At 46.4% G+C, this 57,671-nt stretch carries 34 protein-coding genes (1 of these 34 running past the window's edge); 16 read left to right on the plus strand and 18 right to left on the minus strand.

Annotation, left to right across the window (positions count from 1 at the left end; all coding sequences use genetic code 11):
* Positions 1-478 precede the first annotated feature (478 nt).
* The 6 genes from QUB51_RS19210 to QUB51_RS19235 all read right to left on the minus strand — a co-directional run bounded on the left by QUB51_RS19210 (position 479) and on the right by QUB51_RS19235 (position 10,250).
* Positions 479-3,988, minus strand: coding sequence for an Eco57I restriction-modification methylase domain-containing protein (locus QUB51_RS19210; protein WP_333260336.1), 3,510 nt, complete (start codon positions 3,986-3,988; stop codon positions 479-481).
* 519 nt (positions 3,989-4,507) lie between these two features.
* Positions 4,508-7,933, minus strand: coding sequence for a helicase-related protein (locus tag QUB51_RS19215; RefSeq protein WP_333260332.1), 3,426 nt, complete (start codon positions 7,931-7,933; stop codon positions 4,508-4,510).
* 158 nt (positions 7,934-8,091) lie between these two features.
* Positions 8,092-8,841, minus strand: coding sequence for a Uma2 family endonuclease (locus tag QUB51_RS19220; RefSeq protein WP_333233704.1), 750 nt, complete (start codon positions 8,839-8,841; stop codon positions 8,092-8,094).
* Positions 8,842-9,016: 175 nt separating this feature from the next.
* A complete protein-coding gene (gene vapC / locus QUB51_RS19225) occupies positions 9,017-9,427 on the minus strand; it encodes a type II toxin-antitoxin system tRNA(fMet)-specific endonuclease VapC (protein WP_333056661.1) in 411 nt (136 codons plus the stop codon).
* Positions 9,424-9,678: a hypothetical protein gene (locus QUB51_RS19230; RefSeq protein WP_333056660.1), complete on the minus strand. Its 255-nt coding sequence runs from the start codon at positions 9,676-9,678 to the stop codon at positions 9,424-9,426. The genes vapC and QUB51_RS19230 overlap by 4 nt, the downstream gene beginning before the upstream one ends.
* Before the next feature lie 431 nt (positions 9,679-10,109).
* Positions 10,110-10,250: a hypothetical protein gene (locus tag QUB51_RS19235; RefSeq protein ID WP_333056659.1), complete on the minus strand. Its 141-nt coding sequence runs from the start codon at positions 10,248-10,250 to the stop codon at positions 10,110-10,112.
* Positions 10,251-10,305: 55 nt separating this feature from the next.
* Here QUB51_RS19235 and dnaK point away from each other — a divergent pair, with 55 nt between their 5' ends.
* The 7 genes from dnaK (at position 10,306) to QUB51_RS19270 (ending at position 17,865) form a co-directional block, all read left to right on the plus strand.
* A complete protein-coding gene (dnaK, locus tag QUB51_RS19240; protein ID WP_333056658.1) occupies positions 10,306-12,414 on the plus strand; it encodes a molecular chaperone DnaK in 2,109 nt (702 codons plus the stop codon).
* A gap of 124 nt (positions 12,415-12,538) precedes the next feature.
* Entirely contained in the window at positions 12,539-13,699 is a 1,161-nt protein-coding gene (locus QUB51_RS19245; protein ID WP_333233703.1) for a J domain-containing protein, read from the plus strand.
* 384 nt (positions 13,700-14,083) lie between these two features.
* Entirely contained in the window at positions 14,084-16,519 is a 2,436-nt protein-coding gene (locus tag QUB51_RS19250) for a dynamin-like GTPase family protein (RefSeq protein WP_333208206.1), read from the plus strand.
* An 85-nt stretch (positions 16,520-16,604) separates the two neighbouring features.
* Complete coding sequence (locus QUB51_RS19255) at positions 16,605-16,808, plus strand: hypothetical protein (protein ID WP_333208205.1); 204 nt, start codon at positions 16,605-16,607, stop codon at positions 16,806-16,808.
* Positions 16,789-17,157, plus strand: a complete 369-nt coding sequence (locus QUB51_RS19260) for a type II toxin-antitoxin system PemK/MazF family toxin (protein WP_333260329.1) — start codon at positions 16,789-16,791, stop codon at positions 17,155-17,157. Before QUB51_RS19255 ends, QUB51_RS19260 begins: the two co-directional genes overlap by 20 nt.
* A gap of 28 nt (positions 17,158-17,185) precedes the next feature.
* Entirely contained in the window at positions 17,186-17,623 is a 438-nt protein-coding gene (locus tag QUB51_RS19265; RefSeq protein WP_333260326.1) for a KGK domain-containing protein, read from the plus strand.
* Positions 17,620-17,865, plus strand: a complete 246-nt coding sequence (locus QUB51_RS19270; protein ID WP_015179287.1) for an HNH endonuclease — start codon at positions 17,620-17,622, stop codon at positions 17,863-17,865. Before QUB51_RS19265 ends, QUB51_RS19270 begins: the two co-directional genes overlap by 4 nt.
* A gap of 187 nt (positions 17,866-18,052) precedes the next feature.
* Here QUB51_RS19270 and QUB51_RS19275 read toward each other — a convergent pair whose 3' ends face one another.
* Positions 18,053-21,865 carry a glycoside hydrolase family 2 TIM barrel-domain containing protein gene (locus QUB51_RS19275; RefSeq protein ID WP_333260323.1) on the minus strand — a complete coding sequence of 1,271 codons (3,813 nt, stop codon included), beginning with the start codon at positions 21,863-21,865 and terminating at the stop codon, positions 18,053-18,055.
* A 433-nt stretch (positions 21,866-22,298) separates the two neighbouring features.
* On the opposite strand from QUB51_RS19275, the gene iscB reads away from it, so the two are divergent.
* From iscB to QUB51_RS19290, 3 genes are all read left to right on the plus strand, one after another.
* Positions 22,299-23,573 carry an RNA-guided endonuclease IscB gene (gene iscB / locus QUB51_RS19280; protein WP_333260319.1) on the plus strand — a complete coding sequence of 425 codons (1,275 nt, stop codon included), beginning with the start codon at positions 22,299-22,301 and terminating at the stop codon, positions 23,571-23,573.
* Between the two features lie 68 nt (positions 23,574-23,641).
* A complete protein-coding gene (locus tag QUB51_RS19285) occupies positions 23,642-28,759 on the plus strand; it encodes a PAS domain S-box protein (protein ID WP_333260316.1) in 5,118 nt (1,705 codons plus the stop codon).
* A 7-nt stretch (positions 28,760-28,766) separates the two neighbouring features.
* On the plus strand, positions 28,767-28,982 hold the full coding sequence (locus tag QUB51_RS19290; RefSeq protein ID WP_333056651.1) for a hypothetical protein: 216 nt from the start codon (positions 28,767-28,769) through the stop codon (positions 28,980-28,982).
* A gap of 736 nt (positions 28,983-29,718) precedes the next feature.
* Here the strand turns inward: QUB51_RS19290 and QUB51_RS19295 are convergent.
* A complete protein-coding gene (locus QUB51_RS19295; protein WP_333208199.1) occupies positions 29,719-30,699 on the minus strand; it encodes an ABC transporter ATP-binding protein in 981 nt (326 codons plus the stop codon).
* Between the two features lie 111 nt (positions 30,700-30,810).
* Between QUB51_RS19295 and QUB51_RS19300 the strand changes: the two genes are divergently transcribed.
* Positions 30,811-30,999 carry a hypothetical protein gene (locus tag QUB51_RS19300; RefSeq protein ID WP_333056649.1) on the plus strand — a complete coding sequence of 63 codons (189 nt, stop codon included), beginning with the start codon at positions 30,811-30,813 and terminating at the stop codon, positions 30,997-30,999.
* A 61-nt stretch (positions 31,000-31,060) separates the two neighbouring features.
* Here the strand turns inward: QUB51_RS19300 and QUB51_RS19305 are convergent, their stop codons facing one another.
* From QUB51_RS19305 to QUB51_RS19330, 6 genes are all read right to left on the minus strand, one after another.
* Positions 31,061-31,990 (minus strand): phosphoribulokinase, encoded by a 930-nt coding sequence (locus QUB51_RS19305; protein ID WP_333056648.1) that lies wholly within the window; start codon positions 31,988-31,990, stop codon positions 31,061-31,063.
* 235 nt (positions 31,991-32,225) lie between these two features.
* Entirely contained in the window at positions 32,226-33,857 is a 1,632-nt protein-coding gene (locus QUB51_RS19310; RefSeq protein ID WP_333056646.1) for a GTP-binding protein, read from the minus strand.
* Positions 33,858-33,950: 93 nt separating this feature from the next.
* A complete protein-coding gene (locus QUB51_RS19315) occupies positions 33,951-34,094 on the minus strand; it encodes a hypothetical protein (RefSeq protein ID WP_333056645.1) in 144 nt (47 codons plus the stop codon).
* A 529-nt stretch (positions 34,095-34,623) separates the two neighbouring features.
* Positions 34,624-35,757 carry a hybrid sensor histidine kinase/response regulator gene (locus QUB51_RS19320; RefSeq protein WP_333056644.1) on the minus strand — a complete coding sequence of 378 codons (1,134 nt, stop codon included), beginning with the start codon at positions 35,755-35,757 and terminating at the stop codon, positions 34,624-34,626.
* Between the two features lie 56 nt (positions 35,758-35,813).
* Complete coding sequence (locus QUB51_RS19325) at positions 35,814-36,890, minus strand: response regulator (RefSeq protein WP_333234103.1); 1,077 nt, start codon at positions 36,888-36,890, stop codon at positions 35,814-35,816.
* A gap of 3 nt (positions 36,891-36,893) precedes the next feature.
* Positions 36,894-45,641, minus strand: coding sequence for a PAS domain S-box protein (locus QUB51_RS19330; protein ID WP_333260312.1), 8,748 nt, complete (start codon positions 45,639-45,641; stop codon positions 36,894-36,896).
* A 1,267-nt stretch (positions 45,642-46,908) separates the two neighbouring features.
* Between QUB51_RS19330 and QUB51_RS19335 the strand changes: the two genes are divergently transcribed.
* Positions 46,909-47,439 carry a hypothetical protein gene (locus QUB51_RS19335; protein WP_333056636.1) on the plus strand — a complete coding sequence of 177 codons (531 nt, stop codon included), beginning with the start codon at positions 46,909-46,911 and terminating at the stop codon, positions 47,437-47,439.
* Between the two features lie 117 nt (positions 47,440-47,556).
* Here the strand turns inward: QUB51_RS19335 and ilvD are convergent, their stop codons facing one another.
* Positions 47,557-49,242 (minus strand): dihydroxy-acid dehydratase, encoded by a 1,686-nt coding sequence (gene ilvD, locus QUB51_RS19340; RefSeq protein WP_333056635.1) that lies wholly within the window; start codon positions 49,240-49,242, stop codon positions 47,557-47,559.
* A 291-nt stretch (positions 49,243-49,533) separates the two neighbouring features.
* On the opposite strand from ilvD, the gene QUB51_RS19345 reads away from it, so the two are divergent.
* The gene (locus QUB51_RS19345; RefSeq protein ID WP_333056685.1) at positions 49,534-50,376 is read left to right on the plus strand and encodes a pentapeptide repeat-containing protein; all 843 of its coding nucleotides are present in this window, start codon (positions 49,534-49,536) and stop codon (positions 50,374-50,376) included.
* A 157-nt stretch (positions 50,377-50,533) separates the two neighbouring features.
* Positions 50,534-51,397: a sulfite exporter TauE/SafE family protein gene (locus QUB51_RS19350; protein ID WP_333056634.1), complete on the plus strand. Its 864-nt coding sequence runs from the start codon at positions 50,534-50,536 to the stop codon at positions 51,395-51,397.
* Positions 51,398-51,490: 93 nt separating this feature from the next.
* Here the strand turns inward: QUB51_RS19350 and QUB51_RS19355 are convergent, their stop codons facing one another.
* A complete protein-coding gene (locus QUB51_RS19355) occupies positions 51,491-52,291 on the minus strand; it encodes a hypothetical protein (protein ID WP_333260309.1) in 801 nt (266 codons plus the stop codon).
* Between the two features lie 325 nt (positions 52,292-52,616).
* Here QUB51_RS19355 and QUB51_RS19360 point away from each other — a divergent pair, with 325 nt between their 5' ends.
* Positions 52,617-52,943 (plus strand): hypothetical protein, encoded by a 327-nt coding sequence (locus tag QUB51_RS19360; RefSeq protein WP_333056631.1) that lies wholly within the window; start codon positions 52,617-52,619, stop codon positions 52,941-52,943.
* 59 nt (positions 52,944-53,002) lie between these two features.
* Positions 53,003-53,542, plus strand: a complete 540-nt coding sequence (locus QUB51_RS19365) for a GIY-YIG nuclease family protein (RefSeq protein WP_333056630.1) — start codon at positions 53,003-53,005, stop codon at positions 53,540-53,542.
* Between the two features lie 341 nt (positions 53,543-53,883).
* Here the strand turns inward: QUB51_RS19365 and QUB51_RS19370 are convergent, their stop codons facing one another.
* Together QUB51_RS19370 and QUB51_RS19375 are read right to left on the minus strand one after the other, a co-directional pair.
* On the minus strand, positions 53,884-55,206 hold the full coding sequence (locus QUB51_RS19370) for a response regulator (protein ID WP_333208195.1): 1,323 nt from the start codon (positions 55,204-55,206) through the stop codon (positions 53,884-53,886).
* Between the two features lie 100 nt (positions 55,207-55,306).
* Positions 55,307-57,671, minus strand: partial view of an ATP-binding protein gene (locus tag QUB51_RS19375; protein ID WP_333260306.1) — the 3' portion only. The gene runs 1,775 nt beyond the window's last position; 2,365 of the gene's 4,140 nt are visible here — the last part of the coding sequence; the start codon falls outside the window, past its right edge — the gene reads right to left on this strand; its stop codon occupies positions 55,307-55,309.

Consider the following 57,671-nt stretch of genomic DNA (forward strand, 5'->3'; position numbering starts at 1 on the left):
GAGGACTTTCGCTATAAGCCCCGTGGAATTCATTCCCTGGCGGACTGCCGGGTAAGCGAGAAGACTGGCGGAGGAAAAGAGGACACCGCACCGTGCCCATAGGTGTCAACCAACACGTTAAACCGACAGTCCGACAGTCCTCCCGCCTACCCGACAGTCCGGCAAGGGTTGAAACCCCTGCCTCAAAGCAAAAGTCCTCTGAAAGAGGACTAATGAGTTCTTCAGTCCTCTTTCAGAGGACTTTCGCTATAAGCCCCGTGGAATTCATTCCCTGGCGGACTGCCGGGTAAGCGAGAAGACTGGCGGAGGAAAAGAGGACACCGCACCGTGCTCTTTCCCTACCGCAAAATCCTCAATTTTCATGCACGAAATATGTAACTACCCCCCCTATTATTTGTAGGGAAACGGCACTGCAGTCTCCTCTACTTTCCCCTGCAAACGTGGGATCTACTTCCTGTCCCCACCTTATTAAGGGGGGTTAGGGGGGATCTCCGGGTGATGCCGCAAAGGTGCGATAGGCCGCTAATGCTGCTTGTTTCACGGCTTCGGGGACAATCGGAAAAGTAGTCAAAATATACGCAAATTCGGCTTCCGTTAATCCGTAAAGGTGGGCGATGATGCCGTCTAATTCGGCTCGCAATTGAGCGCGTTCTGTTTCATCGGTAACGCCTTCTCGGTGCGAGTTTAAGCCGACTTCTTGGGCTAATTCGTCAAATTCTGGGGCGGTGCAGATTAGTTTGGCGGCGCGCTGTACGATGTCGGTGAAGTATTTGTCACCTGATGTTAATCGCGGTACAGGTGTCTGGTAAATATAAAACATATTGATATTGGCAGAAACCATTTGGCGAATGTAAAAATCTAGCACCAAAGAATTAAGTAGCGCTTGACATAAAATAGTTTCATTATTTGATATTTTATCCATCCCTGATGAAACTAACATTGAATTTCCACAAACTACTTTTTGGGGAATAGCACTTACAATAATTGTTCTACTGTCAGTATTACGAGCTATGGCTCTCAATCCCAAACGGTAACACTGATAATCCAATTGTTGACTATTATCTACGCCATTCCTTCCCAATAAAGCTTTTCTCGCTTCCGCTTCATCCACCCAATACCTCGGTTCAGCGTAGAGATGAGTAAACTGATGAATCATCTTACCTTCATAAAGTGGCAGTCTCCCTTTCCCTGGTTCTTGCTTGAATAAATGACTGTCATTAGTCATGTCAAATTCACGAGTTAACCGCAGATTCCATTTCCCCTCAATCTGTTCGCCCAGTAAAGGGAATTGCAGCATTTTCTCAGCAATCCGAATATCCCCCTCATTTTTAAACTCCATCACCGACAGAGAGTCAGGAGATAACTTCCGCACTAATTGAATACTAATTTGCAAGCTATCAGCACTAGGAAACCTTTGCAGCTCATCCACATCAACACGCATAAAAGCTGACGGAAACTCAGTTGTTATCCCATCCTTCTCAAAAGTAAGAACAACTATTTTGAAACTCTTATGAACTCCTTCAAAAATTGTTTTCCGATTTTCTAAACAAAATAACCCCGTGACTTTGGTTTGACTAAATAACATCTCCCGCAGTTGCTTAGTACCCAAGTCAGTGTAAATTCCGCTAGGAATCACAATCCCGCACTCGCCACCGCTGCGTAAGAGATTCAAACATTGCTCTACAAAAAGTTTATAGAGGTTAATATCCGTACCTGCTTTTTTACCATTGACAATCGAAATCTGATTTTTGTACTGTTCCGCTGAACGATAATAAGCACTGATATGAGGAAAATTGCTCTGATATTCCAACCAAGCATTAGAAACATCAATATCTTGCAGGAGTTTCTTTTGCTCTTTCTCGAAACTCTTAATATCCATCTTCTTTTTCGTCACCAAATTGCTATAACTAGCAAAAAACTCCTTAGCATCTGGCTTAAAAATTTCCCAAGGCGGATTAGTAATAATCGCATCAAAACCGCCCCGTTGATGCAAAATCTCATCAAACTCATAGCCCCAGTGAAAAGGCTTCAAAGCTTCAATATCAGCGAGAGTCAGGGGACGCTTAATCGGCTTACCGCTAATCTGTGCTTGTTCAAACTTAATTTTTAACTGCTTGAAATCTTCCAACAAAATCTTATTAATATTTTCGATAGCCGGCGCTTTCTTTTCGGCAATTTCATCTCGTAAACTCTGCAAGTTTTGGCTATAGGTAGTCGCATGACGGTAAATAGAAATCAGACGGTTTTTCTCCTCCAATACTTGTCTGTATGTCTTGTGAAACAAATTTAACTGAGTTCCACTTCCTTCATATTCTGCGTCATCCACCCGAAGTAATCCAATTAAGGAATTGCCCGCCATGATGTTAAAATCAATATTCGGCAACGGTTCCAAGTCGTTGACATTCTGCGCCGCCGAAACTAAGGCTAAAAACAGTCGCAATTTGGCAATTTCCACTGCTTCCGGCATGATATCCACGCCGTAGAGGTTGTCGCTAATAATCCGTTTCTTGATATAGTAGTTAAGTGATGAATGCTCTTTTTCGATGTCTTTTAAGTAGTCATTGAGGTAACGATCGTTTAAAAACTTGCTTGTACCTATGACTGTTGAATAGATGTAAATCAGGGTTTTCATCGCTGCAACTAAAAACGCGCCGGAACCGCAGGCTGGGTCTAATAATGTTAGGTTTGGGAGGATTTCTATTAGCAGGCTGCGGCAGAGATTGGCGTCGAGATTGGTGAGGAGTTCGGTGATTGTTTCAAAGTGGGGAGAAGAACCCCCCCGGCCCCCCTTGCTAAGGGGGGAGAAAGAGTTGGATGCGTTGTCTTGTTGATGAAGAGATCCCCCCCGGCCCCCCTTAGTAAGGGGGGAGAAAGAGTTGGAGGAAGAGAGATTATTAACTCTATCGAGAATTAGTTTGTTGATTGTGCGATCGCACAAATATTCAGTAATCTCCGGCCTGGTATAATAAGCACCAAAGGCTTTTTGGTTAATGTATTTCTCAAAGATGTATCCCAAAACCGCCGGATTAATTTCGTTTTCCTTCCCGCCCACTGTATCGTCAAGATTCCAAGAATAGGCTGCAAATAAATTAAATATTTTCTCAAAAGCAGCATCGGGTATGGCGATATTCGGATAATTTTGTTCGATGGGATGTTCGAGAAACAGTCCCCCATTCAAATATTTAACATCGCCGATTAATTCTTTAACGCCTTCCTCCCGCAAATCGAGAGGTTTAGCAAATCCCTCAAAAAACAGTGTTTTCAAGAATTCTGAGTAAAATAAATCCGTTCCCCGCTGCTTGCTTTCGGCTAACTTTTCTTGCAAATACAGCATTTTGCCGCTGTCGATAAATCCTTTGCGCTGCAAAAAATAAACAAACATCAAACGGTTGAGTAAAACCGAAGTATACCAGCGCCTATCTGTTTCTTTGTCAATGCCGCGAATCACACTTAAAAATTCAACGTGTTGCTGTTTAAACTCTTCAAAAAACTTTTTAGTTACTCGTTCGACATCCAAGCCAGCCTGCAATCTTTGGGCGACATCAATCACCGAAAGCGTTTCTAATTCTTCTAAATCAACCTTTAAAGCTGTGACTTTACTCAGTAGCAAATCGCAAGGTTCCCGTTTCACGTATACATGATCGCGGGGATAAAGCTTTGTACCTTCGCGCTTTACCCAATACCAGAGACATTTGGTGCGATTTTTGTCAATAAAAATCAACAGATTTTCGGCGGAAATTTGGACGATTTCGCGATAAATCGTCAGTCTTTGGGCGCTGTTGGGGATATTTCCGCTATCGGCGATAATTTCATATACAACTACTCCGTTAAGTTGGGCGATGGCTTTTCGGGAATAAGTCTCGCCTTCTATTTCTAAAGATACGGTTTTGTGGGAAGATGGATTATCCCAACCGAGTTTTTGGACGAATAATTTGTTGAATTCAAAGTCTTGGAGAAGTTCGCGGGATTCTTTAAGTGTTTGTGGCATGGTTATATATGAAGGAATAAGGGAGAACTCTAGTAGGGACACGGCATCGTGCCCAAGGCGTGTCAACTTAACGTTAAACCGAGAGTCAGATAGTCCGACAGTCCGACAGTCCGACAGTCCGACAGTCCGACAGTCCGACAGGGGTTGAAACCCCTGTCTCAAAGCGAAAGTCCTCTTAAGAGGACTGAGAAGAAAATTTTTCAATTCATCAGTCGTCTTTAGACGACTTTCGCTATTAGACAGGGAATTCATTCCCTGGCGGACTAGCTGGATGGTGAGAGGAATGGCGGACTGACAGCTTTCTCCTGAAACAAGCCTAAAGAACAAATAATCATCGGTTCCCGTTTGTCTTCGTCTTCATTGGTGTCAACTTAAGGCTAAACCCGCAGTCCGACAGGGGTTGAAACCCCTGTCTCAAAGCGAAAGTCCTCTTAAGAGGACTGAGAAGAAAAATTTTCAATTCATGAGTCGTCTTTAGACGACTTTCGCTATTAGACAGGGAATTCATTCCCTGGCGGACTAGCTGGATGGTGAGAGGAATGGCGGACTGACAGCTTTCTCCTGAAACAAGCCTAAAGAACAAATAATCATCGGTTCCCGTTTGTCTTCGTCTTCATTGACTATACACAAACGGTCATCCATCCGCAAACCCACGACTAATTCAGCTAATTGTCGATCGCCAATCCCGCTTTTTAACTGCCGATTTAACGTGTCAATTGCCGACTGGCGCAGGGGATAGCGGTAAATTTCATCGATTGCTTTTGACAATTCATCGGATGCAAATATTGTACCATTCATTTCCTTAAAGTAACTCTTCAAACGTTCGTATGTTCGGAACCGGGCCCCGGAAGGCCTGCCCAATTGTCCGCCCGCAGTTAACTCTTCTTCTGCTATCAACTCTGCACCTTTTGTGACTAATTCGTGATGCTGTTTGTCTCTGGGAATTGCTGGTGTCGCTTCCTCGCAGGCTGCAATTCTGAGGATGCCGAGTTGCGATTGACTAACGCTATTGCCATCGCGATCGACCCAAATTAATGAATCATTTCCCTCGGCGGTTTTCATGTACAATAAAACTCCTTCTGGTTGCAAGGGTGCGGGAGTATGATTGCGAGTTGAATAAACTACATTTGGCATTGACTCAATGGTTTTTTTCAAAATTGGGTTGTTGTCCGTGGCATTTTTCCAAATTTGAAAAGCTTCGGATGTTAAGTCAACTTCGGCATCTTCTTCGCCATCTAAAATTCCTGATTTTTCATTGTAAATATCGAGAATGACTTGAGGTGAGTCATCCTCAAAAAATGTTTCATCAGTTCCCACAACTTCGGCATTTTCTTGCAAGCGTCGGCGCAGTCTTTCGCGCAGATTGATAATGCGATCGACTCCTTCGTCTGGCAAAAACGAATAGCACAAAATGCGATCGGCTTTTTGACCGATTCTGTCCACTCTTCCCGCCCGCTGAATTAACCGAATAATTGCCCAAGGTAAGTCATAATTAACGATAATCGCACTGTCTTGTAAGTTGTGACCTTCACTCAGGATATCGGTGGCAATTAAGATTCGCAATTCTCGTTCTGGGGAGATTTTGTCACGCTTACCGTTGCTAGTCGGACTAAACCGAAATGTGAGTTCTGTGGGGTCTTTTGATTTACCTGTCACCGATGCAGCGCCCGCAATATTTAGCTTAGCTAAATTATCAGTTATATAGCGGACTGTATCGGCAAACTGAGTAAAAATTAATACTTTCTCATGGGGGTGAGTTTCTGTGAGCAATTTCACCAAAGCAGCTAACTTTTCATCGGGTTGAGAATGCCATTTACCGCAAGTTTGCAAGACTTCTATCAGACAGCGGGCATCTTCTAGCAAATCCCGTCTTAACTTCTTGGTATCAAAAAAGTCTGATTTGAGCCATTTAAACCTGCGTTGATAGCGCGTTTTATATTCTTGATAAACTACTTCTGCCCGCTGTTTAAAACTCTTTTCGCTTAACAGCAATTCTGCTTCAATATCTAAATTTTCGCCCGCATCATCTTCGATTTCTTCGCTTTCAAAACTGCTAACCACCACTGAATCAGCATCTTCATCGCTGTTGCGGGTATCCAACAATTCTGCATCCTGGGTGCCGATCGGAATATCGGAGTTTTGGTCGATCGCATATAAGTAGATAAAATTCCGCAGGATGTGGCGCTCGATCGACTGAATAAAGGCACTACCGCTGCTTTCTAGCCGTTTAAACAGGTTTGTCCGCGAAAATCCCATTAATCGGCGACCCCCACGGAATAAGGCATTTAACTGCCGCTGTTCTGCTTCAGTCGGCTGTTGTTTGGGTTTTTTGGCGATGTAATTTCCCAGCCCGTAACGCGGCAGATTTAGGGCATTGATGACTTCGACAATTTCCTCAAAGTCAAGCTGGGAGTTAGCTGCGGAGGTTTCCGAGGAAAACTTAATGGTTTTGGGAAGGCGATCGGGAAAATACGATCGCGTGCGATCTACAAATTCTAAATATTTGCGCTTCTTCTCTGCGTCAGTTTCCGCATAATTTTCTTTGATAAACGAGCGAGTGCGCCTCACCATGTAGTGCTTCATCAAATCTCGCCAATCATCAGGATGTTCGCTTTTTTCAAAAGCAGCCAAAGAGCGCACGGAACATTGATGCCGCTTAATAAATTCTAACTCTCCTTGACTGCCTCCGCCCAATTGATTGAGCAAAGCTTCGGGCCGCAATCCTAAATTTTGGTCTTCAGGAATAAACAGCCGCAACTGAGAAGATAAATCTAAATAGGTTTTGTTGTAGGGAGTTGCTGAAAGCAAAATACATTTACTTTCGTTGATTGCAATATATTCTTGAATCGCTCGATATCGCTTGCCTTCGCGGTTTCTGAGGTTGTGACTTTCATCAATTAACACAACTCGATAGCGGCGCAATTCTGGCAATTCTTGCTGTACCAGACTGATGGATAAGACTTTTGCCAGCAGGCGATATTTGTCTGCATACTCTTGCCACATTTTTACCAAGTTTTTGGGACAAATAATCAGGGTGTCAAAGAAACAGTCTTCTTGTAAAATTTTGGCGATCGCAGTTCCGACTAAAGTTTTACCCAACCCTACAACGTCGCCAATAATCACGCCTCCCCGTCTGGTAATGTGACGGGCGGCTAACTTAACGGCTTCTTCTTGAAATTTAAATAAACCCTTAAAATCGCGGGGAATCTGAAACTCAGCAATACCTGCGATCGCCTCGCGGGACAAATGATAGACTATGTTGAGATAGATGTGATAAGGTGGAATTAGTTCGGATCTCGCCCAACTGCGATCGATAATTTCTGCAAGTTCTTTAGAAATATCAACACAGCCGTATTCTTCCCAGCGATCGTCAAACCATTTTTGCAACTTATTACAAGCATCTGAATCTAAAATATCAATATTCAATTCCCCTTGTTTTGACAATCCCGATAAAGTCAGATTGCTGCTGCCCAAAAAACCGACGATCGGAGTGTTGGGATCGTGACGGTGAACGAGATAAAGCTTAGCGTGTAGGTGATAAGCTAAGAATAATTTAACAACAACTTTTCCAGTTTTAATCTGATAGCTTAACCTGCGTAATCCCTGCTCATCAATATCACTGGGAGCCCCTATCGTCAACTGGTGGCGGAATTCCTCAGCCATCCGTTTTTTGAGACGAATAATGGCATTATTGTCAATCCCCCCGTGATGGGAAATCAGGCTAAAACTAGCATTCAATTCATCGGCCGGCAAACTTTGCATTCCCACCAAAAGGCGACAGCAGGCTCCTTGGTTTCCCACATAAGCTTCGATTAAATCGCCAATTCTCCGCCATCCCCGAAGATTGAAATAGCCCACACAAAAATCTGCCCGATAGGAGAGTTTAATGGTGTCTCGCAATGCTGGTAGCAGCCGCAGTTCAATGTTGTCAAAAATGCGTGGCACTTGGTTTCCTCTGTGATGATTATTAGATCCCCGACTTCTTTAGGACTTACGAAAAAAACCCGGTTTCTTCCAAAAATTGTCGATTATTTCTACAAATATTCACGCAGAAACCGGGTTTTTTGCCCCCGCGCCCTTCCCAAATTGAGATGCACTCCAATTCACAATTCCGGTTCAATTCCAGCCGATCGCAATTGAGCGCGCAATTGCTCTAATTGGTCTTCGGCGCGATCGGCTCTTTCAGCCCCGGTTAACAACAGATTCCCTTGACTATCCCACCAGCGCAGCCAAGGTAACTCAACATTTTGATACCTTCCTTGCCAAATTCCCAATTCCACTCCTAACGGTGCGATCGGATAATGACCGCGATCGTTTGCAGCAACTAATTGATACCTATCTTCGATCAGGTGATAGACTTCAACGCTAGCCTTAGTTACTTCATAAATTCCGTAAAATGCCGGATGGATGACATTTTCATAAATCCAGAATTTACCCGGCTTAGTTTCCTGTTGACCAGATCGCAATAAAGGCGTTCTGTCCCGTTCTTCCGCACCATTCCCCGATACAAACTCTAACACAATTAACGGTGCTACAAATTCTTGCCACATCACATAAGAACGGCGCAATTGACCGTCAATAGTTGGCGGGACATTAGGCACATAAAACCAGTCTGGCGCTTCTGCACCCTTTTCTAACGGGTCAGTTAATCGCCAGTAAATGCCGCTATCTTGACCGATACAATAGTTACCGTCAGCGTGGATTCTCTGCAAAACGGGAGTAATTGAATCTGTTAACAGAATGCTTTGGGGATGTTCTTGAAAGTTTTTCACAAAAGTGCCGTCGGATTCTGGTAGTTGAGTATGATCCGGCCAGCCTGTGGGATTGTTTTCTACATCTAAGGTGAATTTCATAGTTTTATTGCGATTGCAGGCATTGTTGGAGCGAGATTGTGATTGTAGGCGAACTCGATACATCTAATACCAAATTCATAAAATAGCGCTACATATCTACCCCCCCCAACCCCCCCCTTATTAAGGGGGGGAGTAAAACTTTCTATGTAGCATAACTTTATGAAATTGGTATAACTCAGACCTCTATCTCCCAATCTTCCAGACGCAAACCCTCAACACGGCTGAACTCGCGGGTATTGTGAGTTACAAGAATTAGGTTGTTGGCGAGAGCAATAGAGGCAATCAAAAGGTCATTAGGGCCGATAGGTGTCCCAGATGCAGCTAATTGAGTGCGAATTTGACCGTAAATTAGGGCAGACTGGTCATCAAAAGGCAAACTTACAAACTCATTGAAAAAACGTTCTAGTCTAGCTAGATTGCTATCTTGACGAGAACTTTTAAAAGCACCCCAGTAAAGTTCTGCTTTAACTACAGAGCATATTGCTACATCACCTGACCGAATCATTGCTAGTCGGCGAGATACCGATGAGTTGCGGTCTGGATTTAACAAACGGATGCAAGTATTGGTGTCTAAAAGATAAATCACAGCAATTCTTCCCGGATTTCATATTCCAACTGATCGGGACGAACAAGCGGTTCTCCCTCCCAACTTCCTATTACCGTTTCAAAAAAACCGGGCGACCAGCCTAAATCTTCCGGTGTTTTAGCTTCAGTTGCCGGTGTTATGCGCTGGAAAACTACAATAACTTCTAAATCTGTATCTTTTATCCCAACCGGGACTTGCAAATGCAACATCCCGTCTGATCCGACGCGCGATCGTACTTTAATACTTTGCATAACTCTTGCCTCCTTAAGTTTGTAGTGAAATTCAATCTTGTCAGGAATTACTCATCTATGCCCAAGAAACCGGGTTTTTTACCGAATCTGTGGGTGAGTGCGAAAGATTTTCGTAAAAAAACCCGGTTTCTGACCACCCGTGCGTAATTCCTACTTGTAATAACCTCAATCTTCATCCCACTTATCTTTAACTTCTTTGCCTTTTATCTTGAGAAACTCAACTGACTGCAATACTTCTAATCCGGTCATTCAGGCTACCTCTATGTTAATGATAGCTATAACTTTTGCTCTCCATTCTAACTGATATCTTGCACCATTCTCAATTAGCTATTTATGAACAGGCTTTCCGGCCTGTTCCACAAGAACATTGAATTTTTGTGGAACAGGCCGGAAAGCCTGTTCTTGAGAATGGTGCAAGATATGAGTTCTAATCAATTTGCTCCTCGGTTGCTGCGCCAAACCGTATGGAAAAAAGGTCGATCGCACCCAGCCAACCCCAGCAACCTGAACCGCAGGTGAGGCAATCCCCCCGCAGCCCCCGCTTCTCGACGCGGTACAATAAATGCAATCATACTTAACGCTTATATTGAAAAAGTTACACACAACGCCACAGGAGACAACTGACGCATGGGTAAAGTAGTTGGCATTGACCTCGGAACAACAAACTCAGTAGTAGCCGTCATGGAAGGCGGCAAACCGGTTGTGATTGCCAATGCAGAAGGGATGCGGACAACTCCCTCGGTAGTCGCTTTCACAAAGGAAGGAGAACGCCTGGTGGGACAGATGGCCAGACGCCAGACTGTTCTCAATCCGCAAAACACCTTTTACGCCGTCAAGCGGTACATCGGACGCAAATATACCGAACTGACTCCAGAATCAAAGCGCGTCCCTTACACAACTCGCCGCGACGAAAACGGGAACATCAAAATCAAGTGTCCCCGCCTGAAAAAAGATTTTGCCCCAGAGGAAATTTCGGCGATGGTTTTGCGGAAACTGGCCGATGAAGCCAGCCGCTATCTGGGACAAGAGGTGACGGGGGCTGTAATTACTGTTCCCGCTTATTTCAACGACTCGCAGCGACAGGCGACGCGGGATGCTGGACGAATTGCCGGACTTGAAGTCAAACGGATTTTAAATGAGCCGACAGCGGCTTCTTTAGCTTACGGTTTGGAGAGGCGAGAAAGTCAAACTATTTTAGTGTTTGATTTGGGCGGCGGTACTTTTGATGTCTCTATCTTAGACGTGGGAGACGGAGTATTTGAAGTTAAAGCAACTAGCGGCGATACTCAATTAGGTGGCAATGATTTTGACTCCAAAATTGTTGATTGGTTGGCAGAACAATTCTTAGAAAAAGAAGGCATCGATCTGCGGAAAAATCGCCAAGCTTTGCAGCGCTTGATCGAAGCGGCAGAAAAAGCCAAGATTGAGCTGTCGGGAGTCGGTGTCACCGAGATTAATTTGCCGTTTATCGATGCGAACGAAGACGGGCCTTTGCATCTGGAAACGCGACTAACTCGTGGTCAATTTGAGGGGCTGTGCACAGATTTGGTGCAGCGGCTACGGCGTCCAGTCAAACAAGCTTTGGCTGATGCAAGTTTGAGTCCTTCTCGCATTGATGAAGTTGTGCTAGTCGGCGGTTCGACTCGCATTCCTTTGGTGCAGGAAGTTGTTCGCAACTTGATTGATAAAGAGCCGAATCAAAATGTCAATCCCGATGAAGTTGTGGCGGTGGGTGCGGCAATTCAGGCGGGTATTTTGGGTGGCGATGTCCGCGATGTGCTGCTGTTGGATGTGACGCCGCTGTCGCTGGGTTTGGAAACGATCGGCGGGGTGATGAAAAAACTGATTCCGAGGAATACTACTATTCCCGTCAGGCGATCGGACATTTTTTCGACTGCTGAAAACAACCAAACTGTGGTAGAAATTCACGTCATCCAAGGGGAACGGGAATTAGGCAGAGATAATAAGTCTTTGGGACGGTTTAAACTAACTGGAATTCCGCCGGCACCGCGAGGGATTCCGCAGGTGCAAGTAGCTTTTGATATTGATGCTAACGGGATGCTGTTGGTGACTGCTTTGGACAAAACTACCGGCAGGGAACAAAGCATTACTGTGCAAGGTGCTTCGACGCTGAGTCAGCAGGAAGTGAATCAAATGATTCGCGATGCGGAACAGTTTGCTCAAGCTGATAAGTTGCAGCGGGAAAGGGTAGAAAAACGCAATCGCGCTGAAGCTTTAGCTTATCAAGCCGAGCGGCAGTTGCGGGAAGTTGCGCTCGATCGCGGAATGCAGTTTGCTCAAAGAAGCCGCCAGCGAATTGAAACTTTAATTCGGGAATTGCGAGACAGTTTGGAACGCAATGATGAGCGGGGAGTTGACCAAGTTGGTTCGGATTTGCAGGATGCTCTTTACGATTTGAGCCGGGAAGTTTCGGCGTTTGCGATGGATGACGATGATGATGATTTCTTTGAGTCTGTGAAGCGGACTTTTACGGGCGACGGTACGAAGCGGCGCAGCGATGATAGCAGCTATTATACCAATGCTAAACCGTACAGGCGATCGACTGTCGATCCAATTCCCGATCGCCCCTACGATCGTATGGGCGATCGTATGGGCGATCGAATGGGCGATCGAATGGGCGATCGTATGGGCGATCGTAGAAGCAGTGCTAATCGCCCCACTCGCCCTTATCAAAATCAAAGCGACGATTGGGATGATGACGACGATTGGCTCTAATTAGTGGTTAGTCATTAGTCCCTAGTCATTAGTCCCTAGTTTGAAGCAGGGAAGGAGGATGACTAATGACTAATGACTAATAATTAATAACTCATGACTAATAACTAATGACTAATGACTAACTATGCAGAATTTTCGCAATTACTATCTAATTTTGGGAGTGCCCAAAGATGCCACGGCTGATGAGATAAAAAAAGCCTATCGACGGCTAGCCAGACAGTTGCACCCTGACGTAAATCCAGGGGATCAATCTGCTGAAGATAAGTTTAAGGATATTAATGAAGCTTATGATATTCTTTCCGATATCGAGAAGCGCGCTCAATACGATCAGTTTAGTAAATTCTGGAAACAAAAGGGATTTCAAGGAAAGCAAGGGGTGCGACTTCCCAATTTCAAAACTTGGGGAAACACTAAAACTACCCGGAAAAAACCGACCGAAGATGTCGATTTTAGTGATTACTCGGATTTTAATAAATTTCTCGATCAAGTGCTCGGAAGACGCCGGGAAGTGAGGATGGCGACAGCGAATGATACACAGGGAGTAGCCTCCTCTGAACCGTGGAATACGGCTTCTAAGAAAACGAGTTATGTGGCTAATTCTCGCCCACCTAGAAGGGATTTTGACGATCGCGAAATGCGACGGGAAACAGTCGATCGCGAAATGCGACGAGAAACAGTCGATCGCGAAATGCGACGAGAAACAGTCGATCGCGAAACCAGAAGGGATGTGGACGATCGCGAAATGCGACGAGAAACAGTCGATCGCGAAACGAGAAGGGACATTGAGGCCAGGCTAACTCTGCCTTTGGAAAGGGCTTATTCGGGCGGTACCGAGCGAATTCGTCTGGAAGATGGGCGAGCGATCGAGGTGACTCTGCCTCCTGCTATGGTATCAGGCCAGCGGATTCGCTTGCGAAATCAAGGTATGGGCGGCGGAGATTTATATTTGAAAATCACGGTTTCTCCCCATCCATTTTTTCGCTTGGAAATGTCGGATATTTGCTGCGAATTGCCACTGACTCCCAGCGAAGCGGTGTTGGGAGGAGATATTGAAGTACCGACGCTGGACGGCTTGGTAAAGATGAAATTGCCACCGGGAGTAACCTCTGGAAAGCGGTTGCGGCTGGCTAACAAAGGCTATCCAACAGGAAATGGCGATCGGGGCGATCAGTTGGTAGAAATTCAGGTGTTAATTCCCAAAGAAATTAGTGAAGAGGAACGAGAATTGTACGAGAAGTTGCGACAGGTTGAGTCTTTTAAACCGCGTCAGGATTTATCGGTTTAATATAGAGTACGCAATGCGCCAGTTTAATTTTGTAGGGGCGCAATAATGCGCGCCTTACTACTAATCGTGTACGAAAAATTAGGAGATGCTTGGCTAAATTTTACGGACATATCAGATTTAGCCACTTGGCTGTAAATAGACGATATCAAATGCGTGGGTATAGCAATTATTCATCTCTCTCTTGTCTTCCTCTGTGGCCTCTGCGGCCTCTGCGGTTTAATAATTCCGAAACAACCGTAAACGATAGGATTTGTCGCCAGAATAGCAGATCGCACTTTCAGCCATCCTGGATCGCATAAGTAAAATTACTGTTGTGATTATTCCTGAACTAGCAGAGAATTAACAATAAGGTAATTTTCCCAAAATCAGGAGCAGTCTGCCGCCATGACTCAAATGCCCCCTCAATGCAACAATCTGCAAGAGCAAGTTGACTCCTTACTGCAACTGCTGCGTCAGGAATCTTCTTTGCGACAACAAGATATCACGGCGGTACAAGCTTCTCTGAAAAAGGCAATTTCTCCTGAGTTTGAAATTGTGTTTGCTGGCGCTTTCAGTGCGGGAAAATCCATGCTAATTAATGCTTTGCTGGAGCGAGAATTGCTCTACAGTGCTGAAGGACACGCGACAGGTACGGAATGTTATATCGCCTTTGCTGAGCCGGAAAAAGAGCGCGTTGTTCTCACTTTTTTGAGCGAGTTTGAGATTAGCCAGCAAGCTTCTGTGCTGTGCCATCAGTTAGGTTTAGCTACTGAACTTAATATTAATCAAACAGATGTAGTGTCGCTGTTGTCTCAGGGATGTAACATAATTATTGAAACGGAAGGCGGCGAAAATAAATCCGAGTTAGCCAAAAAAGCTAAGGCTTTGATGCTGCTGTTAGAAGGTTTTGAGGCAAATCGCGATCGCATCCAAACTCTCGAAAACGCTACCTACTCGATGGAACAGTTTAACTTTTCCAATCTCAAGGAAGCTGCTAGTTATGCCCGTCGCGGTAGTAACAGTGCTGTACTCAAGCGAGTTGAATATTACTGTTATCATCCGCTGCTGCAAGATGGCAATATTATTATCGATACGCCGGGAATTGATGCACCCGTGCAACGGGATGCAGAATTGACTTATGATAAGATTGAAAGCCCCGATACTTCGGCGGTTGTCTGCGTTTTGAAAGCAGCTTCGTCTGGGGAAATGACGACGGAAGAAACCGAGTTGATGGAAAAAACACGGGGAAATCCGGGAATTCGCGATCGACTGTTTTACATTTTCAACCGCATTGACGAAACTTGGTACAACACGCAACTGCGGCAGCGCTTAGAAAATCTGATTAATTCCGACTTTCGCGATACTGCGAGAGTTTATAAAACTAGCGGATTGTTGGGGTTTTACGGGAGTTTGATTCGAGGGACAACAGGGCGCGATCGCTTTGGTTTAAATACAATCTTTGCCACCAGTAAAGGGCGAGTTTTTGGAGATGATAAATTAGATTCAGATTTTTTTAGTAATAGTGAAGAGACTCCGCAATTTGTTAGTGAATTTAATCGCTACTGTGCGAATTCCGGCAAGCTATCTCCGAGCAAATTTCGGATTTCAGTTAACAGCTACGAAACACCAAATGAAAACTACGTGCGGATTCTTGCAGAGCAAGGACAACCATTAATTACTCAATTAATTCAAGATAGCGGCATCGAAGATTTTCGCACAGCCATCACCCGTTACCTCACAGAAGAAAAACGCCCGCAACTGTTCAAAAATCTCGCTGACGACTTAGAAGATTTGTGCATTCAACTGCGGAAACATTACCAAACAATTCAGCGGAATTTGGACAGCCAGCCCCGTGAAATTGAAGCAATGAAAGCACAGGAACTTTTGCGACTAAATCAAGAGTTGCAGCAAGTCGGACAGGATTTTCGGGAACATATCGCCGAAGAAGTCAATGAAATGATTATGAACAGATGCGATATTTTCGATATAGACTTTCGGCAACTGCAATCTCGGATGATCCGGCGCTTGGATGAATTGTTAGACGGATTTTCTGTTGAGGCGGCTTACGGACGTACTTTACGGAATCATCCCCGCAATGCTACAGCACCTTTAATTGCTGTTTTAGTTGAAGCACTTTATTATTTAGCGAATCAGTTGGAAGATATTTTAGTAGAGGCTACTAAATCACTGGTTGATAATTATTTCCAGTATTTGAAAGATAGCGTTCGCAAGTCAGAATACTATCGATTACTTTATCGGTTGTTGGGGAATGATGGGGGAATTGAACAGCAGTTAGAGGAGTTATCAAAGCGGGTTTCTGATGCTTTGGTAAATGCGGCGGGCGTTGAGTGCGATCGCTACGTGCGAGAAAGTCCCCGTTTTTACGACGAAGGCACATTTTCAATTTATCAATTCCGGGAAACATTGCAGCAAACTTCTCAAGGTTTCGACTGCGAAAATATGGTAGATGCCCAACCGGCAATTCGGCAATTATTGCGGCTAGATTTTGAGCCAAAAGTATCTAGAACTATTCGGCAAACTTTCCGCCAAACTGTCAACCAAACCCTGAAAGAGCATTTGTTGCCGCTGGCCCAAAAGCAAGCTGATGATATTTTGCAGAAATACAGTCAAGCCCGCGATTATTTGGAGCAAACTTTGGCACAGGAGGCGGAGGAAAAGATTGCTGGGAATCTGCGGCGGCAAGCTGAGAATGAGCAAAAGATTCAAGAGTACGATCGGGCTGTTTCTGGGATTAATAGTTGTTTGCAGGCGATGAAGTTGCACGAGCATTTGTTGCCTGTAATTGGACAAAATGATAGTGTTTCGGTGGATGGTGAATGATTGAAATCCGGGTGACTAATATTCACCTGGTTTCTTTTTTGTGTTTATTGTGCTATAATAGCCAACAAAGAGCGATTTTAATCCTATGAACATTCGCCAAAAACTTCTAACAATAATCGAGCAACTTCCAGAGGATAAGTTAGCAACACTTCTGAACCTAGCCCTCTTCTTGAAAAGTGGAAAAGAACCTATTCAGCCGATGCTTGTATCCCAAGCTTATCAAGAGTGGCTGAGTGCGGAAAATGACATTTATGACGAAATATTTGCCGATGAACTTACGACGCGGTGATGTAGTGTTGGCTCAAGTGCCGATGCCTTCTACTCAGCTAACACAGTTTAAACTGCGTCCGGCTGTGATAATTTCGGCAGATAATCTCAACCCAATTCTTGACGATGTGATGGTTGTACCTTGTACTTCTAAGACAACTCGCCCTTTGACTACCACTCAATATTTGATAACAGGAGATGAAATTGTATTAGCTGGTATTAGAGTTGAGTCGGTAGTTAGGTGCGAATCTATTTTTACTCTCAACAAGTCAATGATTACCCGGAAACTGGGTTCCCTTTCAAATGATGCCATAAACTACGTTGATCGCTGTTTGATGGTAGCTTTGGAATTAGAAAGAGTAGTAGATTAAATAGGACTAAAGCGAGGGGGGCAAGAATATGGAAGATAAATTTGATTTGCACAACTGCGGTAATGACGATGCTTTATCTTTTGGTAACGCAATGCTTAAAGTAGGAAAATTGAAGGAAACAGTAAATAACGTTTTGCCTGAAAATGATTTAGGATACGCACTCCATCAGTTGTTAAGCCAACAGAAGCTAAATATTGATGTAGGTGTAACTGATAAAAGAGGTTTTTTATATGGGAAGTGGTTTGGTCAAGGTATAGATTGTGAAATTCTGAGAGTTGGTGCTCAGGGCTGGAAGAAAGGAAAGATTAAGGTCAAACTCAATGTCACTATAGAGTTTTGCCCAGACGAACCCGAAGCCGACCAAACACCAGAAAAGAACGAATCAGAAACTCCCAAACCAGAATCACCCCTTGATGATTTGCGCCGCCAACTACTAAACCCTGAAAATCAACCGAACAATTCATGAGCAAAACCCCTAGAATCCCCATTCCCCCAGAAGTCAGAAAATATGTATTTACTCGCAATAAATACCAGTGCCAAAGCTGCGGCCAAACCAAACTAGAAACCCAACTCACGATCGATCATATCATCCCCCTAGCGCGCGGCGGCAGCAACGACATCAGCAACTTGCAAACCCTCTGCGGCACCTGCAACCAAAAGAAAACAGACAAACTAGACCCCCGCTTCCGCCGTCACTTTGACCTTTGATATTTAACAGTATTAGGACTTATGAACCGGACTCCAGAAACCGGGTTTTTTTACGAAAATACTTCGTTGCAAACCACAGATTTAGTAAAAAACCCGGTTTCTTCGATCGAAATGCGTCCCGGACTAAATTATTCATCTCTCTCTTCTCTTCCTCTGCGTCCTCTGTGCCCTCTGCGGTTAAAAAATCCTACCATCGATAATACCGATAAGGATCATCCCCCTTCTCAAAATCCGTTCTGTAATCCCAGTGATAAAACTCCAGACTCGAACCGTTAAACACAGATTCATCCGCCTTAAAACTAGCCCCTAAATTAGCCAAAATCTGAGCATTTGCCCTCGTTTGCCGCCAGCGAGTAAAACGCAAATAAGTCTTAGTATCAGCATTCAAACTGTCGGGTTCAATCTGAGAAAAAATCGCCACACCCTTGCCAACTTTTACCCGACTTAACAAACCGTCAGCACCGACTTCTCCCCCAGACTTAATCAACCAAGTATCATAAAAAGAGCGCGATCGCAAATCTGAAGCACTAACCCCCTTCACCTCATCCCAACTCGGAACCGCCAGCGAACCCCCAAAATCCTGCGCTTGCTGCAAACCCACGCCCAAACCCGCCACAGGCACTTGACGCGGCAAGAAAAACGCCTTCCCGCCAGCATTCAAATAAGCGCGTAAATCTGCATCTTTCAGATTCGCTTCTCTCCCCACAATCACCAAACCAACATCATTAGAAAGCGAACTAGCGCGCTGATAAATTACCCCCAAACTGTCCAACTTTTGGGCATCTCCATCTCCCCCTATTAAAACCACTTTATCCGGCTTTCCAAGTACCGGAGAATTCATGCCGTAACTCACAATTTGTTGCACTAACTGCGCCGCCACAGCATCTACAGAATAATGGTCTTCCAAATCCAACTCGTTTAAAATCAGCCGCCCTTTTCCGTAATCCAATTCCATCAGCGGCGAATAAGCTAAATCAAACTCAGATTCCAAAATTGGGCGCCAACCGCTGCGGTGCGGTTTCTCAATTGAAGCGCTGCTGACACCGCCACGATTTCCCCAACGCCAGCCGTACCAAGGTTTATTTGCCGGACTCAAATTAGGGCCAGTTTGGATCGTATCTGGATAAGCTTCAAGCAACGTGCTTTCCCCCACCCAATCCCGCAAATCTTCACTGTCTAAACCGCTAATTGCGGGATGGTTGCTGTCAACTGGATAAGCGCGGCGGCTGACGTGGGCAGCAACCCGGAAACCTGTATTTTCCAGCCAGTCCCTGCGCTGGGGAAACACAATTACTTTGCCGCCGTTTTGGACAAAATTTTCTAAACTTCCCGGCAAATTTTGCCCGCTAGAAAATGCTTCCCTACCGATAATTAATAACGATGAAACTTGCGAACCATTCCACGGTACAAGCTGATAACCTAATTGTTTTAACATGGCCGATGTTTTGCCCGCTGGGTCGAAAATTGTCACCGCATCTTTGATGTTGGATTGTTTGGGAAAAACGCGGAAAGCAAATGTATCAGAATGCGATCGATCGCCCACTCGCGCAGTCAAGCGAATTTCGCCGTCAGCCTTGCTAGAAATGGTATTTGGCAATTTTACGTCAATTGGGAAAAACAGCGTTCCTGCCTGCTCAATCGTCCCTTTTTGCTCGCCTTTTTTAACTTCTTCCCCCCCCACCAAAACCCGCCAATTAAACGCAAATTCTTGCGCCGTCCGCGTATCGTTAATTAACACTACTTGCTTAGCCAGTTTTCCGCCCACAAACAAATTGTGATCTTTCGCAGTAAAAACCGGGCTAGCACCAGCAATCCAAGCCAAAGTCGAGCTATTATTATTCATAATTGCCTCGCCCCCAGGATGAACAGTGAAAGCTTCGGGCTGGTAATAATTCAAAAGATTATTCGATACTTGCTTCAAATAAACTCCCCGGCGACCAGGTTTAAATGCCCCAATATCCACCTTTTTTCTGCCAGCTTCGGAAAGTTCCCAACCATGTCCGTCATTCCAAGGAATCATCCCCCCAGACATTCCAAAAGTCCGCCAACTCCGCCAAGTATTTGTACTGAATAACTGCTGCAACTTTTGAAAAGCGGGTGCAAAATCCAACTCTTTTTTAATATGCCAGTTTTGATACTCCTGACCATTGATAAACTGCTCGCGAATTTTAGATTTATAAGCGGCAGTTTCCAACTCGTAAGCCTGCTTGCCAAAATAAATTGCCGCAAACTCAGTCATCCAAGGTTCGCTGACAATTGCCTGACCAAAACCTTTGCGGGCCCGCATCATCGTTGCGTGCAGAGGAGTCCCAAACTCGACTGCCATGTAGGGCCTTTCCCCGGTTTTGCTCCACTCAGAAATCCACTCTTCTCGTTCTTGCAAGGGAATCAGATTTAAATAAGAATTCAGCGCATAAACATCGCCGAAGTGTGCGCCTTGGTGTACCATCACAGGTCTGGTTCGGTCGGCAGATTTAATCGTCGCTAAAGCGTCATTTCCTAGGGGAGTGTTGACCCGCAAACGCTGGTTTTCCGAGGGACTGAGAGTTCCTTCTACTTTGCTTTTGCCGATGCGACGGGGATTTAAATCGTCAGCGTTGCCGAAAAAATTAGGACTTGTCGCCCACATTAATACTGATGGATGATTGCGGTAGCGGCGCATTTCAATCACCATTCGGTCTTTCCAGCGGTTTTTCCACAGGGGGTTCTTCCACTTGCCGTTCCAAGCGATAGGACTAATGTCTAAAGCGGGAGCCATAATGGGAAAACCTTTGAGGTCTGCTCTTTCGGAAAATAACTCTCGGAAGTGCCATCTACCCCGTTCGTCGTGATTCCAAGGCCACATTTCTGTTATGTTAAAACCTGCTTTTACGTAGCCATCAATTAGGCTATCAGCAACTTCTACTGTGCCGCCTTGCCAAGTATCGGAGTGCAAGTTTGGTCGCAGCCGAAATTCAGTTCCGTTTAAGAAAAATTTGCGCCCTTCTATCCAAAATTCGCGGAAGCCAAAAGGTTGGTCGTATTGCGTGTCAATGCCGCGGCCTTTTACTTCTAATTGTAGGGTGTAAAGGTTTGGTTGCCCGACATCCCAAAGACGGGGATTTGGCCAATTCCACTGAACTTGGACGGTTTGAATAGGTTTAGCTTGAACCTTGGCCGTGCCAGTAAATTTTTGTTCTATTTTGCCTTTTTCGTCCAGCATTTGCGCTATTATTTCTACTTGACCGCTTTGGGCAACGTCTTTGAGTTCAATATCTAATTTAACTTGCTTTTTTCGGGTGGAAGTTTGGACGAATACGTCCCTAATTAACGGGCCTGGGGGAAGGCTCAGAAGCCTTACCTCGCCGATGATTCCCCGCGATTCCAATTTGGATTTTTCTGTGTAGATTTCTGTGGGGCCCATGATGACGGCTTTTTCCTTTTCATCGGATACTGCCACGACTAAAATAGATAGGGTGTTTTGACCTGGTTTTGCTGCTTTGGTAATTTCAATAGTGCCGTAGGGCCAGGGGATTTGACCGCAGTTAATGCCGTTGGCAAAGATGACTGCATCGGTGCTGACTCTGGCTAAGTCGAGAAAAATTCGGCGGTTTGTCCAGTCGCCGGGAATGTCTATTTTTCTCTGATACCAAGCTTTTGATAGTTGTTTACTGTTGAAGTTTTCCCAATCTTTGCCGCTGCCGCGAGTGATGATTCCAGGTACGGATTGGTTGTTTTCTTTTTGCCAGTCTCCGGGTACTTGGATGGATCCCCAATTTGGCGAGACGGGGGGGTTTTGGGGGTTGCCAACTGCGGGGACAAATTGCCAAGTTCCGTTGAGATAGATTTGGGATCGTTTGTTGTCGATCGCCCCGACGGCCGCGGTGGTAAGATTGGGGAAGCCGATCGACATCGGTGAGCTGCTGGCGAAGTTGGGATTTTGAAGCGCGTAACCGACGAATCCAAAGAGGGTGGCGGCTGCGAAAAATAATCCGATAATTTTGGCCAGCTTGTGATTCACTCGCTTATTGCTCCCAGAAATTAGATAATCTAATTTGTCTCTGGATCTATGATAGCAGTTGCTTCAGCAGCAATCCCGCAGCCAATCTGTCTCTGGGAAGATGGCACAGAGCCGACAAATGTGGTTTTGTATAGAAAAAATAAATACTTAGTTTTAACTAAGTTTTAACAAGGTTGTTTCATCGACATAAGCAATAGTGCTATCGGCTAAACACTAAACAACACTGGACAAGCCGTGCATTTGGTGAGAGATAGCCAGTCTCAGCAAATAGCTACGTTACTCCGGTCAAGACACCAAAAAGTGCTTTCCAGCTTTTTGCTCTGTCGTTCAACTTTAAACATCTGTATTTAGCTAAGGAAGTGAGTTGAGCCAAACAAGCCGGAGTAACTTTGACGAGGAAAAAATTACCTGAGCAATCAGAGTTTTAAATAAGATGTCCAACTTTGTCTTTGTTATTGACACCAACAAACGCCCCCTTAATCCTGTTCATCCAGGGTTAGCTCGTTTACTTCTTACCCAAAGAAAAGCTGCCGTTTTTCGTCACTTTCCTTTTACGATCATCTTAAAAACTGTATCAGCAGAAATAACTCAGCCTATCCAGTTAAAAATAGACCCGGGATCTAAAACTACTGGCCTAGCATTACTCTCGAATGATGCGGTTATCTGGGGTGCTGAATTAACCCATCGTGGGCAAGCGATCAAAGATTCATTGGAATCCCGCAGAGCCATTCGTCGTAATCGGCGGCATCGTAAAACTCGTTATCGTCAACCACGATTTCTCAATAGAACCCGTAAAAAAGGCTGGTTAGCTCCGACGCTAGATCATCGAGTGAAAACTACTCTAACTTGGGTGAATAGGCTCATAAAGTGGGCGCCTATTACGGGTATTTCTCAGGAGTTAGTACGGTTTGATACGCAAGCTTTGATGAACCCGGAAATCAGTGGTACAGAGTATCAAAGAGGCGAGTTAGCAGGGTTTGAAGTCAAGGAATATTTGTTAGCAAAATGGGGAAGGAAATGCGCTTACTGTGGAGTAGAAAATACTCGGTTAGAAATTGAGCATATTTTGGCGTCGAGCAAAGGGGGGACAAATCGGGTTAGCAACCTTACCTTGGCTTGCCATGATTGCAACCAGAAAAAAGGAAATGACCCAATTGAGAAATTCCTAAGTAAGAAACCTGATGTTCTCAGGCGGATTTTAGCCGCTTCAAAATTACCATTAAAAGATGCTGCTGCGGTTAACTCTACCCGATGGTCATTGTATCAAAGGCTTAAAGAAACTGGATTGCCAGTCTCCCTTGGGACTGGTGGCCGAACCAAATTCAATCGCGTCAAATTAGGTGTTCAAAAGCGTCACTACTTAGACGCTGCTTGTGTTGGCGTGGTGGAAAAGTTGTCGATAAAAATTACCAAGCCCTTACTGATAACTGCAAAAGGATGGGGAACTCGCCGAATGTGCACGACTAACAAATATGGGTTTCCAATCAGACATCGTACTAGACAAAAAGCTTTTTTTGGCTTTCAAACTGGCGATATAATTCGTGCTATTTTGCCTACTGGGAAATTTGCCGGAACTCATGTTGGGCGCTTAAGTGTTCGCGCAACGGGGGTGTTTGAAATGGTTACACAGGTGGGCAAGGTTAGCCCAGTTAGGGCTAAATATTGCCTTGCGGTTCATAGAGTCGATGGATACAGTTATGCCGCATAATCCACTTTTGTCCACTGAATAAGCGATTAGATTTGATCCGATCGCGCCATCGCTACAGGTCAACCAAAATGAGTCGGTTTCAGGTCTTGCCCTTACCCATTAAATCTTACAGTATTGCTACATTTAGTGCCGGCACGGCTTTACTGCTGACAACTCTGTTACTTTTTTTCTTCGAGGAAGTTCCTGCAATCTTACTTTTTGCCGCTGCGGTTATCGCTTGGTATGCTGGCTTAAAGTTCGCAGAACCAGAAATAGAAATTGAACGTAATATTATTTCCAAAGTAATTGACACGACGGCTTGCTTAATTGTAGTCCTAGACAACCAAGGACGGATTGTGCGCTTTAACCAAGCTTGCGAAAAAATTACAGGCTACTCGACAGCAGAAGTGCTCAATAAATGTGTTTGGGATGTGTTCTTAATCTCCGAAGAAGTAGAGCCAGTTAAAACTGTTTTTACCAAGCTCAATGTCGAAAACTTTAACAGCGAGTATCAAAATTATTGGCGCACTAAAAATGGGGACAAGCGCTTAATTTCTTGGTCGAATACTGTGACCATAGATGGCGATGGTTTGGTAGAATATGTGATAGGAACTGGTATTGATATTACCGATCGCAAAGAAGCAGAAATAGCCCTAGCATTATCCTACACTAACCTAGAAACTCGCGTCAAAGAACGCACAGCAGAACTGACAGTAGCTAAAGAAGCGCTGCAAGCTCAAGAAGAACGATTTCGCTGTTTAAGTTCCTGTTCGCCTGTCGGCATTTTTATGGCCGATTCCCAGGGGCGCTACACCTATGCAAACCCACGCTGTCAGGCTATTTGCGGCTTGAGTTTGACAGAACTTTTAGGAGACGGTTGGGAGAAGTGCATTCACCCGGAAGACAGCGATCGCGTATTGAGCCGATGGCTGGATTATACTCGGCAAGGTGGGGAATATGCGATCGAGTATCGCCTGCAAACACCAGAGGGGATTGTGCGCTGGATTAACGTTTGTTCATCGCCGATGTTCTGCGACTCCGGCGAACTCATCGGATACGTGGGCACGGTGAGAGATGTCACGGAAAGACAACAAGCGCAAGCAGCTTTGGCAAGCAGCGAACAGCAACTGAGAACGCTGCTAGAAAATACGCCAGATGTGATTATCCGCACTGACAAAGAGCTGCGTTATATTTATGTCAATCAAGCCGTTGAAAGAAGCCAAGGAAAACCAATTTCATTCTTCCTGGGTAAAACCAGTCAAGAAATAGGAATGCCGCCGGAAGTGTGCCAGATGTGGGATGAAACCCTGCACAAAGTGTTAGAAACAGGTCAAGAAGAAATTGTAGAATTTCAGGCTTTCTCAATCAACGGCATCCGAAGTTATCAATCCCGCGTAGTTCCAGAATTTGACAAAAATGGCGTACCAGAATCAGCCTTAATTGTCGCCCGCGATATCACAGAAATAAAACTTGCGGAAACTCAAAGATTGCAGTTAACAATTGAGCAAACAGCAAGGGAAAAAGCGGAAATAGAACAGCAGCGGTCGGCATTTTTAGCAGAAGTCAGCAAAATGCTGGCTGATGCGTTTGACGGGGAAACGGTGCTGCAAAAGGTAGCCGAATTAGCAATAAATTCGATCGCGGATGGGTGCTGCATTCATTTGACCGAAACGGGGTCAAAAGTGCGTCTAGTCGCTGTGGCTCACGCAGAACCCTCCACAGTTGAGACTATTAATAACTTCAGCATCCGCAGTTTGAGCGCCGAAAATGCTGTTAACGGCTATCCGCTGGTAATCCGCTGCGGCAAATCCGAACTAATTGCCGAAGTGGATGAGGAGATTTTAGCAGCAGGAGCCGAAAATGCAGCAGAATTGGAAATATTGCGATCGCTCAATATCGGATCTCACGCTTGCGTACCGCTGAGAGCTCGCGGGCGGGTAATGGGTTCCATCACTTGCTTTACCTCAAAGTTTGGCCGCCGCTACAGTGCAGAAGACATGGCAATGCTAGAAGATTTAGCATACCGCGTGGCGATCGCCCTAGACAACGCCAGACTTTACGCAGAAGCGCAACAAGCACTATCTCAAACATCGCAATCCTTTGCCTTAATTGACGCGCTGTTAGAAGCATCTCCCCTAGCCATTTGCTTTCTGGATCGCGAAATGCGCTTCATCCGTATCAATAAAGTCTTAGCAGAACTCCACGGTTTGCCCGCCGAACAGCATATCGGCCAAGATTTCCGGCAATTGTTGCCAGAATCCGCCGCCAAATTTGCCCCGATTATTCAGCAAGTTTTAGACACCGGTCAGCCTGTTTTAAACATAGAATTTAGCGGCGAACCTGATGGAAAACCAGGATATTTCGGCTACTGGGTAGCCAACTACTACCCAGTGAAAAATGAAATGGGAGAAATAATCGGAGTTGGCCTAATTATCACAGATATTACCGCAGCAAAACAAACAGAATTAGCTTTGCGGGAAAGCGAAATGCGCTTCCGCAGTGTGGTAGAATCTAACATGATAGGCATCGGTTTCTGGGATGGCAACGGGGAAGTTACTGACGCTAACGACGCCTTGCTGGAAATGATCGGATATACGAGGGAAGACTTAGTTTCGGGACAGATCCGCTGGTTAGAACTAACGGCGCCAGAATATCTAGAACTCGATCGCATTGCCCTCGCGCAAGTCGAAGCATCAGGAAGTTGCGCGCCTTTTGAAAAAGAATACATCCGCAAAGACGGCACGCGGTTCCCAGTTTTAGTCGGCGGCGGAAACTTCCAAGGATGCACAGACAAAGGAGCATTCTTCGTACTAGATATCACCGATCGCAAACAAGCCCAAAATCAACTTCGAGAAAACGAAATACGCATTCGCCGCCAACTAGCAGAACTAGACTTAGTTTACAAAACCACACCAGTCGGGCTGTGCTTTGTCGATACAAATTTGCGCTACATCCGCCTGAACGAATGCCTCGCTGCGATCAACGGCCGATCGATCCCAGAACACATCGGGCGCACCGTTAGAGAAGTAATTCCCGAAATGGCAGATATTGTAGAGCGAATTTACCGCCAAGTGCTGGCGACACAAACCCCCGTGCTCGACTTGGAAATTAAGGCAGAAACCAAGCAACAGCCAGGAGTTTTGCGGGATTGGCAAATCAGCTTTTACCCCGTGAGCGATCAATCAGGAACACTCCTGGGAGTCAGCACCGTGATTGCCGAAATTACCGATCGCAACCAAGCAAAACGGGTAATGCAGCAAAGCGAAGCCATATTCCGGCGGCTGTTCGAGTCAAATATTTTCGGAGTTGCGATCGGCGATTTTAGCGGCCGCATCGCCTACGCCAACCAATCCCTGCTCAACATGATCGGCTACACCCGCTCAGACTTGCTCTCCGGTAAAATACGGTGGGACAGAATGACCCCCCCCGAATACCTGCATCTCGACGCCTTAGCGGCCGGGGAACTGCGGGTTCAGGGAGTCGCAACTCCTTTCAAGAAAGAGTATATCCGCAAAGATGGCAGTCGCGTGCCGATTCTGATGGGCGGAACCACTCTGTGCGCGGACAACCGCGAACCAGAGACGATCGTCGCATTCTACATCGACTTGACCGAAATCTCGCGGGTGGAAGCAGAACTCAAAAAGAATCAACAACGGCTGCAAATCGCTCAGCAAGCAGGCAAAATCGGAAGTTTTGAATTGAACATCCAAACCAACGAGGTCGCCTGTACGCCGGAGTTAGAGGCTTTGTACGGGCTGCCTGCAGGCGGTATCGACAGCTATCAAACTTGGGTGGAAATGGTGCATCCAGACGATCGCACTGTTACCGAACAGCAGGTGCAAGCTGCGACAGCTTCCGGGGAGGAATTAAACATAGAGTTCCGCATTTGCCGCCCGGACAAAAGCGTGGGCTGGATTGCTTGCAGGGCTAAGGTGTTTCAGGACGATCGCGGTTTGCCTTTGCGGATGATCGGGGTGAACGTCGATATCAGCGATCGCAAAGAAGCAGAAGCAGCGCGATCGCACATCCATCAAACTTTAGAAGCCTTGATTCAGGCTTGTCCCCTAGCAATTACCGTTTTGGACTGCGACGACGGCACTGTGAAAATGTGGAACCCAGCCGCCGAGAGGATTTTTGGCTGGAATGAATCAGAAGCGGTAGGTCAATTTGTGCCCTGCGTTCCCGCAGACAAGCGGGAGGAATTCACGGCTAATTTGAAAAGAATTCGCGCTGGAAAGGCGATCGCGGGCATGGAAACCTACCGCCAAAGGAAAGACGGCAGCTCGATCGACATCAGTTTGTGGGCAACTCCAGTCCGCGACAGCAACGGCAATATCAACTGTATGTCGATCGTCGCCGACATCAGCGATCGCAAGCAAGTCGAGGCCGGGCGCGCTCAGTTGCTCGAGCGCGAACAAGCCGCGCGGGCGGAAGCAGAAGCTATCAGCCGCCGGAAAGACGAGTTTCTAGACTCTCTTTCCCACGAATTGCGAACGCCTTTAAATGTGATTCAGGGGTGGGCACAGATCCTGCGCGCCCACCCCAACAACCAAGATAAATTAGCTTCGGGTTTGGAAGCCATTGAGCGTCAGTCGAAGGTGCAGATCCAGCTAGTGGAAGATTTGCTCGATGTTTCCCGGATTATTCAAGGCAAACTGGTTCTGAAACCCGGCTGGTTCTACATGGTAAGGACGATCGAGGCGGCTAATAATTCAGTTCGTTTGGCAGCCGATGCCAAGTCTGTCACCGTTTCGTTAGAACTTGACCCCGCAGTCAGCTTGATGTGGGGCGACGCCCAGAGGTTGCAGCAGGTAGTGTGGAATTTGCTGACTAACGCCGTCAAGTTTACGCCTTCGGGGGGAAATGTGCAAGTGCGCTTGTCTGCGGTGGCTGTTAGCGATTCTTCATCACCCAATTACGTGCAAATTACTGTCAGCGATACCGGAAAGGGCATTCCTGCTGAGTTTCTGCCCTACGTGTTCGATCGCTTCCGACAAGCAGACGCCTCGAAAACTAGGGCTGACAGCGGTTTGGGACTGGGATTGGCGATCGTCGAGCACTTGGTGCAACTCCACGGGGGCACTGTGACTGCGGAAAGTCCCGGTAAAGACAAGGGTGCGACATTTACGGTGACACTGCCACTCAAACAGCCTCGGAGTAAGAAGGGGCAGTTGAGAGGAGTCGCCGCCGGATATTTTAGTCCGTGATATCGCTATGCTGGTTGAGGACGGCTACTCGCCGATCCGCACAGTGCGATCGTCCGCATCCGACAAAATCAAGCGCTTGCCGGCCGTGGCGCTGACAGCTTATGCTAGCGAACAAGACCGCGATCGGGCGATCGCCGCTGGTTACAACGAACACTTAACAAAGCCGATCGAACCCGCTCTCTTCGCCACCGTTTTAGCTGACATCTTGCAACAATATCAATAAGAGGATTTTTCGTGGGGTTGGGCGGGTTTATAGAACCTATTTGCAAGCTTTAAGGCTGTTGGCGAACCCGCCCCTACGGCTAATTGAGAATGGTGCAAGATATCAGTTTTAGCCAAGTTAACAAATTTGCATTAGGGCGATCGGGTGCGACGAACACACAAATAATATCATTTCCGTTTGATTCCGATTTGTATGATGTTAAATCTTGTAGGGGCGGGTTCACCAATAATAATTGCCCATAATCTACAATCTCATAAACCCGTCCCCGCTGGCTATCTGAGATGTTGCACCGGCCGTCAATAAAGGGTTTTTGGGTAGGTTGGGGTGGGTTTATTTAACCTGTCTGCAACTTTTCAAGCTATTGGCTCACGGGCCCCTACAGGTTCCACAGGAATGGTGCGACATCATAGATGCTACCGGACATAATATAACCTGTACATTTTGATTCGGATTTGTATGATATTAAATCTTGTAGTTATGTAGGGTGCGGATCTGCTCATGTTTAATGAAACTTGCAGATTGACTGGTGGCGACGCACCGATGCTTACGACAAGATTGTGTGTACCGCATATACATGGAATATGCTGTAATTGCCCAAAACCCACAATCTCGTAAACCCGCCCCCGCGCCACCATCAATCCCAATCTACGTCTTTTAAGATATAGCCTTTCTCAAAAAAAGTGAGGTATGCCCTATGCCCATGAGTACCTCCTATGAGAACTCAAAAGGCTATACTTCAACCACTAGAATAAATCCCTCTTTCTTGCAGTTGCTGCATAAAAAACTCTTCCAAACTAGGCTTAGCCAAATTCATCCCAATTAACTGCCCTCCCGTACCGCTCAGACTAGAAATAAACTCCTTCGGATCGCCCTGCAAATGACCGTACCACAAATCATTATCAACTTCCATATCCGGTATCCATTTTTGCAGGATATTCAAGTGGCCTCCCCTACCTTCAACCCGGTAAGTTTCAGTATTACCCAAAAGTTCATCGATCGCACCCATGCAGATTAATTCACCCTTAGCCAAAATTGCCACTCGATCGCAAATCTTCTCCACATCCGACAATATATGCGAATTAAAAAAAATTGTTTTTCCTTGATTTTTCAGCGATAAAATTATCTCCCGCATCTGATAGCGTCCCATCGGATCTAAACCAGACATCGGCTCATCTAAAAATACCACATCTGGATTGTTAATCAAAGCTTGAGCCATGCCGATCCGTTGCAGCATTCCCTTAGAATACTGGCGCAACTGTTTTTTAATTGCCGCCGATTGAGATAGCCCAACTAAGTCTAGCAAATTGGGAATTCGCTGTCGCTGAATCGAGGAGGGAATTTGAAATAACCCCGCCGCAAATTGCAAGAATTCCCAACCCGTGAGATAATCGTAAAAATAGGGATTTTCTGGCAAATAGCCGACTCGCTGCTTCACAGTGCGATCGCCCAAAGGCCTCCCCAACAGCAGCGCCCGGCCAGAAGTGGGCCGCACTATACCCAGCAAAGTTTTCAGCAGCGTAGTTTTCCCCGCTCCATTTTGCCCTAACAACCCAAAAGTTTCCCCCTCAGAGATAGTCAGAGTGCAATTTTTGAGCGATTCAATTTTTTCATTCATCCAGAAGCCAGTACGGTAGAACTTCCCCAGATTAAATGTTTCCACCACTGGGGTAGCTCTGGGCATCTCGATGGAAGTTGGCGCATCTACAAGAGGTTCCATTTTTGTCAGAGAAATAACTAGCACCTGATTATATTCTATTGCATAAGTTAAGTAATAATTGCTATTTTTAATGTTAAACTAATATTAGCTGTAGTTAAAATTTTCTCAATTATGGAACGTTCAAAACTTGTTGCTATTATCACTGGAGTGATTTCTATAGTTTTAGCAGTTGCCTACCTGCTCCTTGTTACCCTCCTTGACTTCCGAGGCGAAATGGTGCCCGCACCTCAAAGTCAGTTGCCAGTCTCCATGCCACTTCAGCAATTAGGCACTGTTAACCAGACTTTGCGAGTACATTAGTTATTGGTTATTAATCATTGCAATAACAACTAACAACCAACAACTGCTAACTGCCAACTAACTAATACACATGAATTGCTTTCATCATGTGATATGCAACCAGCAACTGCGTCAAAGCTAGCGGGTAACTTTGCAAAACTTCGCCAGTTGTGCCGATCAGTTTGCCAATTTCCGGGTTGCCTTGGGCGGAACAAAATCCCCGCAGGTGGGGCAACTCGCCGCACAACATCATTTCCAGTTCGTTTACTTGCTCGCTGGTAGCGTGGGAGTCTACTTCCAAAACGTCAACAGGTTTGCCCATATCCCGATCGAGTCCCAAGCGAATTGCAGGTTTAAAACTCTCGCTGCCTCGACCTAAAATTTCAGTAAAATCAGGGTGAGGAATTGTCGGTCTGAGCACTAAACGGACGCTCAAATTTGATTCATTTTCCGCTTCGGGCGGGTAAAAACTAACTACAACGTCGGCCGATTTGCGCTGAGGACGAATAAAGTCTTCAGAGTCTGGTTCCCGTTTTTTTATTTCTGCAAGCACCTGTTCTTCAGTATAACCGCGCTTCATGACATCGCGCTTAACTTTCCACTGAGTTCGCAACTCTTCGGGAGGAGCAAGATACACTTTTACGTCGTAAGAATCGCGGATTGTTCGGGTTGCGTAACCCAGCAAACCTTCAACTATGACAAATTTGCTGGGCTTGATATATTCCGGCGGGTCAAATGTACCTGTCGTGTGGTTGTAGATGGGTTTGAGAATTGCTTGTCCGGTACGCAGCAGGCTAAGGTGCTGCTGCATGATATCGAGATAATTGCAGTCGGGATGCAATGCTGTGATTCCGATTTCGGTCCGCTGCTTTCTGTCGTAGCGATGATAGTCGTCAGTGCAAATCACAGTGACATTTTCTGGTCCCAATACTTGGGCAATTCCCCGCGTCAGGGTGGTTTTGCCCGCTGCGCTGTCTCCGACAATACCGAGAATAATTGGTCGATCGCTCATTGTTTTTACCCGGACGCACAATAGCAAATTTTGTTGTCAATCTTCAATCTTATCAAAATTGTGTTCCATCCGATCGCTCGGTTTGACTTGCTCCCCCCGGAGTCTCCCCCCTGTGTAAAATTATTGTAAAATTTCTTAATAAAATTCAACAAAGCATACTCAGGGAACATCTCATTGAACGATCGTAATTACCCAATTCTCAATTCCCTGTTTGCCCAATTCCCTGTTTTGCCCATTACCAGTCATCGTTTCGTTTGTTGCTGTAAGTTTCCCAATCGTCTTGTTGTGGTGGCTGATACAAAGGTTCTGCTTCCAATTCGGCTGACATTTCTAATTCAGGTTCCGATTCCTGCTGATAAATGTTCAAAGGTTCGACAACGCGGGCGATCGCATCTTTGACAAATGCTTTGACAAACTCGTCCTTCCTATTTAACTGAAACTGCCTTTGTACAACTTCGGCGATGCCACCATCGCCCCAATCTTGGTCATGGCGGAAATATTCAATAAAACTTTTACCAGCAATTCTAGTTAAATAAGCCGCACTAACTGCTTGAATTGCTTTGCCAAGTACAAACCCCGCTACGCTTAATTGCAGCGCCCTTGACACTACTTGAATTACCCCTTCAACTATTCCCAAACTTGCTAGGGTTTTTGCTAGAGACAATGCCAATTCTTTCGCGCGATCGATATTTAATTCGCAGCCGTAAATCTTAGCAATTTCTACTACCATTTGAGCGTTAACTGCTGCTGTCGCTAACAAATCCACAACTGGCAAAGGCGTTACGGCAATTACTCCGGCTCCGATCCACTGAAATCGCTCTACTGCCTTATCAGCTTGCCGCCTTCTTTGAGCATCAATTAACTTGCGCGCTTGGTCTCCCAAGTGCTGAGATTGCAGCAAAATATTGTCCGCAATTAAGTCTTCGCCTTCGGCTCGCAAAATCGCAGCGACGCGCCGAATTAATGGCATAATATCCGGGTCTGGCTGAAAAATTGTGCCGTCTTCTAGGACAACTTTTTGCGGATTGGCGCTAATTGCTACTACATCCATTGCTGATACAAAACCTTTGACTCGCTGCCGCAGTTGATCGAGAATTTCATCTCTGTCGGTGTCGGGATAAAGGTCAACTTTATTAAAAACCACGATCGACCTTTTGCCAATTTCCGCCAAAGTCCGCAGCGGTTCGTACTCGGATTTGCGTAAATCACCGTCCAAAACAAATAAGATCAAATCTGCCCTCGCCGCCAACTGCCTCGCCAATTCCTCTCTGTAAGTCCCCGCAACTCCCGCTTCCAAGATGCCTGGAGTATCAGTAATTGCTAATTCTCGATCGATTCCTTTCAATTTCAGAGTGTAAGTTTCCCCAACTTCGGTAGTTCCCATCGGCGCACCCACCTGTCCCGCCATCCGCCCCACCAACGCATTCACAGCGGAAGTTTTGCCCGCAGAACCGGTGCCGAAAACAACTACTCGAACGCTGCCCCTCGCCATGCTAGCTTCAATTTCGCGGGCTCTCAACAGCAAAGCTTGCCGCGCTACTTCATCTTGAATGCGATCGACTTGTTGCCGAATTGCTTTAAGATTTTCCGAAGCAGCTTCACTTTTCACAACAGGAATCTTCGGAGTAATCGGCCGTTTTCCCTTAACTTTCTGGGGGCGTTGCAGCAGCCTAAAATAGTAAACCAGCGCAAAAATTAGGGTTCCCAAAAGTACAATTATCAGGAAAATCAGCAAATTAGCCAGCAGCGGAGAAGCAGACAACGCAACTTGACTGTAAAGCCCTGTTAAGGAACTCACCAGCCCAATAATCAGCCCCAGGGCGAGGCAGAAAGCAGCAATTAAGGTTAACAGGCGCGGCAAAGGCATGAGGGGAGTGGCAAATAAAAGGGTTATACTTTGATTTTTACATTACGCCGATCGTCATCAGTCATGGCAAATCTAAAATCTAAAATCTAAAATCTAAAATGGCCGAGCGCCCGATGGTACTGCGCGAACCCGCAAATCCCGATTCTGTCGCACTGCGGGCGCGATTTGCGGGGTTTTAGTGGTAGCGGGTGCAGATAAAGTGCGATCGCGCCCGCAGTCTGCAATTGTAGCTTGCACGAGAACTTAGGCTCGCGAATTAAATAACTTACAATTTTAATTGTTATTGTGGGATGGGCTCTTATAGCCCGTCATGAGTGGACGGGCTATAAGAGCCCATCCCACTTTCAAGAGTGGAAGTTATTTACAGCACTTTCCAGGTAAGTGAAGTACAGAGAAACCGGGTTTCTTGAATAAAACCGGTTTCTGGCGAGAAATCCAGAAGAAACCCGGTTTCTGGGGTGTACTTTATAAACCTGGAATCCGCTGTAATTCTCATTCCTTACTAAGTCGGTGGCAAAATTCGCCAGTATGTAACAAAAGATTAATTAGGGTGATTCGAGTTAAATTTAATAGGTTTTGTAAGGTTGTGTATGGTTTTTTCTTTACCTTCTACCCCATGAATTACCGCAGAAGCAAGCTCTAATTCCGAGTCAAATATTTCTCCTGCTAGTTCCTCTTTTTTGATCTGTTGCCGCTCCCTGCAAAGCAAATTTATTCCTTCTCAATCTCCATAACGATGCCACCGGACTTGATAGAAAAACTCATGCTAATTGCGGACAATTGGCAGAGTGAGATGTACCGTTGTTTCCTTTTGATAGATACTGGTAATTGAGAACTCTCCTCCTGCCAGTTCGACAATTTTCCTGACAATTTTTAAGCCGATACCGGTGCCCTGTTGCTCATACCTCTTGCGCTCAAACTGCATGAAGGCACCTATTTTAGCAATTTGCTCTTCTGTCATGCCCCGCCCGGAGTCATGTACAGATAAATGTAGCATCTCCCCTAGGACTTGACTACTAACTTTAATAGTTGTCTCTGGTGAGGAGAATTTCAGTGCATTATCAATTAATTCATGGAGAATAGTTGATAGATATCGGTCTGATAGAGCTATATCCGCTTCCTCAAGAGTGAACAACATATCGTTGCTACGGTTGACCTTCTGAGCCTGGTATGTCAACTCGGTTTCAATGGCGGAAGCTACAAATTGAGTCCGGGCAGATTCCATCTTGTGCTGTTGACTTGCGGATAGTTCTAATCCTAAATAAATCAGGAATTTTTTCGTTAATTTTTCTAGGCGACGGGCCGAGTCATGTGCCCAGCCTAATATCTCACGGATTTGGGCGATATCCATGTTTTCGATATCGTCCTTGAGCAACCCGATCGTGCCTAAGATGCCATTGAGGGGCGTATTTAGTTCGTGGGATAGAGTAGAAGCTAAGTTGCCACGCAGCTCATTGAGGGTGCTGTCCAAGACATTGAGCGTATTTTCTTGGATGTGGTATAAGTTCTGGATATTATCATACTGTTCCTTGATTCTGAGCATTGAATGCACGCGAGCACGCAGTTCAATAGCATTTACAGGTTTACTGATGAAGTCGTCAGCACCGGCAGTGAGACAATGGGCAAGGTCTGATTTTGAATTTAATGCTGTCACCATAATGATGGGAACGGCTTGCCATTTTGACATGGCTTTGATTTGCCGACAAATCTCGATGCCGTCTATTCCCGGCATCATCACATCCAGCAAAATAAGATCCGGATCAAATATGTCGAGGGATGCGATCGCTTCTTGCCCGCTGGCAGCATAATGCAATTGATAATCCTGCTCTGATAACAGGGTTTCAATCACATCAAAGTTATCCGGCTCATCATCAACAATTAAGATAGAAAATTGAGACATAATTGCCACCATTTCAATAAAGTAAAAATTTTATAATTTCATCTGATACTCGTCAGCTATGCGGCCAAAGTGATTTCAAAAATTGCTCCTTGTGGTTGGTTGTTTCTGACACAAATTTCGCCCCCATGTGCCTCAACGACCATTTTGCAGAAAGCTAAACCCAACCCTATTTGAGAGACATTAGACATCAGATTTCCAATCTCGTATTTCTCAAAAATTTTTTGTCGCAATGTATCAGGAACACCTGGGCCAGAGTCGATAACCTGAATTTTTGCCTTGCCAGATGTGAGGAATTCTACAGTCACTATGATTTGACTATTGGGTGGGGAAAACTTAATGGCATTCGAGAGGAGATTGTCCAGCATTCGATGTATCATCGTGGCATCAGCCGAGACTTTTATACTGTTTTGTCCTGGCAAGTGAGCGACTATAAACTGATTTTTTTTAGCAGCGATTCCTTCAAAGTTTGAGATAGCAGATTCAATAAGGTCGCACAGATAAATATCAGTGTAATTGAGACGATTTTTACCGGATTCGAGTAAATAGATTTGCAATAAATCATCAATTAATAGCTGTATTGCTTGTGCTGACGAGTAAATTCGTTCCAGTTGCATTTGTTGTTGTTCTTTAGGATACTCTAAGCTTTTTAGGATTTCCAAGCCAAGCAAGATGCCAGCCAGGGGATTGCGTAAATCGTGGACTACCATTTTAACCATATCTTCGCGCAATTTGAGTAAGCTTTGCAGGTCGTCATACTGGTGCTTAATTCGCAGCATACAGTGAACTCTGGCACGTAGTTCAATAGCATTTACAGGTTTACTAATGAAGTCGTCAGCGCCCGCAGTGAGACAATGGGCAAGGTCGGATTTTGAGTTTAATGCTGTCACCATAATGATGGGAACGGCTTGCCATTTTGACATGGCTTTGATTTTCCGACAAACTTCGATGCCATCTATTCCTGGCATCATGACATCCAGCAAAATAAGATCCGGATCAAATATGTCGAGGGATGCGATCGCCTCTTGCCCGCTGGCAGCGTAATGCAATTGATAATCCTGCTCGTTCAAGAGAGTTTCAATCACATCAAAATTATCGGGTTCGTCGTCAACGATCAAAACAGATGGTACATTCATGAATTATCTTACCAGGGAATTTAAAAGGTGTTGAATAGTGCTTGCCAATTGCTTCAGCTTAACGGGTTTGGTGAGGTAATCATTGGCTCCGGCAGCAAGACAACGATCGCGATCGGCAGTCATGGCTAAGGCAGTTAAGGCAAGGATCGGCACATCGACTAACCTAGGATCGAGGCGAATCTGCTGCATAGCTTCTAGGCCATCCATACCAGGCATTTGAATGTCCATCAAAATTAGATTGGGGTTTTGTGACTTGGCCAGGGCGATCGCCTCCTCTCCATTCTTCGCCAAGAGAATGCGATAGCCTTTAGCTCTCAAGTAGCTCGACACCGTACTGATATTGGCTTCATTGTCTTCCGCCACCAAGATTAAGGGAGAGCCTCCCTGTTCGGGCCCGCTGGGTTCGATGGGGGGTTCTGTCTGGGATTCCAGGGCAACAGAAGAGGGCGCACCAGTAGGGGCAGTGCCCCCGTGCCTGCCCTCGAATTCAGTGCCCCCGTGCCTGCCCTCGAATTCGATGCCCCCGTGCCTGCCCTCGAATTCAGTGCCCCCGTGCCTGCCCTCGAATTCAGTGCCCCCGTGCCTGCCCTCGAATTCGATCGTGAAGCAACTTCCTACACCCACAGTGCTGGTGAGCAACACCTGCCCGCCGTGGAGTTCGACAATACGTTTCACCAGGGCAAGCCCCAAGCCAGTGCCTGCATATTGACGATTCAGCGCGCCATCGATTTGGATAAAGGGCTGAAACAGTTTGTTGATATGTTCTGGGGCAATACCAATACCTGTATCGATGACGGAAATTTGCAGAGTTTCTTTGACCAAAAAATGGGGTGAGGAATCGGCAGAATCTGGGTCGGCCCGGGGCTGTTGACGGCTGACTTCTAGGGTGATGCGTCCTCCGTTAGGAGTGAATTTTACCGCGTTGTTGAGCAGGTTGATCAAGACTTGGCGCATCCGCCGTTCATCAATCAATAAGTCGGGCAGATTGAGTGGCACTTTAATCTCTAGCTGGATGCGTTTTTGCAGGGCTTGTTGTTTGATAAATGCCAGACTGGATTGACACAGATGATTGATTGAAACTGGGGTGCAATCGAGTTCCATTTGACCCGATTCAATTTTGGCGACATCCAAAATGTCGTTAATTAACTCTAGTAAGTGAGAGCTACTGCGATCGATGGTTTGTAAAGCTTTGATTTGTTGTTCATTGACGATACCAAAGACTTGCTCTTGTAGCCCCTCGCTCATGCCCAAAATGGCGTTGAGGGGGGTGCGGAGTTCGTGGCTCATGTTGGCGAGGAATTCGTCTTTGAGGCGGGTAGCACGGGCCAGTTCTTGGTTAGAGACTGCCAGTTGTTCGTTGCGCTCGGTGAGTTGCTGCTGGGCTTGTTGCCGTTCGGTGAGTTCTTGCTGCAACTGCTCAAATAGGCTAGCTTGTTGAACCGCGATCGCCAACTGGTTAGCAATTTGTTGCAGGAGTTGCGCTTCAGACTCTTGCCATACTCGCTTTTCTCGGCAAGCATGGACGACTAAAACCCCCCAGAGCTTGTTGGTTGGGCCAGGGGCAACCCCTCTATGGCTTTGGCTGCTTCGGACTTCTTGCAGGATAGGTGCAACCATTTTGGACTTGACTTCACCAACGCTTGCGTATTCCACCAAGCAATTAGTCCCCATATCCGTCATTATATCCGGGACGATACGGGGCTTGCCCTGGGAATAGTGGTTGAGGATTTCTTGAGACCACAGTTGGTCGTCCCAGTGATGGTTTTTGAGCGCGGGAAACTCGGTCAACACAGATTCTTCAACTATTTGACTTCTGCCATTGCCAAATAGCCGGATGACGATGATTCGATCGCCTTGCAAGATTTCTTTGACTTGCTGTGTCACAGTCGCCAAAATTTCCTTAATATCCAACGATTCGCGAATTTGCTGGGCGATTTCTCCCAAAGTTCGCTGCCGTTGCAGTTGTAAAGCGATCGCCTTTTGTGTTTCCTTGCGGATAGCCAGCTCTGATTGCACCTGTTCGTAGAGGTAAGATTGCTGAATTGCGATCGCTAATTGGTTAGCAATTTGTTTAAGTAAATTGATTTCCCAGTCTTGCCATTGGCGCGGAATATCGCATTGATGAACAATCAGCAACCCCCAGAGGGTTTGATTCAGAATAATTGGAACTACGAGTTTAGCTCTGACCTGGATTTCTGCGAGGAATTCAACCAAGCAGGGTAAGATTGACTCATTTTCATCTTCCCTATCGTTGAGGGCATAAACTTTTCCTTGGATATAGCGATCGTAGTTCTCTTCGGGGAAAACCTCTTCTGGGAAGAGGATATCCAGAAGCTTAAGCCTATTTGGCGAAACTGATTCAGCAATGGCAGCCCCCGTCCCTTCAGGAAAAACCCGATAAACCAGCGTTCTGTCTGATTGCAAGAGCTGATGGATTTCCTCAACAGTGCTATTGAGAATCTCGTCCAGATTCAGAGACGATCGCATCCGTTTAGTAATCGCTCCCAGCAAACGTTCCTGTTTTGCTTGTTGTTGCAATCTCGCTTCGGCTTCTTTGCGATGGGTGATATCCTGAAACGTGCCTACCAGACCAATAATATTACCTGAGCAGTCTCGCAGGGGAGCCTTGTGGGTTTCGAGAAATATTGGTTTACCATTGGGTAGGGTTAGCGTTTCTTCGATCCCTAATATAGCTTCACCCGTTTCGATTAACCGCCGATCCATCGCACAATACTCGTTCGCCTCGACTTCTTTCTGGCAAATATCTAAATCTCTTTTACCTATACTTTCGGTCGTAGATGGCAAGCCTAGAGTTTTGGCAAACTGCTGATTGCATCCTAAAAAAACCGACTCTCGATTCTTCCAAAACACCGAAAGCGGGATGGTATCGAGTACCGTTTGCAGAAACTGCTGAGATTCCTGCAAAGCCTTCTGGGCCTGTTTGCGATCGCTGATATCTACTAATACACAAATAGTTTGATCCTCTGAGCCTGGAAGAAGTGCGGCTCCGATCAGCACAGAAATCCGGCTGCCATCCTTACGGTAGTATTCCTTTTCCAAGGAATCGATCGCGCCCTCCTGCATCAGGCGCTCCATCGCTACAACATCAGCGTGGGCATATTCGGGCGGCGTCATGGCATCCCAATGAATCATCCCAGCATTTAGTTCCTCCCTAGTGTAGCCAATCATCTGTAAGAAGCGATCGTTGGCATCGATTATGTTCCCCTGAAAATCGGCAAACATCATGCCGCTCACACTGGACTCAAACACACGGCGGAAGCGGATTTCACTGCTTTCCCTGGCGAGTTCAGCTTGTTTGCGATCGCGGATATCCGATATAATTCCCTGGATACTAATCAATTCCCCTTCAGCATTGATAACAGGTCGGGCGCTGCTTCTCACCCAGACATAATTGCCATCTCGGTGGCGATGTCGGAACTCATAATCACTTGACTTTTTACCAAGTTTGACATTCTCCCGATAATCAGTAACCACCAAAGGACGATCGTCTAGATGCACCAGATATATAAACGGCTTACCAATCCATTCACTCTCGTCCCAGCCAAACATGGTCTTGAATTGCGGTGACAAATAAGTGAGCATCCCATCGGGTTCACATGACCAGATCAAATCATTAGCCCCTTCTACCAGCCGCCGGAATTTAGCTTCACTCTCTGCTAATTGGGCTTCGATTTGTTTGCGATCGCTGATATCGCGGCATACACAAATCAATAATCCATCCTCTGTGAGGGTGAGGGATAGCCCTTCGGCAAAGGTAGAGCCATCTTTGCGGGTGGCGATCGCCTCTCCCTCCCAAGCGCGATCGCGCCCCAGCACCGGCAAGACTTCCCGCTCAAACCGTTCTAACTCGTGTTGGGAATACAAAAGTTTCCAAGATTTGCCCACCAGTTCTTGGGGATGTTCGTAGCCAAACAATTCTAGATGGGCTTGATTCAAATAGAGGTAGGTATCTCCTTGCATAATCGCAATGCCGTCGATCGCCGCCTCAATTGCTGCCAGTTGTCGTTTTAGGGTTTCTTCGGTTTGTTTGACATCGCTAATATCTGCAAAATAGCCAACAATCTCGATTGGCGTGCCTTCTTCATCTCGCAGCAGACGCAGCTCATCCCGTAGCCAAACGTAGTGACCATCGCGATGCAAAAATCGATATTCATGCTGATGAGTGTTGTGTTCAAATAGAGCCGATAAATGTGTAAAAACTCTAGGGGCATCTTCTGGGTGAATATGGTTAGCCCAGAAGCCACATTCCGATAAAAATTCTTCTGGTTTGTAGCCCAAAATGGCTTCGATATTTTTGCTCATGAAGGTTGCTCCATAGTCGCCATAGGGCTTACAGCTATAGATCATGGCGGGGCTCGATGCCAGAAGAAATTCGAGGCGTTCTTTCAAAAGGCGATTTTCTAGCTCTGTCTGTTGGCGATCGGTAATGTCTTGGATCAGGCCAAGCACATAGAGATGTTCATCATCCATCAATAGGATAGAAGTGGAAAAGGAGATAGTGCGGCACTGTCCATCTGGGCGCCGGATTTCCCTTTCCACGGCGATTAAGTTGCCCCCTTGTCGTATCTTTTTCAGGTCGGCAATCGTCTGTTTTTGAGATTCTTGATTATTCAGGTACAAGCTGTGATACCACCCCAGACGGTTAATTTCTTCTAAGGTGTAACCCGTAATTGTTTGCATTTGCTGATTCCAGACTGTGAAGCGGACAAATGGAAACTCCTCAACTTCATAGAAAACGCACAGCCCTTCAGTCATGTTTTCTACAATTTGTTGACGGAAAGTATTTTCCTGCCGAAGCGTTGCTTCGGCAAACTTGCGATCGGTAATGTCGAAGCGAATGGCTAGATACTGAAAAGGTCGCCCGCCTTCGTCCAAAAAGGGGACAATGGTGCTAGCAACCCAGTACAGGCTACCGTTTTTTGCCTGGTTGCAAATTTCACCGCGCCAAACATGACCGCTAGTAATGGTCTGCCACAGGTCTTGGAAAAATGCAGGGGGATGATAGCCAGAGTTGACTAGGCGATGGGTTTTGCCCATGAGTTCATCGCGGGAGTAGCCAGAGATCGCACAGAAGGGATCGTTGACGTAGGAGATCACCCCTTGGCGATCGGTGATGACCACAATTGCAGACTGATCCAAGGCCTGTTTAAAGGCTGATAATTCTTGAATTAACTGCTGTCGTTGGAGTTCAGCCTGCTTGCCTCTGCTAATATCAAAGTTGACCCCAATCATGCTCTGGGGATTGCCTTGGGCGTCTGGCACGACGACACCATAGGCTTTAATAAAGTGGAGGCTACCATCGGGATGCAACACTCGAAACTCGGTATCAAATTCTGCTTGTCCTAAGAGGGCTTGTTGGAGCAATGTTTCGGTGGCGGTGCGGTCTTCGGGATGTAGTCGGTTTGCCCAAATGTCGTAAGGCAGAGGGGAATGAGATTGTTTTGTGACACCGTACAGTTCGTACATCCGCTCATCCCAAAAGACGGTGTTTTGTACAAGATCGAAGTCCCAACAACCGATCGCCCCTGATTTGAGCGCCAAAGCGAGGCGATCCGATACTGTCTGTAGTTCTGCTTCTGCACGTTTGCGATCGCTAATATCTTTGGCGATGCCTAAAAAGCCGATAATTTGTTGATTGACATCCTTGAGGGTGCTGATGGATAGCGACACAGGAAATCGAGAACCATCTTTACGGATATAGCTCCACTCTTCTTCGCTGACAATACCTTGGCGTACTTTGGCAACAAAAAGCTCAAAGCCGGGAGGAATATTTTGCCCTAGTTCAGCAGAGAGTGATGATGCCCGGTCAATTACCTCATTTGCATCGTGGATGAGTGCGGGCGTAGCTTTGCCGACCACTTCTGCTGCACTGTAACCCAGCATCCTTTCGGCTGCGGCATTAAAGGTCTGGATGATGCCAGTTGGGTCTACGGAGATGATGGAGTAATCAGCACAATCGAGGATGGCGCGTTGCAGGCTGTTGACTTGCCAAAGCTCTTGGGTGCGTTCTTCAACTTTTGCTTCTAGCTGTTGGTTTAGTTGGTAGAGTTGTCGCTCAGCCTGTTTGCGAGCCGTAACGTCTCGAATCATAAACAAGGCTTCATCTTCGCCACTCTTGACAACTCTGACCTCTTCATATTTCAGGCGTGGGCCAATGTGCACCTGCTGTTCATAAACTTGCAGTTCTCCTGTCCGTAAGGCTTGTTCTAGGTGGTGTAGATGTCGCGTCGCAATTTCTCCTGAGATCATATCCACCATCGCCACACCTGGGGTATCGAAATCTGTACCGCCGAGAAAGTCGAGCTGACGATTGGCTGTCACGCTCCCCCGATAAATACCATCGGCACCGATGCGAAACATGAAGTCGGGAACTGCTGCTAATATGGCTCGGCTGTGGGCTTCGCTCTGGATCAGGGCGGTTTCGGCAAGTTTGCGATCGCTAATGTCTGTAGTAGTTCCTACATAGCCGACTACTTGCCCGTCTGCATCCAGTTCGGGAACGGACTGCCCATATACCCAAGCCACAGCACCGTCGGGACGTTGAAAGCGGTATTCGAGTTGGAAAGAGCGATTTCCTTGAATGAATTGCTCCCATTCGGCGATGACCTGATCGCGATCGTCGGGGTGTAGCCCTTGTTGCCATCCTTCCCCGAAAGCGGTTTTTGGGGTGAGTCCGCTGATCTGAAACCAGCGATCGTTAACATAGATGCACTTACCCCTAGCATCGGCGCGGAAAATCCCCACTGGTACGGCTTCCACTAGGCTGGCGTAGCGTTCTTCGCTTTCTTGCAGGCGGACTTCAGTTCGTTTGCGATCGCTAATGTCGGTAATGGTGCCTATATAGCCGATCCGATGTCCATTGGCATCGAGTTCGGCGACGCACTGCCCATAAACCCACGTTACTTCACCGTCGGGACGTTGAAAGCGATATTCGAGTTCAAAAGAGTCGTTACCTTGAATGAATTGTTCCCATTGGGCAATTACCCAATCGCGATCGTCGGGGTGCACTCCTTGTTGCCATCCCTGTCCGATAGTGGCTCCTGTTGTGAGTCCGCTGATCTGAAAGTAGCGATCGTTGACATAGGTACATAGCCCCTCGGCATCGGTGCGAAAAATCCCCACCGGAGCGGCGGCGGCAAGGGAGGCGTAGCGTTGTTCGCTCTCGATCAGGGTGGCTTCGATCCGCTCTCGCTTTACCAGTTCATTCTGCAATTTTTGGTGGATCGTGGCTTGCCCAATGGCGATCGCCAGATGCGCTGATAAGGCTTGTATCAGTTCAACTTCTTCCGGTTGCCAGTCGCGGGGGTGCTGGCTTTCGCTGGCATTGAGCAAGCCCCATAACTCATCGCCACACAGTAGCGGCACCAAAATTTTGGCTTTTGTCTGGAGGCGGATCAGCATCTGCCGATGACAGTCTGATATGTTGGCTGTGGAGATATCTGGTACGACGCGAACATATCCCTGACGATAAATCTCAGGATTGTCTTGCTTATAGCAGGTCTCATTGACCCGTTGGCCCAACAGAGACAGGGACGAGTCGGTGGATTCCGCCACGACAATGATTTCCCGATCGGCTTCAAACCGCCAAATATTGACGCGATCGCAGCCGAGCACTTGCCGCACCTGCTGCACAGTCGTATCCAAAATCGTTTGCAGGCTTAGGGACGAGCGAATTTGGGTAGCCAAGTCTGCGACTAATTTCTCTCGTTGTACCTTGGTGTTGAGAGCGGCTGTCCGAGCTTCCACCTGTTGCTGGAGCTCAAGGTTGCGATTTGCCAGCAGCGCTACCTTTTGGGCCTCTAGCCGCACCACCTTCTCTTCCCACTTCTGGACCAGCTTGTATAGCTCCAGCGGGTTGAGGGCTTGCAGCAAACTGGTCTGGGTGACAATACCCAGTAACTCCCCTTGTTCCCCTGTCACCGCCAACCGACGGATCGATCGCTGCTCCACGATCTGCTGCACAGTCCAGAGCGACTCCTCTGGCTTGACCTTAAAAATCGGTGTACTCATCACCGCCTCAGCCCGACAGGTTTCCAGCTTCAACCCCAATGTCTGAAATTGCACAATATCCCGCTCGGTGATAATCCCCACTGGAATTTGTAGCGGTTCAGTAGAGATTCTGCCTGGGTGCACAATCATCACGGAACTGACGCGATGCTCTGCCATAAGTTGGACGATCGCCAGTAGGGAACAATCTGGCGTAGCACAAATCACTTCGTGGGTCATCACTTCTGCTACCATACGCAACCGCAACAAGTCGATCGGTCGAGATATTTGGCGCAGACTTTCGTGAGTGACTAGGCCCACTAGGCGATCGAGTTCGTCCACGATGGGCAAATGGCGAATGTGGTGCTGTTGGAGCAGATTAATCGCCAAAAATAAATCGGTGAAGGCGGACTCGCGGAGGGTGACGACGGGGTGTGCCATCACCTCCCGGAGCGCCAAATTCTCCAAGGAACGCTGCTGGGCACTCAGCCGCACCACGTCTCGCTCGGTCAGTACGCCGACCAATTGCTCGTTTTCCACTACCAACACGCAACTCGATCGCGCCTCCTTGTGGAGGTCGTCGAGTTGACCCTCGGCCGTTCTAGGGGTGTTGCAGAGCGATCGCACGCCACTCATTTGGGCGATCGCATCCATCACCGTCGTATCCGGCGAAACCACCAAGGGCTCTCGCACGATCGCAGTCCTGAGTTCTATGGGAGTGAGAGCAGTAGTACGAATGAACATGAGTTTATAGGGTTTTTTTGCTGATTATTTTTTTAACCATTTCGCCTTAAACACATGAGCTGATAGCGTAGCCCGGGGTCAGCCATAGTAACGAGAAGAGTTACGTAGCTGCACGACATTCTCTAAATATTATATTTACTTACAGTTCGCTTTTGCCGGAAATGACTTAGGGAATTTCTGCCACGCTAAGCTAACGCTTTTGCATCCTTTTCATGAGATGATAAAAACAGGAATTGCCCTCAACCCTTTACTGGATTAAGTGAAATCTCGGAGAAGGCGCTGTAACGATCAAATTTGTTGACTCTTGACGATTACTGGGAATTCTACAGTATACAGATCGCTATTCCCCCAAGTGAGAAGTTGTGATGCGTTTAATTACTTTCATCTGGGGCTTTTCTGATATTAAGCGTAAAACACTACCAGCCATATCTCGTGGAGTGGGATTAAGCCATGAACAAACACTCTTATTTCCTAAGCGAATTACTTGAAAATTAGAACGCTGGAGAGAGGCTAGGTTAAACCTTTTGGACGCTCAGCATAATCCTACAAAACAATGGCTTAATACACCGATTAAGGCAAGTCCAACAGTTAGGGTCAAAGTGGGAGAAGCAGGGGTCATATATCTTCTTGTTGCCAGAAGATTGTTCCCAAATGAACCCAATTAAATGGAATTGGCAACATCTTAAAAAAGATGAATTAGCGACACAAATGTTTGAAGCGGAGTTATATAGCAATCCTAAATGATTCATGTAAATTTGTAGGTAGTGCCTTTCTTTGCCTACCCCCTATCTATCGGGGCAACCGGGCGTGGGATTGCCCCTACAATAATTACCCGAATGATTTAGGGTTGCTATATCTCGCCTACGCCGTAATTCATGGAGTAGAAGTTAGAGGAGAAACGAGTTTCAAAAAAGAAGGCAAGTGCAGGCCCGGGATCCCAACTCTGAGGCCATAATTCATTCCAAATCTAAAATCTAAAATCTAAAATCTAAAATGGTATGAGATTGCTTCTTGAAGGGCTGTCGCTACGCCAATAGATGAGTTATATTGCAATCCTCGCATCAGTTGTAAAAATATGTAGGGGTAGTGCCTTTCTTTGCCTACCCCAGCCTGCATCGGGGCAACCGGGCGTGGGGAGAACCCTACAAGAATTACACAAATCATTTATGATTGCTATAAGACCCAAATCCCAACTATTTTCGGTAATCTTGAAAAACAGGAGTTGCTATAATTTAAAGTTGAGAAACAACTGTACGGAGCGAAAATTATGGGACTATTTGACCAAATTTTGAGCGCGATCGACAATCCCAACCAACAAGCAAGTCCCAATCAGTTGGGCAACATTCTCGGTGCGGTAGAGCAGTTGAGCGGCAACCAGGGCATCGATGCGGGTACGACTCAGTTGGCGATGTCGGTTTTGGGCGGATACGTGCGATCGGCATTGCAAAACGTGCGATCGCAGTCAGGAGACGCACAAGCTCAACAAGTTGTCAACCAATTTAGCGGTACAAATCCCAATCCCCAAGCAGTACAGAGTTTGTTCGGAGCCGGCCAACTCACGCAGATAGTGACGGATATAGCCCAAAGAACTGGTTTGAATAACACCACAGTGCAGGCGATGATACCTGTTTTGGTGCCGCTCATACTGAATTTGCTACAAACCGGCGGCAACGCCCAAAATCCAGCCCAGGGCGGAAATCCCGTTTTGAATACGTTTTTAGATACAGATGGAGATGGCGACGTAGATATTACTGACGCAATGTCGATGGCTAGCCGCTTTTTGAATCAACGCCGTTAATTTGGGATTTTGTAACCGCAGATATCAGCGGATGGACACAGAGGAACGCAGATAGGATTTTATCTGCGTTCCTCTGCGTTTATCTGGCTTCATCTGCGGTTAAAAAAAATTCCTAGTTTAACCCAAACCCAAATCAGTCACAGCACCGACACTGCTAGAAGAAACCAACTTAGCATATTTAGCCAAAACGCCCCTAGTATAGCGAGGTTTAGGAGGCTGCCAAAGAGCGCGCCGCTGCTCCAATTCTGCATCAGAAACATTGAGCTGCAACAAGCGATTGTTAGCATCAATCGTAATCGAATCGCCCTCTTTTACCAGAGCAATTGTGCCTCCTACTTGTGCTTCTGGTGCAACGTGACCGACCACCATGCCGTAAGTTCCGCCCGAGAAGCGACCGTCAGTAATTAACCCGACAGAATCGCCTAAACCTGCGCCAATAATTGCCGAAGTTGGTGCTAACATTTCGCGCATTCCCGGCCCGCCTTTGGGCCCTTCGTAGCGGATGATAATCACATCTCCGGCTTGAATTTTGCCTGCTAAAATTGCATCCAAACAATTTTCTTCAGATTCAAATACCCGCGCCGGGCCGGTAATTTGCGGTTTTTTAACGCCAGTAATTTTAGCAACGGCTCCTTCTGTTGCCAGATTTCCCCTGAGAATTGCTAAATGTCCTTGGGCGTAAAGCGGGTTGTTCCAAGGGCGGATGACATCTTGGTCGGCGCGGGGTTCGGCTGGAATATCTGCTAACACTTCGGCAACAGTTTGACCGGTAATTGTCAGGGCGTCGCCGTGCAGCAAACCCTGTTCTAGCAGCATTTTCATTACTTGAGGAATGCCGCCGGCTGTGTGCAAATCGGTTGCTACGTATTTGCCGCTGGGTTTGAGGTCGCACAGCACTGGTACTTTTGCTCGAATAGTTTCAAAATCGTCGAGGGACAGTTCAACGCCGATCGCATTGGAAATGGCTAATAAATGCAGCACAGCGTTGGTTGAACCGCCGACTGCCATGATGACGGCGATCGCATTTTCAAAGGCCTTGCGTGTCAAAATTTGGCTCGGTAACAACTGTTTGCGGACAGCTTCCACCAGCACTTTTGCAGATTCGGCAGCGCTGTCAGCTTTTTCGGCATCCTCAGCAGCCATTGTCGAAGAATAAGGCAAACTCATGCCCATCACTTCAAAAGCGCTCGACATGGTATTTGCTGTGAACATTCCGCCACAGGAACCCGCACCCGGACAAGCTTTTTGTTCGACTGCATTGAGTTCTGTTTCGTCAATTTTGCCCGCGCTGAATTGGCCGACTGCTTCAAAAGCGCTGACAACGGTTAAATCGCGTCCGTTGTGGTGTCCTGGTTTGATCGTGCCGCCGTAAACAAAAATAGCAGGAATGTTCATGCGGGCGATCGCAATCATCGCCCCCGGCATATTTTTATCGCAACCGCCGACAGCCAGCACCCCGTCCATACTTTGGCCGTTGCAAACTGTTTCGATGGAATCCGCAATCACATCTCTCGACACCAGAGAATATTTCATCCCTTCTGTTCCCATCGAGATTCCGTCGCTGATAGTAATCGTACCGAACATCTGCGGCATCGCCCCAGCTTCCTTTGCACCCGCAATAGCCCGCAAAGCGAGGTCGTTTAATCCCATGTTGCAGGGCGTAATCGTGCTGTACCCGTTGGCAATCCCCACAATCGGCTTGGTGAAATCGCCGTCACCAAAACCGACTGCCCGCAGCATTGCTCGGTTGGGCGCGCGCTGCACGCCTCCAGTCACAGCTTGGCTTCTCAAATTTTCAGGCATTTTAAAATTTCCTTTGTCAGTTAGTTGTCGGTTGTTCTGTTGTCTGTTGTCTGTTTTTCTTTGCCGCTGGCTGTTGACTGCCCAGTGCCGAGAGTTTTACGCTATTTTTAATTTTCTCAGAAGCGTTCATATTTGTCAGGCCTTTTAAGAGGCAGTGGCACCGCAGTGCCCGGAAAGCAATGCAAAGATTCTACAGATACTACAGCGTGCAGAGTGAATACCGTGGTTATCTGGGATGATGTGGTAACACCCATCACTCTAACGTTTAAAAAAAATTGCGAGGCGAATGACATGGAGGCCGATCGAATTCTGAGGCAATATGCGGCCGGAGAAAGAAATTTTCGAGAGATTAACCTCGTCGGGGCAGACTTAAAAGGGGTAAACCTCAGCGAGGCTAACTTTACCCGATCGAATTTCCAAGACGCAAACCTCAAAGGCGCTAACCTGACGGGAGCGAACTTGCGCGAGGTGAAATTGGCAGGGGTGGACTTGACGGAAGCCAACCTCAGCGAAGCAAATCTCATCGGTACCGATTTGAGCCGTGCCAATCTCAGCGGGGCTAACCTGATGGGAGCCAACCTGCGCGGCTCAATGGCCAGAGAAGTCAACATGACTAAGGCTAATTTGACGGAAGCTAATTTGACCGAAGCCAACTTTACCGAAGCGAATTTGTTTGCGGCAAACTTAACCGAGGCTAGCATGATTCGCATTAATTTGATGAAGGCAAATTTGAGTTGGTCAACTCTCAAAGCGGTAAACCTGACAAATGCCATCCTCAGCGAGTCGCTTTTAGAAAGAGCTAACCTAAATCAGGCAATTCTCAGCGGGGCGATGGTGAGCGGGGCAAACTTGGCTGGTGCAGACTTGCGCCAAGTAACGATGGTTGGAGCTAATCTCACCGACGCTAATCTGAGCAATGCTAATTTGAGAGTTGCTAATGTGAGTTGGTCAACGTTGGCAAGAGCTAATTTGAGCGGTGCTAATTTGTACCGTGCCAAGCTGTGCTGGTCTAATTTTAGCGGGGCTGTTTTGGTGGAAGCGGTTTTGATTGATGCTAATCTCAATCGAACTAACTTCCGCGATGCAGATTTGAGGCGGGCAATTATGCCCGATGGCACGACTAATGATTCTTAAAATTTGATTGTTGACTGTTGACTGTTGATTGTTGATTGTTGATTGTTGACTAATGACTAATGACTAATGACTACTGACTACTGACTACTGACTAATGACTAATGACTAATGACTACTGACTACTGACTACTGACTAATGACTACTGACTAATGACTAATGACTATCACTGAATTATTGATGTTGGGTGCGGCGGGAATTTTTGCCGGAATTCTAGCTGGATTTTTGGGTATCGGCGGCGGTACGGTGCTCGTGCCTTTGCTGGTGGCTCTCAATTACGCTCCGGTGCAAGCGGTTGCTACTAGCGGTTTGTCGATCGTGATTACAGCTATTTCTGGCAGCATCCAGAATTGGCGCATGGGCTACCTCAACTTGAGTCAAGTCGCAGGCATCGGATTTCCCGCCGTCATCACCGCACAAATCGGTGCTTATTTGGCGGGGATATTTCCGCCTTACTTGCTGTTACTTACTTTTGGGTTGTTGCTGTGGTTGAATATTTATTTGATTGAAGTTCGCAAGCACCTGACAGCTAAGAAGAAAGCGGAACTAGAACAAGGGGAACTGGGAGGACAAGCGGGACAAGGAGAAAATGCTCAATTACCAATTACTAATCACGAATTACCCAATAATTCCAATATTTTATTCCATCCAACTTTTGCTAAAATTGCTACCGGCAGTGCGGCGGGTTTATTAGCGGGTTTGTTCGGCGTAGGCGGCGGCGTAATTATGGTTCCCCTGCAAATTTTGCTGTTAGGAGAAAGCATTAAAACCGCAATTCAAACCAGCTTGGGCGTCATCGTCATCACGGCAATTTCGGCGACGGCGGGACACGCGGCGCGCGGGAATGTTTTGTGGGTTGTGGGGTTAATTCTTGGCGGCGGCGGTTTGTTGGGCGCGCAGGTGAGCACGCGGTTTTTGCCGAGATTGCCCGATCGTATTGTTAGTTTAGCTTTTCGATCGCTCTTGGCAGTGTTATCGATTTATGTTTTCTGGCAAGCTTGGCAAAAATTTAGTAACGGGTAATTTCTCATTGGTAAGGTGCGCGGCCCGGCGCACCCTACAAAAGACTGCGGGAAGATGCCCGCGCTGCACCCTACGAAAAACGAATAAGTAAGACTAATTTGCTGATAGTTTCTTCACGGCGCGAGTCAGACGCTGCAAATAAGGCTTGACAATTTCTTGATTTTGTCGCTGCAATTCGGAAACTTGCTGCTGCAAATGCTGAATCTCGGTTTGCAACATCCCTGTGTCTATTGTGGGTCGATCGAGCAAGTCCTGCAATTGCTGGAGAGAACCTTGGATTGTATCAAAGTCTACTTCGTTCGATCGCTCCTGTAACTGAGCCGTAATAGTTTTAACTTCAGTTAACTGTTCGCCCATCAATAAAAATCGGACGTTGACATTTTCCCAATCATGCTCTCTCAGGGCACTATTTTCCAAAATGCGGAGTTTTTGCTGCAAATCGGACAGGGTGGTGTAGAGTTCCTGAGAATCAGCCGGCAGCGCCTGGGCTTGGCGTTCGAGGGAGGCTACGGCAGCTTGTACCTCGGCGATGACGCCGGATTCCAAGCCCAGGAGTTTTTGCTGCAAATCGGAGACAGCGGTGTAGAGTTCCGCAGGTTCTCCAGGTAGTATCTGAACTTGTTGCGATCGACGTTCTACGGAGGCCTGTACGTCCGTAATCGCAGAATTTGCCTTTTGTTGCATTTGTTGCTCGAAACGCTGGCGATTGGCGAGATTTATCGAGAGTGCTGCGGTTAAGGGGGCGGCAGCGTAGACAATTTGGCCCGACAATCCAGCAGCAATCGTGCCAATAGCTGAACCAGCAACAGAGGCGTATTCTACCAATTCTAGCCAGTCCGGCTGGTTCGGGCCACTTCTGGAAGCTGGGAATGATGCTTTTTCAATCTTCTGCATAGCCTTTTAGTCGTAGTCGGATAGATGGCGATACCGACATGATAAAAGCGATCGGCAAATAAATCAGGCCTATTTGTCAAAATTTCCTGATTGTGGTATTTTATTTCACCGAAAGCATCCAGGATACCCGCCACGTGATTCATCTCGCGCAAGTTAATGCTTCAATTGTTTAATCTAAAATCTAAAATCTAAAATCTAAAATCTAAAATCGATTGACCTTCTGCCTTCAAAACGGTCAATCTCAGGTAAAATTCAGGATTAAGTCGATCGCTCAAAACACTTAACCGATAACCGTTAACCGCCGTCTGTCAGGAGTATACAGAAAATGGGTCTTAAGATTATTGAAAGCTACGATAGCAGTTTTGTCCTCGAACCCGATGCTAAAACAGCACTGTTCGGTTTATTAACCGGTGAAAGCTTTCTCCAACAAATAGCGCTACAATTGCAATGCTCGCGCATTGAGTTTGCCGAGTTACTGTTTCAGCCAGTCCCTTACAGCAGCGAGACGCCGAAGGGAATGCCTGCGGAATTTGAAAAGTATCATCAATCGAGCGATTTTGCGATCGTCAACGTCCCGCCTAATTTCATGTTCCAAGCCAAAATATTTAAACCCAGCCGCCTCTGTGCAATCTATCGAGTTTTTAAGAATTAGGTAAAAGCTGGTTCATCTGTGGTTTAATCTAAAATCTAAAATCTAAAATCTAAAATCGGATGACAGAAGACATTCAATCTCTCGCCAGCTTAGAATTCATTCCATACATAGACTCCGAGGGGAAATTGCCCGATTTTGTCCAGGGAAAAATCGGCGTTTACGCAATTTTTGACAGCGATAAAGTCCTGCAATTTGTCGGCTATTCTCGCGACATTTACCTCAGCCTCAAACAGCATTTGGTACGCCAAACCCAATATTGCTACTGGCTGAAAGTCCAAACTATTGACAAGCCCAGCCGCACGATTCTAGAAAGCATTAGAGAAAGTTGGATTGCCGAAAACGGTTCCCAACCCCAAGGTAACGGTGCCGATGCTGCCAAGTGGAACGAGCCCATCGACACAAAAACTGTAATGACTGCCCAAGAAACGGCAAATTATGAAGGTATCTTCGCCGATGAAATTGCCAAAGATAAATTGTTGAAAAATGTCGCGCGGCGCGTGGAAAATGAAATTTTCGCGCTGCTGAAAACTCGCGGCGTAACAGAAGAAATCCGGTTTAATCCCAAGCTGAAAACTAGCGGATTGCTGGATTTAAAGTAAATACCGCTCACCCGGCAGTCCGCCAGGGAATGAATTCCCTGTCTAATAGCGAAAGTCCTCTAAAAGAGGACTAAGCTGTTACGAATCTAGATTGTATTTTTGGGCGGGCGGGACGCCCAACACCTACTCCCCACAAGACTTGGATTTTTTTTGACAGACAATTTAAAGGCCCAACAGCTTAATAAATTATTCAGTCCTCTTTTAGAGGACTTTCACTTTGAGGCAGGGGTTTCAACCCCTGACGGACTGACGGAATATCGGTTTTACCTTAAACAGATGCTCGTGTACAATCTATCTCATATATTCTCTGGGTCGGTTAAATTTTAAAATGTTGAAATGTATTAAAATTTAACAGATATCGGAATCTGCAAAATTAACTCGGTTCCTCGGCCCGGAGCAGAAATACAACTGATTTGACCTCGATGTTTTTCCACTACAATATCGTGACTGATTGCCAACCCTAATCCAGTACCGCGGCCTACAGGCTTCGTAGTAAAAAATGGGTCAAATATCTGGTGGCGCACTTCCTCACTCATCCCACAACCGTTATCGGCAATGTGAATAATAACGGATTTATAGTTGTGAGTGGCTAATATTGAATCTTGATTGTGCAGCGCAGCTTCTGACTCAAAACCTACTGAAGTGCTGATGGTAATTTTTCGGGGAGACGATTGATTTTCCAGGGCATCAATAGCATTACTTAGCAGGTTCATGAACACCTGATTTAACTCACTGGCATAACAGGTGACTCTTGGCAGTTGGCTGTAGTTTTTAATGACCTCTATCTCCCCAGCTTTGTGTGTTCCCTTTAGTCGATGTTGCAAAATAACTAAAGTATTGTCTATGCTTTCATGAATATCCACTGGCTTGTACTTTTGTTCGCCAAGGCGGGTGAATTTCCGCAAAGACATCACAATTTCGCTAATCCGAGAAGCACCCTCTGTCATCGAATTCAGCAGTTTTGGATAATCCTCTGCGATGAATTCGGGTTGAATCTCATCCAATTCGCCGATAATTTCTGCAACGGGGTGGGGGTAGTAATGTCGGTACAATTCGACGAGGCGAAGCAAATCTCGCGCATACTCCGCCGCTAGAGAAATATTGCCGTAGATAAAGCTGACGGGATTGTTGATTTCGTGAGCAATTCCTGCCGCTAGCTGACCTAAAGAAGCCATTTTTTCCTTCTGTATTAACTGAGCTTGAGTTTTCTTTAGTTCAGTTACGGTTTGTTCGAGTTGCTGGGCGTAGGATTGTGTTTGCTGGAACAACTGGCGCTGTACGAGTTGATTGGAAACGCGGGCGAGAACTTCTTGTTCGTGAAACGGTTTTGTGATATAATCTATACCGCCAACTTCAAAGGCTTTGACTTTATCTAATACTTCATTCAAAGCACTGATAAAAATAACTGGAATGTCCTTGGTTGTGGGAGAAGCTTTCAATGCTTGGCAGACTTGGTAGCCGTCCATACCGGGCATCATGATGTCGAGCAAAATCAAGTCAGGAGGAGTTAATTCGATCGACCGCAGCGCTAGTTTGCCGTCGGGTGCGGTGCGTGTTTTGTACCCTTGCTGCGAGAGTATTTGAGCTAAAAGTTGCAAATTAGCCGGAATATCATCAACAATTAAAATATTCCCTTTTAAGACGGGAGTTGGTTCGTAATTCATATCTAGTTTGGTAAAATAACCTTTATAGGTTTGTAGTGAGTACGATCGCCCGATGGGGTTTTATAAGGACGATCGTACTCACTACGAACCGGGTATAATATCAATTCTCTTTCGTTTCGGGATGGATGAGAGCTAGTATTTGATTGAACTGAAACTCGTTAGCCAATGTGGCTAGGGCGCTAGCTAAAGCGTCATTACGATCGCGAATTTGCTCAATTTGGATCAGAATTAACTCTAAATCGCACTCAATTGTGGCTTTCTCTAAAGCTGCCAGCCAATCTGCGGGTAAAGCTGCAAGAGTCTCTGGAGTCGGAGCCTCGATTTGAGTTGAATCGGGAACACTCTCCGGTTCACCGTAAATGTAACGCACTCCCAGATGTTTGTGCAGGGTGGCAAAAATTTCTGTATCTCCGAAGGGTTTGTGGATAAAGTCATCGCAATCATCTGATACAGTAACGGTTTGCGCTTCCTCGGCGTTACCGGCACTCACGGCAATAATTGCCGTAGCTTGACCTTTAACGGTGGCTTTAATGCGTTTGGTCGCTTCATGTCCATCCATCAGGGGCATCCACATATCCATAAAAATTAAGTGTGGCTCAAAACTCGACCACATTTCAATAGCTTCCATGCCATTGCTGGCTTCTTCGAGTTCAAAGTTAAAGCCAGCGAGGAGTTTGAGCAACAGTTGGCGGTTGTCCGATCGATCGTCCACAATCAAAATACGATAGCGTGGCTGGTTGCGTTCCAGGGCTATCACCCGACGCGGTTCGTGTACGGGTTGAGTCGCAGGCGCATCAACGGCGCTGACGGGGATATCAAACGCGAAGGTGGTGCCGCGTCCAACTTCACTGCGTACAGTAATCACGCCGCCCATCAGCTTGATAAACTGTTGGCTGATAGCCAGCCCCAAGCCTGTTCCTTGCTGAGATTTGGTTCCTGTTTTGGTTTGCACAAAGGGTTGAAAGAGCTTATCTAACTCATCAGCAGCTATGCCGGCACCCGTGTCTTCTATTTCAAAATGTAATTTGTAATTACTGATGGGTAATTGCTGATTTTCACTGTCTATAAATGCACTTACTCTTAACCTAATTACTCCTTGCATGGTAAATTTAATGGCGTTAGAAAGCAGATTAATTAAAACTTGACGCAATTTCATTTGATCTGTTTGCACGTATTCGGGAATTTCGCTAGAGCAGTCAATGATTAACTGCAATTGTTGCTCCCTTGCCTGGAGTTTAAACATCTCTTCGAGATCGTTCAACAGGCTGCTTAATTGAAAGTCTGTTGGATTGATTGTAATCCGTCCCGCCTCTATTTTGGCTAAATCTAATATTTGATTGATCAGAGCTAGCAAGTGTTCTCCGCTGCGGTTGATAATGCGGATATTTTCCTGTTGTTCGCGAGTGAGGTTGGTAGAGCGCTGCATCAATTGCGAGAATCCCAGAATTGCGTTTAGCGGGGTGCGGAGTTCGTGGCTCATATTTGCCAGAAAAGTGCTTTTGGCAAGGTTGGCGGCTTCTGCGGCCCAGGCGGCTTGTTGAAGCTGTACTGCTTGCTGTTGAGTGGCTTCGAGCAATTGAGCTTGTTGTAAGGCGACGCCGAGTTGAGTGCTAATTTGCAGCGCTATATTGATTTCTGCTTCGCGCCAAGTGCGGGGTGCAGAATTTTGATAGCTGGCGAGCAAACCCCAAAGTTGACTGCCACAAAATATGGGGAAAATAACGTAGGCTCTAGCTTGAAATTGTTTTAAAAGTTCTAGGTAACAAGGACTCAACCCAGCGCTGTATATGTCTTCAATTATGCGGTAAGGAACGCCTCTAGCATACATACCACCTTGATTTCTTTGTAGATAGGTATCCAGCACTGGTTCACTGGAGGCTTGCATAGTTTTCACGGTACAGCGAGAGTGTTCGACGAGAGTGTTTGGCACATTACCATCGTCGGGTTTTTGCATCAGAGATATCCAGCCTGGAGCCATTGACTCGGCAACAAATTCGCCACTCCAATCAGGATTAAAGCGATAGATACCGACACGATCGCATTTTAGGGTTTGTCGCAGTTCAGAGGTTGTGGTTTTGAATATTGTGTCAATATCTAAGGATTGACGGATGCGATCGATGCTGCGGGCGATGGCTTGTTCTCCCTGGGCGCTTTCTCGCAAAGCTGACTCGGCTTGTTTGCGATCGCTAATATCCAAGACAGTGCCGAACAAACGGAGCAACTGCCGTTTTTCATCATAAACAGGTTTCCCTCGGACTTCAATGTAAGTGAGCGAGCCATCTCTTCGGATTAGCCGCAGATCGATTTCAAAGCTTTGTCCCTTCATCGCTTGATCGCGCACCATTGTCAGATAGCGCGATCGATCTTCTGGATGAAAACGCTCGATTAATTGTTCGTTTGGCAGCGGTTTTTGAGTAGAATCGAGCTCATAAATGCGATAGAGTTCTTCACTCCAAGTAGTTGTT

The sequence above is a fragment of the Microcoleus sp. AT8-A3 genome (genome assembly GCF_036705675.1).
Classification (GTDB): Bacteria; Cyanobacteriota; Cyanobacteriia; order Cyanobacteriales; family Microcoleaceae; genus Microcoleus.

Bases quoted from the DNA above. Each gene is read 5' to 3' on its own strand.
- QUB51_RS19325 (WP_333234103.1), bottom strand. From the start codon at position 36,890: ATGAATGTACCATCTGTTTTGATCGTTGACGACGAACCCGATAATTTT.
- QUB51_RS19370 (WP_333208195.1), bottom strand. From the start codon at position 55,206: ATGAATTACGAACCAACTCCCGTCTTAAAAGGGAATATTTTAATTGTT.
- QUB51_RS19320 (WP_333056644.1), bottom strand. From the start codon at position 35,757: ATGTCTCAATTTTCTATCTTAATTGTTGATGATGAGCCGGATAACTTT.
- ilvD (WP_333056635.1), bottom strand. From the start codon at position 49,242: ATGCCTGAAAATTTGAGAAGCCAAGCTGTGACTGGAGGCGTGCAGCGC.
- QUB51_RS19335 (WP_333056636.1), top strand. From the start codon at position 46,909: ATGGGACTATTTGACCAAATTTTGAGCGCGATCGACAATCCCAACCAA.
- QUB51_RS19305 (WP_333056648.1), bottom strand. From the start codon at position 31,990: ATGAGCGATCGACCAATTATTCTCGGTATTGTCGGAGACAGCGCAGCG.
- QUB51_RS19270 (WP_015179287.1), top strand. From the start codon at position 17,620: ATGAGCAAAACCCCTAGAATCCCCATTCCCCCAGAAGTCAGAAAATAT.
- iscB (WP_333260319.1), top strand. From the start codon at position 22,299: ATGTCCAACTTTGTCTTTGTTATTGACACCAACAAACGCCCCCTTAAT.
- QUB51_RS19230 (WP_333056660.1), bottom strand. From the start codon at position 9,678: ATGCAAAGTATTAAAGTACGATCGCGCGTCGGATCAGACGGGATGTTG.
- QUB51_RS19250 (WP_333208206.1), top strand. From the start codon at position 14,084: ATGACTCAAATGCCCCCTCAATGCAACAATCTGCAAGAGCAAGTTGAC.
- QUB51_RS19285 (WP_333260316.1), top strand. From the start codon at position 23,642: ATGAGTCGGTTTCAGGTCTTGCCCTTACCCATTAAATCTTACAGTATT.
- QUB51_RS19260 (WP_333260329.1), top strand. From the start codon at position 16,789: ATGAACTTACGACGCGGTGATGTAGTGTTGGCTCAAGTGCCGATGCCT.
- dnaK (WP_333056658.1), top strand. From the start codon at position 10,306: ATGGGTAAAGTAGTTGGCATTGACCTCGGAACAACAAACTCAGTAGTA.
- QUB51_RS19310 (WP_333056646.1), bottom strand. From the start codon at position 33,857: ATGCCTTTGCCGCGCCTGTTAACCTTAATTGCTGCTTTCTGCCTCGCC.
- QUB51_RS19290 (WP_333056651.1), top strand. From the start codon at position 28,767: ATGCTGGTTGAGGACGGCTACTCGCCGATCCGCACAGTGCGATCGTCC.
- QUB51_RS19220 (WP_333233704.1), bottom strand. From the start codon at position 8,841: ATGAAATTCACCTTAGATGTAGAAAACAATCCCACAGGCTGGCCGGAT.
- QUB51_RS19350 (WP_333056634.1), top strand. From the start codon at position 50,534: ATGACTATCACTGAATTATTGATGTTGGGTGCGGCGGGAATTTTTGCC.
- QUB51_RS19300 (WP_333056649.1), top strand. From the start codon at position 30,811: ATGGAACGTTCAAAACTTGTTGCTATTATCACTGGAGTGATTTCTATA.
- QUB51_RS19330 (WP_333260312.1), bottom strand. From the start codon at position 45,641: ATGTTCATTCGTACTACTGCTCTCACTCCCATAGAACTCAGGACTGCG.
- QUB51_RS19360 (WP_333056631.1), top strand. From the start codon at position 52,617: ATGGGTCTTAAGATTATTGAAAGCTACGATAGCAGTTTTGTCCTCGAA.
- QUB51_RS19265 (WP_333260326.1), top strand. From the start codon at position 17,186: ATGGAAGATAAATTTGATTTGCACAACTGCGGTAATGACGATGCTTTA.
- QUB51_RS19255 (WP_333208205.1), top strand. From the start codon at position 16,605: ATGAACATTCGCCAAAAACTTCTAACAATAATCGAGCAACTTCCAGAG.
- QUB51_RS19245 (WP_333233703.1), top strand. From the start codon at position 12,539: ATGCAGAATTTTCGCAATTACTATCTAATTTTGGGAGTGCCCAAAGAT.
- QUB51_RS19295 (WP_333208199.1), bottom strand. From the start codon at position 30,699: ATGGAACCTCTTGTAGATGCGCCAACTTCCATCGAGATGCCCAGAGCT.
- QUB51_RS19210 (WP_333260336.1), bottom strand. From the start codon at position 3,988: ATGCCACAAACACTTAAAGAATCCCGCGAACTTCTCCAAGACTTTGAA.
- QUB51_RS19365 (WP_333056630.1), top strand. From the start codon at position 53,003: ATGACAGAAGACATTCAATCTCTCGCCAGCTTAGAATTCATTCCATAC.
- QUB51_RS19355 (WP_333260309.1), bottom strand. From the start codon at position 52,291: ATGCAGAAGATTGAAAAAGCATCATTCCCAGCTTCCAGAAGTGGCCCG.
- QUB51_RS19345 (WP_333056685.1), top strand. From the start codon at position 49,534: ATGGAGGCCGATCGAATTCTGAGGCAATATGCGGCCGGAGAAAGAAAT.
- QUB51_RS19235 (WP_333056659.1), bottom strand. From the start codon at position 10,250: ATGATTGCATTTATTGTACCGCGTCGAGAAGCGGGGGCTGCGGGGGGA.